Source organism: Chryseolinea sp. H1M3-3 (genome assembly GCF_029360725.1).
GTDB lineage: Bacteria > Bacteroidota > Bacteroidia > Cytophagales > Cyclobacteriaceae > Chryseolinea.
In genome coordinates this window covers 57672-115342 of the sequence record NZ_JARKMY010000004.1, presented here as the reverse complement: position 1 = coordinate 115342, position 57671 = coordinate 57672, and the positions used below count along the sequence as shown (strand labels likewise).

The window sequence follows — 57671 nt, the reverse complement described above, 5'->3', positions numbered from 1 at the left end:
TAATTCTCGTGATGAATTGTTGTCTGCGATTTGGAATTTTGGAGACGGAAATCAAGGAGACAATGTATTTCAGTCACATACATATTTTTTCCCCGGTAATTACCGTGTCTCGCTTTTCACGGAAAATCCGCAAAATTCCGCAGACACGATACTTACGGTTTTGCCAGAGCGGAAAAGAATAGGGGAAATTAATGCTTCGGAAAACGGAAAAATGCTGTATGAACATCCAACCGCTGGATATCGTGTAGTGCACACGTGGAACCGTAGCAGCAGCGCAGATGCGTGGAGATTTCTGCAAGTTTCATCGTCTTTTGATTCGTTGAGATCAAATAGCCTTTCCTTCGAGTCCTACGCAAACGTGCGCAAGATGTTCATAAACTCGTCAGGTAACCTAGTCGTGATGGAGCAACATTTATGGGAAATTGATGGATCAGGTAGCGTTATTAACAGAAGTGAAACATATACGTATTTCCTGGATGTCATTGAAACCAAAACGGGATACCTTGCCGCTGGCTATAACGGAAGTGGCGAGCGCCTGTTACTAAGATCTTTTGATTCGGCGTTCGACGTCATCTCGGAGGATATGTTGGATATCCGCGAAGAAGGCTATTCGCCGATATCTTTTAAGTTGGAATCTGAAGGCGTAATAAGGCTTTTGTATGCTGAAAACTCCGACGCCGATCAACGGGCTAGGAAAATGGTACTTCGGCAATTGGCAGGCGACCGCATCGGTGAAAAAACTTTTGACATTGATAAACCCGTTAGTAATTCAATAGCATTACCCTCCGGAACGTTTTATCATGGTATTGTAAGCTATGAATATTCTGGCCCGTCGGAATATATATTTGTTAAGACGGATGCGGCGGGCAATGAGCAATGGTCAATCAGGTTTCCAACAAAGCTACTCTACTTAGAATACCAGCATGACGGACGGATCGAGGCCCATGAAGCCGGGGATTTCACGTATATCTTTTTTGACGTTATGCGGGTGGCAAAGGTCAATAGGGTAGGACAAACTGAGTGGGTCAAGCAATACGGCACAAACTATGATAGTTTCAATTCAGCAATTCAAAACATGACGGGAAATTTCGTGATGCTCGGATCTCAACAATTCGACTACAACGAAAATAACTATACAACGGATTATCTGAAACGCGATCTTGTCTTAACAGAAATAGATATTAACGGTAACGTTGTTACAGACTAGCATATCAGTTCCACAATGTGTGATCAAAATTTGGAAAGGTCGCAAAGACAGGGAGTCAAGTAATGATTCTTTTTTTTAGATATTCCTTCTTTTTCAAACGCCCTTAGTCATCTTCAAACTTACATGAAAAATTGATCGCCCTTCTTGAACATCTTTATTTCTCATGCTGATACAAAGCAAATAGTTTCCAAAATCTTTGTGCAAATTTAAAATCGAATCTTTCTTTCTTAAAATCATTTAGCACCAGATCAATTTTTTCATCCTTCATTTCATACTGACCAATCATGATCTCACGCTCGGAAGTAAATAGACCAGTCTTGTTTTGACAGAGATGAATATTCTGATGAGTCACCTCTTCGAAAATTAATACATCACCTATTTGATATTTAGGAAGCGATTCGTGATGCGAGATAGTTGGGTTGAAGCTCAACGCAAGCATGTGGTGATTATTTACTTCAGGCAATGTCAGCTTCGGAAAACTATTCCAATCATTAAATGACAATTCATGGTAACAACATTTCATGTAAATGGCATCGTTGATGAAGGGAACTTGCCTAAGCTGAAGATTGATAATATGATTTTCATCCTCGATCAACTTATCGCCGTTATATTTTAGTATTTCATGTATGGAGAGGTTTTGCGTAATAAATTGATTTAAGGGAATGCTAAAATAATTGGCAATTTGCATTACGGTTTCTATCCTCGGTTCGGCTCGGTTTTCTTCATACGAAGAAATGTTTCCTCTGGTCAATTGAAAAAGATCAGCAAACGCCTGCTGACTCAGCCCTTTAGTCGTTCTAATCTTCTTGATATTGGCCCCGATCTTTGTCATGCCCCAAAGATAATTGTAATTTTCATTATCACAATGCTAAATTTTTTTGCATTTTAAGAAAACAATTAATAGATTTGTTCAGTCAGAAGAAATTATGCTCATGAAAAACTTTGACACCATCGAAGAATTTGCCCTTAGACTTAACTGCAGAATACTGTATAAAGATGTGCAGAATGGCATTCTGAAGATTGATAATCAAGCCGATGGTATCCATAATTTGATTCTCGGCATTGCACCCCCAATTCTTATTATGGAACAGTTTCTCTTCTCGTTTCGGGAGGATAATCTGGATATGTTCAAGAAACTCCTGCAGAAAAACAGGGATACGATTCACGGTGGCTTTGTCATCAATGAAGAAGGAGACCGGGTATTATTCCGCTACACCATGCAGCTACAAAATATAGACTTCAACGAATTTGAGAGTGCCTTGAACTCTCTTGGATTATTACTCAGTGAGTTCTCTCAACAGATCATCGATTTTTCTAAACGATAAACTTAAAAGGGACGATTGTTTTAAACCTAAAAAATTATCAGTCATGAATATTTTCAAAAGAATTTTCAGAATAGGGCAGGCAGAAATCCATGCAGCAGTTGATAAAATGGAAGATCCCATTAAAATGACGGAACAAGGCATTCGTGAACTGCGCACTGATCTTGCAGAAGCGACGGAGGCCTATGCCAAGGTAAAAGCCCTGGCGATCCGCACTGAAAATGATCATCATTCTCGTCAGCAGGAGTCAAGAAATTATGCTGAAAAAGCTATATTGATCATGCAAAAAGCTCAGTCTGGGCAAGTCGAGCTGTCAAAGGCTGAAGAGCTTGCACGCGAAGCGTTGTCGCTCCATAAAAAATATTATATAGAATCAGAAGACATTGGGCAGCAAGTCGCCGCTTTACAGCAATCCTCTAGGGAGATGCTGCGCAATACAGAAATTCTGAAAGAAAATATGGAGAAATGGGAGAAAGAGTTGCGAACATTGAAGGCACGGGTGAAAGTTAGCAAAGCCACGGAACAAGTGAATAAGCAACTTGCCCATGTCGATAACAACGGAATAATTACCATGCTCGAGCGTATGAAATCAAAAGTTGAAGACCAGGAAGCGCTAGCGAAAGCCTATGGCGAAATACATCGTGATACGAATAGTAAGAAAGAGGAATTGAACCGTATACTAAAAGATGATTCGTTATCTATTGAAAAAGATCTTCAGGCTATCAAAGAAAAATTAGGGATATCTTAAATCGTTAACCAAACACTTTCCGATGTCGGGTATATTAGATTTACTTTTCCATCCATTGAGTAATGCGATTATGACCGTTCTCACTGGCGTGACGGCGCTTTACTGGATAACCACCTTCATAGCAGGTGATCTGTTTGGAGATTCGGGAGTTGACCGAGATTTTAGTGTAGAGGGAGCTGACCTGGACACTGATGTTGCTGGTGACAGCGACGAAGTAGCGGCAGATCAATCTTTCGTTCAGAAAGCGTTGGAATTTGTAAACGTTGGGAAAGTACCATTCATGATGGTGTATTCGGTCTTTAAGTTCGTTGCCTGGATCATTACGTTAGCATCATCGGTAGTGCTGGGATTGGCTAGCTGGGGTTGGAAATCTGTGCTCACCCTCATCCCGGTTTTTCTTGTTGCTTATGTTATTACAAGGTATGCCACAAAACCACTGGTCAAAGTTTATCATGCTATGGGCTATAACGGAGAAGAACCACAGGAACTATTAGGAAGAATTGGAAGAATGCGAAGTACTATATCCGGCGATATGATCGGTGCCGCAGAAGTAAAAATTCAAAGCGATATCGTGCGCATAAATGTAAAGAGCAAAACTGGTGGAGCCATCGAATATGATGCAGAAGTAATGGTTGCAGGTGAATCCGCTGATAAAAAATATTACCTAGTAGTCGCCGAGGTAAACCTCTCCAACATCGTTTGACTTTATAACTACTCAATATCGTAAACACTTTCTTTAAACCTTAAATTTTCCCGATCACTATGGACGTACTTGGCGGCATTAGCTTATTGCTTATTGGTGGAATTGTGTTCATCATTTTTATTATCTTCTTTGCTTTTGCGAGTTTCTACAAAAAGATTCCGCAGGGCAAAGCAATTGTGCGCACTGGTGTTGGTGGTGGAAAAGTCGCCTTCAACAGGGGTATGTATGTAATTCCTATTCTCCATAAAATGGAGATCATGGATATCTCAGTGAAAAAATTGCAGATCGATCGTCTCGAACAGGATGGCCTTATTTGTAAAGACAATATCCGTGCAGATATTAAAGTGGCATTCTTTATCCGCGTCAACAAGAATGCTGATGACGTATTAAACGTAGCGCAGATCATCGGTACAGAAAGAGCCAGCGACATCGAAACGCTTTGCATTCTCTTTGAAGCAAAATTCTCTGAAGCCTTAAAAACAGTGGGTAAAAAATTTGACTTTATCGAACTGTATGAAGCACGTCGCGAGTTCAGAACTGAAATCCTGAATATCATTGGAACCGATCTTAACGGTTATATCCTTGACGACTGCGCCATCGATTTTCTTGAGCAGACAGAAATGAAATTCCTCAGCCCGCAAAATATCCTCGACTCCCAAGGTATTAAGAAGATCACCGAGCTTACTGCAGCGCAAAACATAAAGGCTAATTTGATTAAGCGGGAAGAGGAAAAAGTAATCAAGAAGCAAGATGTTGAGGCACGCGAAGCGATCCTGGAATTAGAACGCCAGATGGCGGAAAAAGAAGAGAAGCAGCGTAGAGAGATTGATAATATAAAGTCGCGGGAACAAGCTGAAATACTTAAAGTAAGAGAAGAAGAAAGACTAAAATCAGAAACGGTACGGATCAAAACCGAAGAGACACTTGCTGTACAGGAGGAAAATAAGTTACGCCAGATCATCATCGCTGAAAAAAATAAACAACGCACGGATGCGGTAGAAACCGAGCGTGTAGAAAAAGATCGTGCATTAGAAATTACCGAGCGTGAAAAGATTGTAACGCTGGCACAAATTGAAAAGGAGAAGACGTTAGAGGTAGAACGTAAGAACATTCAGGATGTAATTCGCGACCGCGTAAGGTTGGAGAAGGGTGTTGTCGAAGAGCAACAGGGATTAAAAGACCTGGAGGCGTTCCGTCAGGTGGAGCGTAACAAAACAGTAGGACTCACACAAGCAAGCCAACAGGCAGAGGAAAAACTGATTTACACAGTGAAAGCTGCTGAGGCAGAAAAGAAAGCAGCGGAAGAGAAAGCGAAGCAGTTGATCATTGACGCGGATGCAAAAAAAGAAGCAGCCGTGAAGCAGGCAGAAGCCCGTAAAATCCTCGCTGAAGCGCAGGCGCGGGAGGAGGCAACAATCGGTCTGTCCGAGGCCGAAGTAATGATGGCAAAAGCTGAAGCCGCAGAAAGGCAAGGTATCGTTGACGCGACCGTAGTTGAAAAAATGGCTGAAGCAAAACGCAAAGAGGGACTGTCGCAGGCGGAAGTAACAAAAGAAAAGGCTTTAGCGGAAGCTTCAGGCATTCAGGAAAAAGCGGAAGCAATGAAGAAACTGGATGCCGTTGGAAAAGATCACGAAGAGTTTAAGTTGCTGCTTGCGAAAGAAAAAGAAATCGCACTTGCTCAGATCAATATTCAGAAGGATGTCGCTGAAGCGCAAGCGATGGTATTGGGAGAGGCACTGAAATCAGCAAACATCGATATTGTCGGAGGAGAAACGATGTTCTTCCAGAATATTATCAACCAAGTTTCGACCGCGAAAGGTTTTGATCGCTTAATCAACGAAAGTGAAAACGCGACTCAGATTAAAGCTGCATTATTAGGGGATGGTGAAAATGGCGGCGACCTATTAACACGTATCCGCGACTTCGCTCAGAAGTATAATATAACCACGAACGATATTAAAAACCTGACCATTTCAAGTTTGATCCTGAAAATGCAGCAGAAAAGTTCTGAAGATGATCGTCCATTACTACTCAACCTTGCGAACCTGGCTACCAGTTTGGGGTTATCCAATAGGAAACTGCAGTAAAGGCAAGTGTCAAGGATCCCTATCCCAGCCGTTGCCGCGGCGGGAATTGGGAGTTGACACCGATCCCATTCATCGGATCACACGGCAGCAATTTACACGATGTAGCGTTTATCTTTTTTCGTAATGGCAGGTACTGAAAGCACAAATACTGTATTGGATTCCGGAACATATGAGATCATCCGGAAGCGACTGGAAGAACAGCGGTTGAATTTACTGGAAAGACTGGCGGCGTTAAATAACGCGAGGAAGGAGATATTTAATTCAACAGGATTTCAACTGGTCGGCAATCAACGTATCACTACAATCAACAGCGGCGTAGCGCGTGGTATTATTGCCCTTGGCAATCTTACGATTTTCGGTTACAACGTTCACTTTGGTTTGCGTGAAGATATAAAGCTCAGCGATGTTTTCAGCATTTATAAGTTCACCGGTGACCACTTCAATCCCGAACCCCTTGCGCTGATTGAAGATGAGAATTTTATTACAGACTTCAGCAATCTGTACAAGTACTACAGGGATTCAATCTTTGCCAAGTTCATAAAGACAGATAACTACCTGTACATGATCTTTCAAACCGGCAAGAGTCCTGATGATAGAAAGGCTTTTAAATGGTTGATTAGAGACGGAAAGCTATCATATGTCGATGACAGAAGTATTCATGAAATAAAAAGGGCATCGCAGCACGAATTTAATTGGATTAAAACGGATCTCAGTAATCGTCGCCTGGGTTTGTATCCGCATATTTCGATTTTAGACAAAGTGTTTATTGAAGCACTCCATGGGGATATTACATTCAAAATTGAAAACAATACGGATTCGGGGAAGGGGATTTATTCTGAGCCTGTAACAAACAAAGATCAGCAGCTCGATGACGCGCAATATCATTATGCCGATCTTGGAAATCTTATACCAATCAAGATCAAACCGTATGAAGAAAACTTTCGCGCCTATATTTTTAATGTGCGCACAAAGCAAGTTCTTCCAATCAACAGTCTACTTGACGCTGGCGTATTGTTGCCAGACAATCAGGGAATCATTTTCCCAAGTGGCTATTATCTGCAAAGCGGAGAGCATAAGATATTTGAACTGCACACATCCGACCTGGAATTCAGCAGCAGCGTTGCGTCTCCTAACGGTGAGGATTTTTTGTATGTGTTCTACCAGAAACTTACAAATACCTATGTGTTGATGTCATACAACATGATCGGTCAACAGGTGGAAACACCTATTGTTTGTAATGGCTTTACGATATTTAATGATGGAATGCTGGTCTATTTCCGGTCGGAGAATGAAGCTGTAAGACATCACCAGGTGCAAATCTGGCAAACACCCTACACCGCTACGCTCCAGGAAAATACAGCGATGAGTAACAATGTATTGTATAAGATCGGTAACAAGGATATCGTGAGTGCAATGAGCGAAAGTCATGAAGTGATACAGCTTTTACAAAAAGAGGATAGCTACGAAGATCTTTATGAGGATATACATAAACGAACGAACGATATTGTCGACGCTTATTTTTGGTTAAAAGACGAAGGAACCTTCGATCTCGCTACTCCGCTGACCCAGATCAGGGATATCGCGAACACAGCAATAGATGAATTTGCAAAGGTGCAGGCTCAGCGCCAGCACGCAAAGGACAATCTCGTTTCGATGCAAAGGCGAGTGGACCAGTTGGTAATCGATGTAAAAAGTGCGACCATCACGTCGCTGGATCAACTTGTAAACCTCCTTGCAGCCACGAGGAGCATGCAGGGTGCTGTTATCGATTTGCAAAACATCCGTTATATCGATAATAAGGCGGTTGATGTGCTGAAAGAAATGCTGGCGCAATACAACAGCTCACTTTCCCAAGACACTGTCACTTTCTTATTAAAAGAAGAAGCACTCGCGCCATATGAAGCCAGGGTTGCTGATCTTAAGAAAGTAGCGAGCAGTGTGACAAAAGTGATCGACGCTCAACCGGTAGAGCAAACGATAAAGGAGATTTCCACTGGCCTGGAAATGCTGATCGATATTCTGAACAGCCTGAAAATTGAAGACACTACACAAACTACGCGCATTGTCGAAAAGATCTCGCTGATCTTTGCATCTCTGAATGAGGTAAAAGCAGAATTGGTACGTATCACCACTGCCCTGAGAGCGCAAGAATCGACCGGCCAGTTTTACGCGCAACTTACTTTACTTGATCAAACCATCGTAAACTTCCTTGACCTTTCTACATCACCTGAAAAGTGTGAAGAGTATTTCACGAAGGTGAGTATACAAGTGGAGGAACTCGAAAGCAAGTTCGCTGACTTTGATGAGTTTGTCCTTAAGATAGCAGACAAGCGTGACGAAGTTATCAAAGCCTTCAACACCAAAAAAGAAATACTGGTCGCGCAACTGAACAAACGTACCACCGCACTGGAGCAGATCGGCTTACGTGTCCTAAAAAACATCGAAAATAAAGCCCAGTCGTTTAACGATAAAGAAAGTATCTACGCATTTTTTTCTACAGACCTGATGGTAGACAAGGTGCGTAACCTGGTGAATGAGTTGAAAGAGCTCGGGGATGTAGCGAAGGCAGAAAATCTGGAAAACCTCATGAAGGTGGCACAGGAAACTGCTTTGCGAAATCTTAAGGATAAAACTGATCTTTTTGTTGATGGTCAAAATATAATTGCGCTAGGCAATTACAAGTTCGCGGTCAATAAACAAGTGCTGGATCTGACGATCATCCGCAAAAATGAGAGTCTATATTTTCATCTCCTGGGAACCAGCTTCTATAAACAGGTAACTACTGAATCGCTATATCAGCACAGGGCCATTTGGGAACAGGAATTGATATCTGAAAATACTGAGATCTATCGTTCTGAATATCTCGCCTATCAAACTTATCTCGAAAGTCTTCAGCATAGTGAGCAGTGGAACTATGAAACTTTTCTGAATGATCGGACCGAGCGTGATTATGCCGCCGGCTATCTTAAAGGGGTTCATAACACGGATGCTGCGGCTATTTACCATGGGCTGAAAAAACTACAGGCGGAACTTGGGATCCTTCGGTTTTCCCCTGCCGTTCGTGTAGCTGCTCAGTTGTTCTGGTTTGGATTAGATGAAGCCTCACGGAACAAGCTTCAGCAATTGATTACTGCGGCCTATTCGATACAGGAAAGTTTTCCTCAAAGCAAGCGTGCAAGTTTTGTAGGAAAAGAGTTATCGTCACGATTCTTGCTGTCGCAGATTGCCTACGATTCAGTAGACCCAAATGAAGTAGCGCAATATTTATATTTAGAACTTTCCTCCGCTAAACATTTTACCTGCAGCCAACAAGCACTGCACCTCAAAAAAGCATTCGATGAATATTTACTCGCACAAAGAAGGACTGCATTGTTCTTACAAGAGATAAACAATACGGGATTTGATACGGCCGAGCGATTTTATATTATCCAAAGCTGGCTACATGCGTTTCTGCAAACGCCCTCCATCACAGCAGATAAACTTTATTTAGATGAAACGGCCTGTTTACTTCTTTTCAAAGACCACGCTTACCGAGAAAAAGCTGCCGCAGATGCTATTGACCTCACCGGCTTAAAAGGTACGCATGCAGTGGTACATGGAGAAGGGAAATACACGTTGAACTTTCACCACTTCACGACGAAGATGCGCAGCTATTTTGAAACGATTGTTCCCGCATTTACTTCCTTCAATCAACTTAAAGAACAATTAGTGCAGGCTTATCGTCAGCAATTAAAGATCAACGAACTGGAACCAAAAGTATTGAGTTCGTTTGTTCGTAATCGTCTAATCAACGACGTATATTTTCCGTTGATCGGTGCCAATCTTGCCAAACAGATCGGTGCTGCAGGTAACGACAAACGCACTGCGCGCATGGGGATGTTGTTACTGGTATCACCGCCAGGGTATGGTAAAACGACGTTGATGGAATATTTAGCGAAAACGATGGGCCTTCACTTTGTAAAAATTAACGGTCCAACTATTGGGCATAATATCACATCAATTGATCCGCAGGAGGCAACAACTTCAGGTGCACGCGCAGAACTCATTAAAATAAACCTTTCTTTTGAAATGGCCGATAATGTGATGTTGTATATAGACGACATCCAGCATTGTAATCCGGAGTTTCTGCAGAAGTTCATATCGCTTGCCGATGGTCAGCGTAAGATGGATGGCATTTTCGAAGGCGAAAGCAAAACCTATGATTTGCGCGGAAAACGCTTTTGCATTGTGATGGCCGGCAACCCCTATACGGAGAGTGGCGAGCAATTTAAAATCCCGGACATGTTGGCGAATCGTGCAGATGTATATAACCTGGGAGATGTAATCGGTAGTTCCGAGCAACTGTTCAAACTCAGCTTGATCGAAAACTCCGTAGCCGAGAATAAGTACCTGCAACGTATCAGTAATCGCAGTTTTGATGACCTGTACAAACTCATTAGTTATGTCGAGACAAACAGTGAACTGCTGCCCGAACTGGAAGGAAATTATAACCAACAGGAAATTGACGATGCCATTGCAGTGCTTAAGAACATCATCCGAATTCGTGATGTGGTGATGCGTGTGAACCAACAATACATTGCGAGTGCCGCCATGAGGGATGCCTATCGTACCGAACCTGCCTTCAAATTACAGGGCTCATACCGGAATATGAATAAGATGACTGCCAAAGTAGTACCGCTTATGAACTCCGAAGAATTGAACACGTTGATTCTTTCTCATTATGAAGGTGAATCACAAACCTTGACATCAGATGCAGAAGCTAATTTGCTACGGTTAAAAGAAATTGCTGGTTTTCTCACCGAAAAAGAAAGGAATCGGTGGAATCAAATTAAAGAGATCTTTATGAAGAACAACAAATTTGGAATGCTGAACGAAAGCGATACCTCGGGTCAAATGCTGATACAATTGAGTTCATTTAACGAACACCTCGAGGCAATTGCAAAAGCGATCAAAGGAGGTCGATGATAGCATGATCCCCATCTGAAGACCTATTAGTAATGTTTATAGTGATTATTACAATCACTTCTATCGAGGTGCCGTCAATAACCTGCAGGGTGAGACGCTTCTGGTTTCACTTAAGAGGAATTCTTTAACCGTTGGCTCAATGAGATTTTGTTATTTAGTTTTTCTCAGCGATCAATTTACTCCATCGATTCTTTTCAATCGTCATGTTCAAAGCCTGCCATATTTTTCCATTTACCTCAAAAGTTTGTTTCTTATCAGGGTTAAGAACAAAACCAACTACCTCATAACAACGGATGCCTGCGACATTCCAGTCAAATACATTAAGTTCAACGACGTCCGCATCTAATTTCTCAAATGCATACCGCAGTAGTTCTCCCATTACCTGTTTGCCGATTCCTTTGCCCCGGTTCGCTTGATCACCGATTAATAATTTGTCGATTTTATAAAACCGGTTACCAGCTTTAACAATCTCTGCGTGACCAATAATAGTATTTGTGGACGTGTCGACAACGCTAAAAGAATTGCTTTTGTCATCGGTAAGGTATTGCTGAAGTTGGTCGGTTGTTAGTGGAAATTCAAAATAAGTACCGGCGATGGTCAATAAAAGTTCTTTGGTGTTAATCCATGAAATCAGTGTACTAAAATGTGATTGTTCAAATGGTCTCAATTGTATCATAAAATTCCGTTAGCAACTTTTGTTCTCATTCATATCTCAGTTCCTCCGTTTCCGCCTTGCCCAGCTTTGTTGCTATTAAATTAAGTTTTATGCGATGATTATTCCCTGAGTCTATTCCCGAGTGCATTGCTGCTTCCGGTTCTATATGGCACTGTTAAAACTTTTTAGCGTGTATCACCATCACTCTACAAGGGTCCCTCAAACAATTAAGACGACGTTAGCTTGACGATGAAGTGTAAACCATTAAATTGTGTGCAGGTAGCAAAATTCAGAAAAAATGAAGACAACCGTTCTATTATTTGCAGTGATTTTTGGATACATAACGCCAACATATTCACAACTAAACCGTCACCGTAAAACGGACACGACGAGTGAGCAGTTTCAAAATAAAAAGAATGACGATTTCAGCAATTATAAGTTTGACGATTTCAGCAGGTATAAGTTTGACAAATTCAGTGATTTTTTGAGTAACCGGGCGCACGACAGGTTCAATAGGTCGCCAACAAGACCCGCGCCAAGTAAATCTACAGAGGAAATATATTCAGGGGACAATATGCCTTGTTTGCACCCAAAGTCAGGGGACAATATGCCATGTTTCAAACCAACAGGTACATTCCCGATGAGAGTCTTCAAACCTAAAAATGTTATCTGGGGAATATTATGGTAATTACTAAAACCAGGGACTACAATAACTAACGCTCGATATACGTTTTGAAAATATTTGCAGTGAAAGCGTTATTTGTAACATGCGATATCGAGTTTACGTGATTGAGCTCTCGAAAAAGGTTTTTACGGAGAATACAAAATTCCGTGCCGCCAACCCACAATTCAATGGAGTACTTCAGTGTCTTTATGTGGGTATGACGAGTAAAACTCCTGCAGAAAGATTTTTGGAACATCGAACGGGTTATGTTAACAAAAAAGGTCACAAGCTATCGTCAAACATTGTGCAGAAATACGGAGCGTATTTGCGTCCGAGTTTATACGAGCATATCAACGTCAAGCCGTTAACTAGGGAAGAAGCTTTGATGATGGAGGAAAAACTTGCATGGGACTTGCGGAGGCAAGGTTATGCCGTCTGGTTCAATTAATTGATGAAACGATATCCAACGCTGCTTTCCGGTTACAGAACGTAATTCAATTTTTATTTTTTCAAATCATTGCAGAAGGTCATGGTGATCCTTGAAAAAAAAAATAAAATCTTAAATGCTATTTCGGATAGCGAAAAAAAAATGAAAACCCCTTCCTTAACTACGTGCTAGCGAGTTAGCTGGCATGGTAAATCGTGAGGTCCGACGACTTCTCTTCCTATACAGCAGATTTTCCGGACCTACTTAGTTAGCCCAGAGTTTATTGCTGCTTCCTGTTCTCTAAAGTACGCTTAAAACTTTTTAACGTGTATCATACATCATTCTAGGCACCTCAAACAACTAAGTTATGTTGCAGCGTTACATAAAATCTGCTCTTCGCAATATTTCCCGCCACAAATTCTATTCTTGCTTAAATATTTTGGGACTAGCGACTGGCCTTGCTGCTTCGTTTCTGATTGGGTTGTATATCTATCATGAGCTAACCTTCGACAGGTTTCACAAAGACTATGGGAATATCTATCATGTGGGTATGCACATCAATTTCGGAGGACAAGAGATTATCACATCTTCATCGTGTCCGCCGTTAGCCCAGGCCTTAGTCGCGGGCATGACGGGAATAGAAGAAGCCACACGCATCAACCCGTGGCCAGTCCAAAACCTGCTGATCCGAAATGAGGACAAAACCTTCAGTGAAGACAAAGCTTTTCTAGCCGACTCAAACTTTTTTGAATTCTTCAGTTTCCAATTACTCCAGGGAGACCCCAAACATGTTCTGAAGGAACCACACACCATAGTGCTGGCGGATCACGCAGCTAAACAGTATTTTGGAAACGAGCCTGCCATCGGCAAAACGCTGATTGTTGGAAATGAAAATGAAACATACACGGTTACCGGAGTAGCGGTGTCGCCGCCGGCCAACTCACATATTCAGTTTGATGCGCTGATTTCCTACTCATCTTCGCCTACCACAAGAGATGGCTGGGGTAGCGTTGATGGCACATATACTTATTTCAAAAAAACACCTTCGACGCCAATTGGCTCTGTGACTGCGGCCCTTAGGGCAATGGTTAAGTTACAAGTCAGTCCGGAACTTGAAGCTACTTTTGGCATGACGTTACAGGAGTTTGAAAAGCAAGGTGGCGTATACACCTTCTTTCCGTATGCCTTATCTGAAAGCCACTTGTTTCACCCTGAAATTACGGACGGAACATCACCCTCAGGCGACATTCGCTATATATACATTACAGGAGCCACTGGGATATTTATCCTGCTCATTGCGTGCATCAATTTCATGAACCTGTCAACAGCGCATTCGATGAAACGCGCCCGGGAAGTCGGTTTGCGCAAGGCGTTCGGATCTGATAGAACAACCCTTGTCTTTCAATTTTTGTCGGAATCATTCGTATCTGTTTTCATGGCAACTGTTCTGGCCCTGGTCGCAACGTACCTGTTACTGCCGTACTTCAATCTGTTGTCCGGAAAAACACTTTCGTTTAACACGTTGTTGCTTCCTGAAATTATTCTGTCGATCTGCCTCATTTTCCTATTCGTTTCTTTGTTGTCGGGAAGTTATCCTGCCTTTTACCTCACCTCATTTAAGCCAGTGGATGTATTGAAGGGTAAGGCCAGTACCGGGATGAGGAGCAAGGGCATAAGAAGTACGCTGGTGGTTGTGCAATTTTCCATTTCCATAGCGCTAATGATTTGTACGGTGATGGTATTCAGTCAGCTCAACTACATGCGCAATATGAATGTCGGCTTTGATAAACAAAACGTGCTGATTATTAAAAACACACAGCGGTTAGGAAACAATTACGCTGCATTCCTCGAAGCGGTGAATAACCTGGCTGGCGTAGTGAAGGCGAGCTATGCAGATAATGCTTTTCCAGAAGTGAATAGAGCTTCCACCTTCCGCGAAGCAGGAGCCACGAAGGACGTGGTGTTTCAGGTCTACACTGCCGATTACAATCATCTTGAAGTGCTAAAAATCAATCTTTCACAAGGACGTTATTTCTCACCTTTGATCGCGTCAGACGCTCAAGCCTGCGTGATCAACGAAGCTGCTGCAAAAGCAATGGGTTGGACGGATGCACTCAATAGCAAATTTCAAACCGATGGGGGAGGTTCATCAATACCTGTCATTGGTGTGATCCGTGATTTTCATTTCGAGTCTTTCAAGTCAACGGTACGACCATTGGTCGTTTTTTTTAAAACGCACGCCGATTTCATGCACATTCGTTATGATGGGAACGTCAGGGACGTAATTGCTTCAGTTGAAAAGACATGGAAGCAATACGCACTTCATTCGCCTTATGATTATTCATTCCTTGATGAAAATTTTGATCAATTGTTTCGTGAAGAAGAGCGCTTGAGTAAACTTTCCACGGTGATGAGTGGGGTAGCGATTTTTGTTGCTTGTCTCGGTCTGCTTGGGCTCGCTGCGTTTACCGCCGAGCAGCGGACACGGGAAATTGGCATCAGGAAAGCGCTGGGTGCATCCATATTATCCATTCACCATATGCTGTCGAAAGAGTTCATGGCACTTGTTGGAATTGCTTTTGTTGTCGCCTGTGTACTAGGTTGGTATGGGATGGATACCTGGCTAAGTTCTTTTGCTTACCATATTGACCTTGACCCTGCAGTGTTTTTACTTAGTGGAATTCTGGCTGCCTTCATTGCCTGGCTTACTGTTGGTTATCATTTTATAAAGGCCGCAAGATCCAATCCGTGTGATGCGATCAGGTATGAATAAGATGTAAGATAGATCTTCATGTTAATGCTGCAGTACACGCATCTTTGCCTATTGTACTGTTATGGGTATTCGTTCCAATGTAATTTCAATTCGTCTCGCCAAGGGCGTATAGTTGAACATTGTCCGGAAAAAAACTTGCAAGTCAAAAACTAACAAAATAAAAATCGCTTAAGCGTTGCGAGAATAGCTACGCTCCTTTGAAGCATTATTATTCTTGTCTTTTTTTAATTTACTGGTAGCAAATCCGGTTCAACGGTTTGACCCTGCCAAAAACATCGTCCAATTATTTTATTTCTGCTCAATTGTAAGAACATATAGCCACAAAACATGTTAGGAATTTAATTGATGACTTAATTATTCTCGACTTGTAGGATTTGTATTAGTGTCAAATTAAATATGATACAGATGGAGACAACAGTAAAACCAGGCGAACGCGTAAGATCAAGCACGTCACGGTCGCAAAATGAAAAGATAGATCAAGAAATTATCGCAAATATCGCCCACTATGGCGAGCAGAGTCCAGCTGCAATTGAATCCCGCATAAAAGAATTGGATAAGAAATGGGACATTGAAAGGACGCTTGAAGTTAATGCGGGGTTACTTGGTCTTGCTGGTGCCGTTCTCGCCCTGACCGTAGACAAACGCTGGGCAATTCTGCCGGCAGTGGTAACTTCGTTTCTTGTGCAACATGCAATTCAAGGTTGGTGTCCACCGCTGCCGCTGTTTAGACTAATGGGAATTAAAAGCCGTCCTGAACTTGATCGCGAAAAGTATGCATTGAAAACACTTAGGAATGACTTCAAAGGTGTGCATAATGCTGCTCAAGCGTGGCGGGCGGTTAATAAATGAAGTTGACTTTCAATATCGACACCAATGTCAAAGAATTATTGGCGATGTAAGCAAACAAAGGCGAAGGCGTGCTCGATCCGATGTAGCGTTGATAAAAATTAGATATTGGATTAGCTCAGAACCGTTTCACTTTCACTTTTGCTTTCTTTCAAAAGGCCCATTCCCGGGGCGCCAGATAAGCGTTGTGAAATCACAATCCCGTAAAGCCCGCTAACCAACTGCAGACTGGTTTTTCTGGAGGCTTCAGAACAAGAAACTTCTGACTAGCGCGGAAAGGAGTGGTCTGGTTTTCTTTGTGAACCGTTAGTCTTTAGATCAACCAAAATTCAGGGATTTTATCATAACAGTTACTATGTTCTAGATGCTAATTCCTAATTTAGTATGCTGCCCCTTCAAATGAACAGTTTGATTTAATTAATGCAATGGCTATGCTTTATTCATTTCTTATTTGCTCAAAATGAAAAAATTATCTCACCTCTTCCTTGCTATTATTTTTCTTGATGTTACCACAGGCGTCTGTCAAATTACAACGTTCCATGGTGCGGAATCACCAGGTCCTTTTATTTTTTGGGATGGTCACATGAAAGGGAATTCCATAGCAAGAACGAAGGATGGTAAATATGTCGTTGGTGGAGTGATTGATGAAAGCGGTCTGCATGGCCGGCCGTATGTTTTAAAGTCATCGGTTACAGGTACAAACGCATGGCAGAGAATATACCTGGGCGAGCATGGCACTTATTCGGGTAAAGTTTTATCGCTTCGCGAGTACGGAGCTGGCGGCATTGTCGCCACGGGACATATTATGAATGGTGGGTGGTATCATACTTTATTTTTAAAAATTGGTCCAAATGGTAATACCCTTGTCACAAAAGGGTTTCGATTTTATGCTGATGATTTTGGAACCTGTATTCAGGTAGTAAGAAATGCCAGTGGCACGCCAAGTGGAACTGTACTAACAGGCATCAGCAGTCCGGGCGGGGGTTTTGTTCATGTCACAGATGCGAATGGAGAACCTCTAGCTACAACATTAATAGCAAACTCGATAACGCGGTGGGTAGTGCAAACGCCTGATGGCTTTTTGGTACTCGGCGGAAATTTTGAGAATAGTGAATTGCATCTCTTCAAATTTACGAGTGACTTAACACTGCTATGGTCAAGAGCATATCGCCCGATAGAATCTGGCAGTTCGATATACGGAACCTCCATCACCCAAGTTGGAAGTGTAATTTATGTAACTGGCACAATTTCGGGATCGGCCCTCTTGATGCAATTAAACACAGATGGAACATTCAATTGGGCGAGGACATACGGAAGCAATAGTATCAGTGTAAGCCTTGCAACAAAAAAAGAAGTCAATGGTGTAGGAGGGCTCTACCTGACTGGAAAAGTAAGAAGTACCGAACAAGATAGAGCCTATATTTTAAACACCGACTTGAACGGCAATCGTAGATGGTCGAAGGTCTACCATTTGGAAATTGTCGCATCCGAAGGGCGCGAAATAATAACAACAGCGGATAGCCTTGTTGTTACGGGTGCCAACGGTGACAATATGTTTTTAATACGTACAGATCCACAGGGGCTTTCAGGCGGGCTTTGTGAATATTCTGTTGCTATGCAAGCCACTACACAGGCGATAACAGAAACTGCTTTTAATGTAACCTTTCGGTCGCCGCATTACGAAGAATTGAAAAGCACTTTTTTAGATAAGTTTAATGTAATGCAAGCCTTCTGCAATTGGGACACCACCATACCTCCACACATTGGGGATCTTGACCCAAGCGTTGTCGTATATCCCACCGTTGTTTCTTCAGCAATCAACATTGAACTTAAATCGCCAAGCGATGCCGAAGGTTCTGTCGCGCTATTTGACGTTAATAAAAAATTGCAGGTGCAAGCCATTCCGCCCGGCACGTCAAATGTTACCCTCCATGTAAGTCATCTGGCACCAGGTTTATATTATCTTTTGATTTCAACCAATGGAAAAGAGACAACGGCTAAGTTTATAAAACAATAACATAGGACCATTACAAATTCCTGAGCATTTTATGCCGTGTGTCGCTAGCCAATGTATCCATCACCAATTTACATGGTGCTTATGGAACGCTGTGACATCAAAATAATTTGGTGTAATTGTTTAGATTGCTGTAATGCAGATCTCTCAGATTAATTCAACGTACTCTGATTCATACCCTAAAAGTCGGCATTCGACAAACTTTTTCCCTAACTCAGAAATCTCGAATATCGCCATTGTTTTCATTACCGTACATTTGCCATTTGTATGAGTGATTCACAACAGGGTAAGATAAGTTTTAAACAGGCGATATATCTGGCGCTGACGGTGCTATGCATCTATTATCCTATTACAATTTATTTTAATATCCCGATGGATCGTTGGAATAATGTGCAGTTCCTGGTGTTCCCCGCCATTGTTAACTTTATATTTTATGCTTTGCTGATCATCGCCATTGATCACATTATTGACTCTTCAGAAAAACTTATCGGGCCAGCGATTCTTGAACTGCGGATCAAAACAATTGCTTTGTCCATCGTTGTTGCTGTAGTGGCAGTATTATTATCGCATCTTCTCTTCAAGCTCAATGTCGAGTTCTGGACAATGGTGACCGAGCCTATCAGTCGCGAGGAAATTCGCAGGCCTGGTAACAGGCCGCCTCAATTTGCATGGTGGAATGCCTTGAGACGAACAAACACAGGGCTTACTATCGTCATTTCGATTTCTATTTTCTACCTCATTCTAAATCGGAAGGCGCATTTTAGAATGCGTGATATGGAAATTCAGGCGGAGCAGCTTATGAAGGAAAATGCCCTCGCCCAATTTGAAGCATTGAAGAATCAGGTTAGCCCTCACTTTCTTTTCAACAGCCTCAGCATATTATCTTCTCTCGTTCATGTTGATGCGAATTTGTCTGAAAGATTTATCGGCCAACTTGCTAAAGCATATCGCTATATTCTTGAGCAGAAAGACAACGATACAGTTTCTTTAAAAACAGAGTTGGACTTCCTTCAATCCTATGCGTTTCTGTTGAAGATCAGGTTTGAGAACAAGTTTGATGTGAAGATTTTGATAACAGATCAGGAGGCTGAAAGATATCGCATCGCTCCATTGACCTTGCAACTTCTCATCGAGAATTGTGTTAAGCATAATCGGATGTCGCAAAAAGAACCATTGATTGTCACAATATTGATTAAGGATTCTTACCTGGTTGTCATAAACCCTGTTAGATCCAGAAGTGAGTTTGAAGGAATCACATCGACAGGGATCGGTTTAGCAAATATTAGAAACCGATATCACCTTCTCACCAAAAGTCCCGTACAAATTGTGCAGGATGAGGAATCGTTTACCGTAAAAATTCCACTGCTATGAATGTAGTCGTTGTCGAAGATGAACGGTTAACAGCTGAAAGGCTGATTTTATTATTAAAAAAGTACGATGCTTCAATCCATGTGCTTACTCAAATCTCTTCGGTAGCGGAAGCGATATCCTGGTTCAAAACTAATCCGATCACATCGGTGGATCTTATCTTCATGGACATTCACCTTGAAGATGGCGACTGTTTTCAAATCGTAAGCAAATTGAACCTAACGGCTCCGATAATCTTTACAACGGCTTTCGATGGCTACATGGTCAAGGCCTTTAAAGTTAACAGCATCGACTACCTGCTTAAGCCTGTTGACTACGAGGAACTTGCTGCTGCGATTAATAAATTCCGGTCTTTACGATCCAACAATGCATTACAATTGGCATCCATGCAACTCGACATTAAGGCATTGATGAAACAGTTAAGCCAGCAAGGCAGCGCGCAGTTTAAGGACCGATTTATGATAACAGTTGGAACCAAGATCAGATCGGTCAAAACCGAAAATATCGCCTATTTTTATCTGGCGGAAAAAACAGTTTGGGTGGTTACCCATGATGGTTTAACGCTACCGATAGACTACAGCCTTGATAAGCTTATGCAAATCATTGATCCTGAACAGTTCTTCCGCGTCAGCAGACAATTTATTGTGTCACTGAATTCAATTCACATAGTACACACGATTTCAGCAGGAAAACTTAAGCTAGACTTGATTCCAAAAACAAAACAAGAAGTTGCCGTAAGCGGAGATCGCGTTTCTTACTTCAAGGAATGGCTGGGAAAAGCTTGATTTCGTCAGCTATGGGGTCAATCGATTGGCGGCTCAGGTGGTACATATAAGTCATATAAGTCACTCACCTTTCATTTTTCAATGGCGTAAGATCAAAAACGAAATGAATAAAATCGCCTTAGCATTCTCTATTGTTCTTACGCAAACGCAGTGATTGAAGAAGGGCTGAAACCATTTCACAATGAGGTCGAAGTAATTTTACAATGACGGATCCTTATCCTTTGATTTCGGTTCACAACCAAAAAGCCGTTATTCGGCATTCAACTTTTGGCATCCGGTAAAACTATTTTGTTACTAAAAATACGAAATCCGAAATTCGTATCCATTACTATCAGGCGGTGAAGCGTCGATAGCGACAGAGGTAATGAAATAAAATATCCGGCGGAAGGTACGATCGACAGGGCAGTGTCGTCGAAGTGATTTACATTATGAATGCAGTCACTTTTTCAATAATATACACGGGTGAGTACACCAAAAATTTTGTAAAACTCTTTACCAGCTGATCATGATTGGAAGCTATATCAAAACATCGGGACGCAATCTAATACGCAACAAACTCTTCGCGTCCATCAACATTGTTGGCCTTGCTATCAGCATGTCCGTCGGGTTACTGCTGATCGCCTTCGTGCTCGATCTGCGTTCGTACGACAGGTTCCACAAGAATGGTGATCGAATCTATCGCATCACCAACGTGGCAACTTCCAACGGTGTCGAAAAAGGCAAGTTTGGAACCACATCAATAAAAACCGGAAAGCTCATCCGCGAAAAAATGACCGGCATTGACGATGTCGCCATCATGCGCGATGACTTTTCGCAGGACGCAAAAGTTGGCGACAATATTGTTCCCATTAAGGGCTTCTGGGCGGAGCCATCGCTGTTCAGGATACTTACCTTTCCGATGCTGGAAGGTAATGCTGAAACGGCGCTGAATGATCCTTACTCAATCGTTCTTACAGAGACTGCCGCGAAGAAACTCTTCGGCAATGAATCTGCACTTGGCAAGGCGATCAAATTCGATACACTCGATTACCAGGTGACGGGCGTTATAAAGGACGTTCCGTTTTTTTCACATATTAACTTCGAAGCGCTGGTGTCGTTCTCCACAGCAGAAAAAATAAATAAAGACGATAAACAGTTTGAGGCGTGGACGAGCATGTATTCGAACTATGTGTACCTTCTCCTGCCCGAAGATGCCGATATGGTTTCAATCCAGTCGCAGCTTGATGGAATTGCAAAGGAGGAAAACCTCGCGCAAGGCCCCGACGGCTATCGGGACACCAAGATCCAACTTGAACTTCTTCCTTTATATGAGATTGTGGTGGGTGAGGAGCTCGCCCGCCCCAGGGGACCCGTTGGTCCGCATATGCCGCCCGTTGTGCTTTGGATACTGAGTGGCCTTGCGCTCATGGTGATATTATCTGCATGTTTCAACTATGCTAATCTTTCGATGGCACATGCCATGCGTCGCTTTAAAGAAGTAGGACTTCGCAAAGCTATCGGGGCAGGCAAGCGCCAGGTGCAACAACAGTTTCTCGCGGAGGCAATAATAATATCCCTGGCCGCTCTTCTTGTCTCATACGTCATGTTTCTCGTATTGCGACCGCAGCTGATAAACATTGCTCCTGAAATGCAACGCATGGTAAAGCTGGAACTGACGCCATATATGGTTATCGCCTTTATCGTCTTTTCCATCGCCGTAGGTATTGTTGCCGGCTTTCTGCCTGCCATATACTTTTCAAAAGTCAGCGCGATCAATGCGCTCAGAAATTTGTCATCGGTGAAAGCGTTTCAACACGCAACGCTAAGACGCGTGCTGGTGGTGATTCAGTACACGGTAACACTGATCTTTATAACAGCCACTGCGGTCGGCTATGTGCAGTATAAAAACATACTTGCATTCGACCTGGGCTTTAAAACAGAAAACATCCTGAACATTGATATGCAGGGTGACAACCCTGAGGCACTTTTGAAGGAGCTGAGCGAGATTCCGGAAATAACTGCACTATCCCGCTCGTTAATAGTCACCAGCGTTGGGAACGCATGGGGTGGCTTTATGAAATACAATGATTCGCGTGACTCTGTGTTAGTGATGACCAACCATGTTGATGAAAACTATCTGCCGTTGCATGAGCACAAGCTTGTTGCCGGAAGAAACTTCCTCGCACGCCCGATAACAGCGGAAGCCGCCACGGAAGTAATCGTTAATCAACAAGTCTTAAAACGACTTAACATAGGTGCTAACGACCCGGTGAAAGCAATCGGGGAGGAGATCACCTTTAGTAGTTTTAAATTGCATGGGCACAAGATGACCATTGTTGGAGTAATGCAAGATTTTCACTATGGCAAGCTCGATAATCTCATCGAACCTGTGGCCTTTATGTTCTGGATACCCGGGGACAGGGCAGTCATTAATGCCAAGATACGAAGCGCTGACCTGCAAGCAACCAGGGCCAAAATCGAGTCCGCATGGAATAAGGTCGATCGTGTTCATCCGTTTAAGGCTAAATTTTTTGACGAAGAAATAGAGGACGCTTACAGTGAATTTTCAGTGCAGATCAAGATCATTGGCTTCCTTTCATTCCTCGCCATTTCTATCGCATCCATGGGCTTGTTCGGCATGGTCGTGTTCACTACCGAAACCAGGCTGAAGGAGATCAGTATCCGAAAAGTGATGGGCGCAAGCTCGGGCAGCCTGATATATTTATTGAGCCGCGGTTTTGTAATGCTCTTATCGATATCCGCGGTCATTGCCCTGCCAGTGACTCACTTCTTCTTCGAAAATTTTGTGCTCACTAATTTCCCCTACCATGCGCCGGTGCAATTGGCAGAGCTTTTCGTAGGATTGCTCGCCGTAATGCTGATCGCGTTCACGATGATTGGTTCGCAGACCATGAAGGCCGCGAGAAGTAATCCGGCGGAAGTTTTGAAGAACGAATAGACAAAAGATTAAGTGCACGGAATAATGTACTCCGTGCATTTAATTATATTGGTTTTTGCATTTTACCAGGCTGAAGAAAGTTGACAGGTTACCTTCTACTCTTTCATAAATTTCACGGATTTAAGAAATCCATCCTCACCTGTTATTTGAAGAAAATACACGCCAGCTCGCAGTTGTGAGGTGTTTATTTCTTGCGATTTGGAATAGGAACCATGATAAATAACAAGCCCATGGATGTTGCGAATGGTTACCAACGCTTCTGGATCCGCCGAGTCGTCAATTTTTACGTGCAACTCATCGTCTACTGGAACTGGGTATATAGTTACGTCTGAGATACCATCACGTTGAAGGCTATCCTCTTCCCCGACTCCCGCTATCCTGCTCGAGACAGATTCTTTGTTTTTATCAACAACGGTAACATGTATAGTTAGTGACCGACCAGCGACTCCGCCGGCATCTGATTTGGAATAAGGCCTAGCCGTAATAGCATAGGCTCCCGCCTGGGGTATCCATGGTTTGAAATAAGTTCCATAATTATCACCCGTGAGTGTATATGGGAATGCATTTTGCATCATAAAAAACGCATTGTTCACGGCAAACTTCACGCTGCCTATCTGGCCCGTTGTATTAGCGACGATGGTCTGACCTGCGCCCTTCAAATCATGCAAATAGAGGATATCACCTTCATTTAACCGACGAACAATCTTTCCCGAAGTATTCACGATATCATAACTGACCACGGCAGTTGAACTTTGGGGTTTAACCATAAAGTGTATGGTCAGCGGCTGACCCCCGCATCCAACAGCATCTGGTTTGAAATATGGGGTCGCGGTAAGTGTGTAAGTGCCGGCCTGTGGTACCCATGGCTGGAAATATGTTCCATAATTATCACCGGTGAGGGTATACGGTGATGCATTTTGCATCATGAAAAACTTATTATTCAGGTCAAACTTCACGCTGCCTATCTCACCCGTTATATTGGCGACAATAGTCTGCCCATTGGCCTTGAGATCATCCAAAAAAAGGATGTCACCTTCATTTAAATGACGCAGGACTGTTCCTGAAGTATTTACGATATCATAACTGACAACAGCAGTTCCGGGTTTAACGGTTATGTGTATGGTTAATGATTGACCAGCGACTCCGCCAGCATTTGCTTCGGAATATGGCGTAGCGGTAATTGCGTAAGCGCCGGCCTGTGGTATCCATGGCTTGAACAAAGTTCCATAATTATCACCTGTCAGTGTATACGGGGATGCATTTTGCATCATGAAGAACGCATTATTCAAGTCAAACTTCACGCTGCCTATCTCACCCGTTGTAGTAGCGACGATGGTCTGCCCTTTGCACTTCAGATCATCTAAATACAGGACATCACCTTCATTTAAATGACGCACGAACTTTCCTGAAATATCCACGATATCGTAACCTAGTATCCTTTGCGACGTACAAGCCAAAATATCCTGCAGCGTACAACCTCCGCCATTCTGAGAAATGTCAATATGCAATGAAAGCGGGTCATAGTAACTAATAGCATCAAGCATTGGTTTCAGCCCACAACAGCGCGTCAACTTAGGATTTCCAGTGACATTAATATACGTGTCGCCTGGCCCTTGTTGTAGATTAACTAAGGATGAAAGACTATCAATATTTTCGAGAACAGCGTTGTTGCGAATGGTCAACTTTTTATCTGAGTGTAATGCGAAAAAAGTGGTGAGGGAAGATAATCCGTCAACATTTTTAAGAGAAGCATTGTTATTGATGGAAATTTCAGCCCACTGATCTGATCTAATTTCTTTTAATGAGGATAATCCCTGGAAGCCTTCAAGTAGGGGATTATTTTCAATCAACAATCCGCCTGTGGGTATGTGCTTTGAGATTCCAACAATTGACTCAAGGTTTTCGAATCCATTGATGGCTCGCAATGAACTGTTGTCACTTATAGTCAGCACACCTTCTATTTGCGTAACATCAGGAAATCCCTCCAGACTAGTCAGTTGGTCATTGCCCGTGATGGTGATTGATCCAACTCTTTTAAGAATTTGAAAATCAGGCATTGTAGTCAAAGCATCATTGTTCACAATTGCGATTCCAGCGGGACCGAATGGATCGGCATATAAAGCTTCCATGGTTTCAACGGAATCAAAACCAAACACCGATGTTAGTTTCGGGTTATTTTGAATCGCTAGCCAACCGAGTTTCTTAAGTTCGTGGGAACTACCAATCTGAACCAAATTTTCGTTGTTGGAGATCTCAATTCCTTCCCGTACCGTAGAAGAAAGACCTAGACGGGCTAATGACGGATTATTCATGACAAAGAATGCTTTACCGATGGAATCAAGGAGCGACAGATGCAGGCTTGTCGCATTTACGTTCTCTATTCTTACATGGCCGTAAACTTCTTTTAATGAAGAAAGACCGAAGAGGTCCGTGATGTCTGCTCCAGTAACGGTCAGATTACCTGTTACTTTGGTGCAGTTAAAGGCATCGACTTCCGCCTGCGAGGTAAGTGTAACATCACCATCACATATTTTTTCGCAATTCAAGATGTCCTCTTGCGTACAGCCTCCACCATTCCCCGAAATATTAATGCGCTTAAATGGTGATGGCGCGCCTTCAGAAACCAAAGCATAGAGCAAAGGTCCGAGGCTACAACACTCCATTAACTTAGGATTTCCAGTTACACTAACAGTAACGACGCCCTGGATTGGTGGAACATGCCCACCATCGAGGAAGGCGGAAATAAATCTCAATGAAGATAATCCTGCCAAAGTTTCGAGAGAAGCATTGTTTTCTATCAGCAGTGCACTGTTGAGAATTATTTTTGGGAAACCTGAAATTCCTCTCAATTTATTAAACCCATTTATCGTTTTTAAAGATTCGTTATTACTAATCTGAAAATCGCCGAATACTTCCGTTAACGACGGAAATCCGTCCAGTGCCAAAAGTACTGGGTTGTCAACGATACGAAGAGTTGGCGTGGATCTAAGTGTTTCAAAACCGTGGAGACTAGTGAGGGCATCATTTCGTGCAATTACAAATTCTCCCGTGTTAGAAACCTCGACACTTACCAAGGAACTAAAACCTGAAATGCTTTCCAGCTTGGCGTTATCCTGAAGGTAAATGGAATTCGCATGAAGAACATTATTGAACCCACTTATGCTTTTTAGATTGTCGTTATTTGAAATCGATAAACTGCCTATGTTGGTACCAAGAGTTGGCAAGTCGATTGTTTCCAGGTTGGGGTTGTTCGTTATTTGTAGGTTGCCACTAATTTTTTCCAGTAGAGTTAAGGACTTAAGGTTGGTGATATCAGCCCCAGATATCTTGAGGTTGCCAATTAATTCCAAACAAAAAAAAGCGTCAACTTCCGCCTGAGATGAAAGTATGAAGTCTCCTTTGCAAGGTGGGCCAATAGGATCGCTATCCAGAATTTTCTCGACAGTACATCCTGAACCGTTTTCAGAAATACTTATGATGCCGCTTTCCGTGTCGGACAGAACTCTATCCTCGCCCAAGCTTTTGAAATAGCGTCCTAAAGCTTCGCAGATAGTCAGAAGTGGATTGTTCGTCAGGGTTATGTACAACGGATTACTATTGATGATTTGTTCGTCGAGACCAGCGAGCCCGCTGATATCACTCAATAAAGCGTTGTCCTTAATTTCCAGTACCCTCCGTGTTGTTGCTCCTCCAGTGCCAGACAAAGAAATAGTCCTAAGCGACGCCAACCAATCAAGATTTTCTATTGAGGAACCTGCAATTGTAATACCGATGATCGTATTAATATTGGAACCGGTTATTTCAACCAATTTATTGAATCCGGTGATATACTTTAATGATGCATTTTTCGAAAGGTTTAAATGGCCGAAAACCTTAGTTAGTGATCTGAATACATTTATAGCAGATAGGTTTCCGTTGAATTCAATATTCACATCGCCCACCTCGGGTAAGGAATGAAATCCCGCAATGTCCCTTAGCGCGTCGTTTTTCCTGATCGTTATGTGTCCATGCCCGCCGTCGTCAGTCTTTATTGATGTGAGCAGCGAAAAACCATAGATGTCAATTAAATTAGGGTTTTCAGTAATATGGATTCCACCAGTTATCGTTGTAACATTATCAAAATCTCTGACAGCATGCAAATTACCGTTGCCGGAAATCGACATACCTCCTTGCATACTTGTGAGTAATGGCGGTCCAAATATTTCAAAGAGATTCCGATTATTCACTATAAGCATAAGACCGCTAATCTCAGTTAGTGACGAGAGGGTATTGAAGTTGGGAATATTGGAATTATCAATAGTTAAATCGCCAACGGTTTTCAGTGACGACAGTGCGTTGAGGTCCGATAATTCAGGATTATTTATAAGATATAAACCAAGCCCAACTGATTCAAGCGACAATAAGCCATCGAGACTTTTAAGTCCGTTATTATTCTCTATCGAGAACTTACCGCTTACTTTTTGTAAGGAAGATAGGCCATTAAGGTTCGTAATATCGTTACCCGAAATTGTTAAATTTCCATTCACTTCAGTGCAAGTAAACGCATCAACTTCAGCTTGAGTAGATAACGTAAAATCTCCCTGACAATTTTGAACATTCTTTAACTCACCATAGGCAAGCAAATGACCGAGCAGCGCAACATGGAATAGGAGGGTGGTAATTAATTTTTTCATAAACGGGTCGTTAGTATGACACGACGAAAATACTTTTTTACCATTTTCTATATAATGACAAAAGTCATCTATGGACAAAAACCGGACTTGCTATTAAGGCAAATGCTTTAGAAAACGATTGGAGGCGCGGGTGATGCTTTATCGCCTTGTTCAACTATCAATATTTTTTGGTGTTCCCACCGAGTAAGTCACTCACCAAGTAAGTCACTCACCAAGTAGTCGTCGACTGTTGACACAAACTCCTACGTTGATCCGGTACAAGCATGATCAATAGCATACAAAATCAGAATATTCAGGGTAGACGAATTTAAAGCTACTAACATATGACATTAGTAATTTGCTTTGGCTATGTGGAGTATTAAACAGTGAGGGAGTAGTAACTTTGCTACACCGATATCATGTCATGGTTTTCTAATTTTTTTTCAACAGTAATCCTATTGCCTTAATATGCCGTTTATTAAAGACGTGTCTATGAACAGTATTTACGGAGCGTGCTAGACTAAAATACCATTAATCAGTATGAGAGTTATTTTAAATGTGATCCGTCACAATAGGGGACATTCTTAGTTTTTTTGCAGACACATAGCCACATTTTCCTGGAGATATTAACGGTAAACACCTTCGGGCTGATGCCAGTACCTATATGGGAGTTATCGCAGAAGGGTTGATTCTTGGACCGGCCACACTGACACCATAAATATGTTTTACCTGCTTCAAGGTCCAGCTCGATTGGTTTAAACTCAGTTTTCATAATCGTTAGATCGAAAGCGATAATATAAGTTACAAAATATTCCTGGTCCCGACCTTGCAAGGAGAGCATTGAACAAACAAAAAAATTGAATATTTTTGAATCCTGTTAGTAATACTAACGTATAAGTAGACGTTACTAATGTGGCATATTATGACTAAGAACGGTTTACTGGAGAACATCCGTCATGATCTTCCTGCTAGTATTGTAGTCTTTTGTGTTGCCATGCCCCTGTGCCTCGGCATCGCACTGGCTTCCGGTGCGCCTCTTTTTGCCGGTGTTATTGCGGGTATCGTCGGCGGTATGATTGTCGGCATGGCGAGTGGATCTCCATTAGGTGTAAGTGGCCCTGCAGCGGGACTAGCTGTAATTGTTCTTGGAGCAATTAATAGCTTGGGGTGGGAAGCATTTCTTATGGCTGTCGTAATCGCCGGAATACTTCAGATCATTATGGGCTATTTGAGGATGGGAATCATTGCGTACTATTTCCCGACATCGGTGATCAAGGGTATGCTAACGGGGATTGGAGTGATTATTATCCTCAAACAGATTCCTCATGCATTGGGCTATGATGCTGACTATGAAGGAGACCTTGCGTTTCAAACAGGTGAAGCGAATACTTTAACAAATCTTGAAACCGCTTGGGAAGTACTTACCCCTGGGGTCTTGCTGATATCGGCTGTATCGCTTTTTATTTTGATTCTGTGGGATGCTGTGTTAATTAAAAAACATAAAATATTTGGATTGATCCAGGGACCCGTAGTGGTTGTGATATGTGGAATTCTTCTAAACCAATTGTTTCAGGCAGGCGTACTTCCTTTCTCGCTTAGTAAAGACCAACTGGTGAACATTCCAGTCGCTGCGACGGTAGGAGATTTTTTTGGTCAATTCTCTTTACCAGACTTTTCGCAGCTTACAAACATCAATATTTACGTTACTGCAGTGGTATTAGCATTGATCGCCAGCCTGGAAACTTTACTTTGTGTGGAGGCGACTGATAAGTTAGACCCGTTTAAGAGAACGACTCCGACAAACCGGGAACTCAAAGCTCAAGGACTCGGAAATATGATCTCAGGATTTATTGGTGGTCTACCCGTAACGCAGGTTATTGTTCGTAGTTCCACAAACATTACATTCGGAGGAAGAACAAAGACATCAACTATTTTGCATGGATTTTTCTTGTTATTGAGCGCCCTGGCAATACCACATGTAATCAATATGATTCCACTGGCAAGCCTGGCATGTATCCTGTTCGTTGTGGGATATAAACTGGCAAAGCCAGCGTTGTTTAAGGCGATGTATCAGCTAGGATGGCATCAGTTTATTCCTTTTATGGCTACGGTTCTTGGCATTGTTTTCACCGATCTATTAAAAGGCATTGCGATAGGTATGGCCGTATCCATTTTTTACATCCTACGGAACAATTACAAAAACTCATATGACCTCCAGAAAACTACTGTTAACGGAAGGGATACCTATAAGATCATATTGTCAGAGGAGGTTTCATTTTTGAATAAAGGGAGCATTTTGCACGCCATAAACCAGGTGCCGACAGGATCAAACATTGTGATAGACGCCTCAAAATCTAAGGTAATTGATCATGATATCATTGATATTCTTAAAGACTATATCGTAAATGCGAAAAACCGAGATGTTGGTGTGCAGGTTATTAATATCCCGGCGCTCGAGCCTTTGCGTCATGCAAACAACCATCGGCTAATTGCCAATGAAGTGGCATACAATTCAAGAAATTGACTCCAATAATAAAACAGAAAAGTTATGAGAACACTTACAAAAGAAATGCAGACGCAACTTTCTCCAGCTAAAGCAATCGAGCTATTGAAGGAGGGCAATAAACGGTTCGTGAATAATCTTAAAATTAACCGAAACCTTTTGCAACAGGTAAACGAAACATCAGATGGTCAGCATCCCTTTGCGTTTATCCTAAGCTGTATTGATTCACGCACATCAGCCGAGCTTATTTTTGATCAGGGGTTAGGCGATGTCTTCAGTTGCCGCATCGCAGGAAATATTTTAAACGAGGATATTCTGGGTAGTATGGAGTTTGCTTGTAAAGTGGCCGGCGCGAAGGTTGTCGTTGTGTTGGGACATACAAAATGCGGAGCGATCAAAGGAGCTTGCGATGACGTTAAACTTGGAAATTTAACGACGCTGCTCAGCAAAATTAAACCAGCGCTCGATTTGGAGGTTGCAACGAAGCAAAACAGAAACGCAAGCAACATAGCATTTGTAGAAAATGTAGCTGAACTAAATGTTCGAGAGACATTAAAACAAATCCCGGCACATAGCCAGGTTATTGAGCAACTGCTGCAAAATGATGAAATTGCGCTTATCGGTGGAATGTATAATGTGGAAACCGGAGTGGTTGAGTTCTATGACAAAGAAATAATCACGGCCCAAAGTCTTAAAAAAAACATAGCGTTTACTTAGCGGGTTGCTAGGATTTATTTATGTGTTACATCATATGTTAAACTATAATGCCCGAATTAAAACAAAAGAAGATATTCAAGCCAGTGAAAATTAACATCGATGTAGATGCTAAGCTTTACCTGAAAGATCCGAACTCATCCGACCTGGGTCTGCAGATCATCCGATACGGTATTCAGATGATAGATAAAATTGGTTTTGAGTCTTTTACCTTCAAGAAGCTAGCGGCCAAAATAGGGGCGACAGAACCATCAATTTACCGGTACTTCGAAAGCAAACATAAAATGCTCCTCTATCTTTTAGCCTGGTACTGGAATTGGATGGATTACAAAGTTATCATGGCTACGTCCAATATCGAATCCGCGACGGAACGTCTCCACATTGCAATCCGGCTTCTCTCCGCACCGATCGAAAAGGATCCAAGCTTCGAACACATTGATGAAGTAGCACTATACAGAATTGTGGTATCAGAGTCTTCTAAAGTCTATCTTATTAAAGATGTCGATACGGTAAATGAACAAGGACTTTTTATCAGCTACAAACGATTATGCAATCGCGTTGCTTTTATCGTAAATGAAATCAACCCTGATTACCGTTTTCCTAGAGCACTCATATCTACAGTGATTGAAAGTTCTCATGATCAAAAATTCTTTGCTGAACACTTGCCGTCATTAACCGACGTTACGCATAAACGGTTAAATGACACGACGCAATTCCTGACTGAGCTGGTTTTCAAAGCAATTTCAAAATGATTCACGTTCAATTGTATCGCATGGTCTTCCCGAGAGTTTTATTGGTCATATCATTTTTGTTTTTGGCTTTATTCACCAAGGCGCAAACACGCACGCACGCGTATAACACCAATGCGTGGCTGATGTACTTTGGAAATCATAAGTTCACGGGCCGAATGGGTTTACATGCAGAGTTTCAATGGAGGAGGAGTGACGTCTTTTCCGAAAACCAGCAGTTGCTCCTCCGAACTGGAATTGATTTTTATGCAAAACCGGACGTCCGTTTTACGATTGGCTATGCTTTTGTCGAAACGTACCCCTATGGCGAATTTGCTGTTCAGCATCGTTTCCCAGAACACCGTATATGGCAGCAACTTTTTCTTCAACAGGATTTGGGAAAAGTAAAACTTGCGCATCGTTACCGGCTTGAGCAACGAATGATTGGAAATGCGTCGACGGGTCAATTTGCAAATGGACGATATGAGAACCGGATGAGATACATGGCAAAAGCAACAATCAACATCACCAGCGGAAAGAATCCGGTTTTTGCCGCGTTGTACGATGAAATATTCATCAATTTTGGTAAGGATGTCGGCTATAATATTTACGATCAGAACAGATTATATGGCGCCGTTGGATACACGATTTCTCCGAATTTTAAATTGGAGCTAGGATATCTCTACCAGATCGTTCAGCTGAGAAATCTTGATGGCACCTCGGCAAAGAACAAGATAGAGAATAACCATACCCTGCAGATTGGTTTGTTTTCAAATGTGGCTCTCGCGAAACAGAAGTAGGTAAAGAACTCACTCCACATCTCATCCACCACTCCGGCTACTGAGGTTCCGGATGTTTGTAACGAAGACTGGTTCGACCTCGGAATATCCAAACCATCCATATAAACGAAAGTCTTACCTCACCACGGCTTTGTAATGATGGTTGATAAACTCATCTATTGTCTCATAATAGGCTTCCAATTCCATTTCATCCAGATCAATAACCACACGGCTGCTGTTTTGCATGAGTACCTGCACTTTGTGAAGAACATTCGCTTCGTCTCTGAGCAAGGCGATCTCCTGGATATCCTGCACCGGAAACACACCTTCTTTGTCGTTGTTTTTATATGCGATTGTGTTATTCGTGAGTTTCAAAAAATCGTTGTAGTTCTTTATGCCGGAGATGAGTTTGCCGGCGGGTGAGATAATGCATATTGCTGCCCACGCAATAAACCAGAAATAATTGACCTGGTAATTGAGATAAATAAAGCCAACGATGACTGGAATCACACAATAAATAAGCACTTGTGTTTTCAATTTGGTGAAATGGTTTCTGAAAATGATTTCATCTTCGATGGGTTTAATACGCACAGGAAATAAAAACTCTTCCCATAGAATCAGCGCCATGACAACGACAGCAACTGCTGCCAGGAACATGCCGACCAATGGGCTGCCACCTTCCATTACCACGCGCCACTTCACTGCAAAAATTTCCAGCGATATAAAGGTCGACAATACAAAAATGAGAATGAGAAGACCTATGCTGAAATTTAAAGGATACGTCGGTCGAATGATCTTTGCCATAAATGAGTGTAGTACAATTGCTATGATTAAATCTCGTTTTCTGTGCTCCTATCGAGCAAATAAAATCCCGGTACCAGCCCGACAACATTGCTAGCCAGCACCGGGATCATTTTTAAGAGTTCCTGGTTAGTTCCAGCCTCCGCCCAACGCTCTGTATATATTCACTTTGGAATTCATTTGACGGCGCTTGATTTCCACCAGCTCCATCTTCGACTCCAATGCTTCACGTTGTGTCAGCAATACCTCGAGGTAATCTGCACGTGCCGATCGGAAAAGGCTGTTTGAAATGACAACGGATTGCATCAGGATGTCCACTTCCCGTGACTTCGCCTCATAACTTTTAGCAAAATTCTGGACGCTGGAAAGCTGATTTACAACATCTACATATGCATTCAGTATTGTACGTTCATAATCATATACAGCTTGCACCTGCCTGGCAGTAGCGCTATTATATTGCGCGATGATGGCATTTCTGTTCACCAACGGAGCCACTAGATCACCAGCCATTCTAAACAACATCGACTCAGGGTTGAGAAGATAGCTTGCGTTAAAAGCCTGAAACCCCACGCCGCCTTCGATTCTGACAGATGGAAAAAAGTTTGCTCGCGCTGCTTTTATATCCAGCCTGGCGGCTGAAAGTTCAAGCTCCGCTTGCCGGATATCCGCACGGTTTGCCAGCAATTGAGATGGAATTCCTACGCGAAGTGAATCGAGCGTGATGTCATTAAATTGAATCGAACTCCGCGGGATTCCATTGGGAAAACTACCCGTTAAAAAACTGAGCTCGTTCTCAGTTTCAACAATCTTTTGCCGGATCTCATATTGAAGGTTTGTCGTATTGAGCAGCTGTGCTTCAAATCGGTTGACAGCGAGCTGAGTCAATTTTGCGGCCTCTTTCTGCTGCCTCACAATCTGCAGCGCATTGGTTTGGATCGCAATATTTTTGACAATGATGTCCAGCTGATTATCGAGTGCCATCAATTCGTAATACGAATTGGCTATTTCTCCAATCAGGTTCGTCACCAGAAAGTTTCTGCCTTCCCTGCCAGCAAGATATCTGAGGGCTGCTGCTTTTTTTGAATTTCTCAATTTTTTCCAAACATCTACCTCCCACGAGGCAAACACGCCCATCTCATAGTTTGGTAACGGATCTGGAAATCTTTTACCCGGCATGATTTCACCATTTTCATCTACCGACCCATGCCTGGTATATCGTCCTTCTTTTTCGACACCAGCGCCAGCGCGTACGTCAACGAATGGAAGGTATTCTCCTCGCCTTGTTCGCACTTCATTTCTCAGGATCTCGATTTCTTGCAGGGTGATGTTAAGTTCCTGATTCCTTTTTAACGCGCTGTCTATAAGTGCGACAAGATTTGCATCAGAGAAATATTCCTTCCAGTTCATCCTGGCTACGGTTGTCGAGTCCTGTGAAGAGCCATAAGTCAAAGGGACAACCTTGTTTTCAGTTTTAATCGGCCTTTGCAAGGTTTTGCACCCTAGTAGTGACGATAGTATAAAAACTACCGGGAGGGTTTTATAAATTATCTGTCGTATCATTTTTCTTTCTTAATTTTTTAAGAAGCCGTTTGACCATTCCAGCTTCGGCTGCATCTTCTACCATTTGTTCGCTTAACGGATTTTCATCCTCGTCGCGGATAAGTTTCTTGCCCTCGGCAATCGTACCAACGATGAAATAAAGTCCTGGTACCACAATAACACCGAACACCGTTCCGAGCAACATTCCTCCCAGAGAGGAAGAGCCAATTGTGCGGTTTCCAATGGCACCAGCGCCAGTAGCCACCACGAGTGGAATCAAACCTGCGATAAAAGCAAAAGAAGTCATCAGGATGGGCCTGAAACGAACGCGTGCGCCTTCGATCGCAGCAGCCAATACGGTTGCTCCCTGCTGATGCTTCTGTACAGCGAACTCAACGATTAATACGGCGTTCTTACCTAATAACCCGACCAGCATGATGAGACCCATTTGCGCATAGATGTCGTTAGCGAGTCCCATCGTTTTGATCAATAAAAATGACCCGAATACCCCGGCAGGAAGGGATAGGATCACCGCGAGCGGTATAACAAAACTTTCATACTGTGCTGCCAGCACCAGGTAGACGAAGATTAACACGACGATAAAAATATACAGCGCCTCATTTCCTCGTTTTGCTTCGTCGAAAGACAAGCCTTCCCATGCGATGTCGTAACCTCGGGGGAGCGTTTGCTGGGCCACTTCCTGAATCGCTTCAATTGCGTCACCGCTTGTGAAGCCCGCCGCCGGAATCCCCCGGATAGACGAAGAGTTGTAAAGATTGAATCTCGTAATTTCATTCGGACCTTGCGTTTTTTTCATCTTCATAAAGGATGAATAAGGCACCATCTCATCGCGATCATTCTTGATAAAGAGGTCCAGAATATCGGATGGTAATTTTCGATACTCGGGGGCTGCTTGCGTATACACTTTATAAAAAGTACGAAACCGCGTGAAGCCCTGTTCGTATGTGCTTCCGATCAGAATGTCCAGATTCTCCATGGCCTTGCCAATAGAAACGCCTTTTTGCATAGCCATTTCGTTGTCTATGATCAGCTCATATTGGGGATAGTTGGCGGCGAAGAATGTGAACAACCCTGCCAGTTCCTTCCTCTGGCCGAGGTCGTGCATGAATTGTGCATTTACTTTATCAAATTCCTGGTAATCGGTGGTGGCGCCCTTATCTAACAGGCGCAGCGAAAATCCATCGGATGATCCATATCCCGGAACTGCGGGCGGCTCGAAGAATTCTATGACAGCGCCCATGTCTTTTGTTTTTTCCTCCAATTCTTCTACGATCTCACCTACGGAATGATGGCGCTCCGACCAGTCTTTAAGGTTGATGATACACGTACCCGCGTTTGATCCCCGGCCTTCTGTCAATATTTCGTAACCCGCCAATGAGGATACCGATTGAATTCCATCAACTTCCTCTGCGATCTGCTGAAGTTTCCTGGACACATCGTTGGTTCTTTCTAACGTGCTGCCTGGAGGCATTTGAATAATTGCATAGATCATTCCCTGATCTTCGCTGGGAATAAATCCGGCGGGTAAGGTCTTGTTCATAAGAAAAGTACCTACTGCAAACAAGACAAAGATTCCGTAAGTGACCATCCGGCGATCAACAATACGTGTGAGAAGGCTCGTGTATTTGCCGGTGACTTTCTCGAACTTTCTATTAAACCAGTCAATAAATTTGTCCACCGGTGACTTGCGCTTTGGTTTCCCATAGTTGCTTTTCAGGATCATGGCGCAGAGCACCGGCGTGAGCGTAAGCGCTACAACGCCTGAGAGAACAATCGCACTACCCATCGTGATCGCAAACTGTCTGTAAAAAATTCCCACAGGGCCAGTCATGAAAGATACCGGTACAAAAACAGCAGTCATAATCAACGTGATCGCGATAATCGCTCCACTGATTTCATCAAGAACTTTTACGGTCGCTTTATATGGTGTGAGATTTTCTTCATGCATTTTTGCATGCACAGCCTCGACTACTACAATGGCATTATCAACCACAATTCCGATGGCAAGCACAAGCGCAAAAAGCGTGATCAGATTGATAGTCAAGCCAAAGAGTTGCATAAAAGCAAATGCACCAATGAGTGATACCGGAACGGCAAGGGTTGGGATTAATGTAGATCTCCAATCGCCAAGGAAGACAAATACTACGAGTGCAACCAGAATGAAGGCCTCAATTAGCGTATGCATGACTTTATCGATGGATGCGTCGACAAACTTTGAAACATCATAATTGATATCGTATTTCATTCCCGGAGGAAAGTCCGCTTCCAACTCTTTCAGTTTTTCCTTTACACCTTCTATTACCTTGCTGGCATTGCTTCCGAAATTTTGTTTTAGTACGATGGATGCCGAAGGATATCCATCCTTGTTGGAGTAGATATCGAAGAATTCACTTCCCAATTCGACTTCGGCCATGTCCTTCAGCTTGAGGATCTCACCTTCGGAATTTGCCTTTATGATGATATTCTCATACTCCTCCGGCTCATTGAACCTGCCTTTGTAAACAAGGACGTACTCAAGCGATTGTGGTGTCTTTCCGGACGCCTGCCCTAATCGTCCAGGCCTGCCGATAACACTTTGCTCATTGATCGCTTCCATTACTTCCTCGGTGGAGATATTGTATGCTCTCATCCTGTCGGGCTTCAGCCAAATCCGCATGGCGAATTGCCTGCTTCCAAGTATCTGGGCGCGACCCATTCCACTGATGCGTTGGAGTTCGGGTAAAATGTGAACGCTTGAATAATTGTATAAAAACTTTTCATCCGCATGTTTATCGGTACTGTATAAGTTCACGTACATCAGCATACTTGGCTGAATTGGCGAAATGATCACGCCTTCACGTTGAACAAGCGGCGGAAGGTTGTTCATTACCTGGTCAACTCTTGTCTTCACGTTCACGACGGCAGCATTCGGATCAGTACCGGGCTCAAATACGATTTGAACGGTAGCTTCTCCAGCGCTCGTAGCATCGGAAATAATATATTGCATCCCTTGAACGCCATTGATCGCACGCTCAAGTGGGATGAGGGTTGATTGCACCAGTACGTCGGCGCTGGACCCGGGGTAAGCAATAAAAATATTTACACGCGGCGGCGCGATGTCAGGGAATTGGGAAACAGGTCTCGTATAGATGGCCAGTACGCCCAGGAATATGATTGCAAGCGATATCGATATCGCAAGAACCGGTCTTTGAATAAATTTGCTAAACATTTCGTTTTCTCTTTTAAATTATTCAGCATGTAATCCATTCAAGTCAGCAATAATTGAAGCTGAATTATGAAAATCATATTCTATCTTCTGTTTATTCTTAACCTTTCGTAATCCTTCTACCAGTATTTTATCAGTTTCCTGTAGGCCGTCCGTGATTACATAAAGGTGGGGTAGCTCTGTGCCAATTCGGATTTCTCTTGTCTGGATCGTATTGTCTTTGTCCACGACAAACACATACCTTTTGTCAAGGATTTCAAACGTAGCTTTTTGCGGAATCAGCAACGCATCGTGCAGCGGTATAGGCATGAGGATATTCCCGGTTTCGCCGTGTCGCAATATTCCTTTCGGATTTGGAAACACTGCCCGGAATGCGATGTTGCCAGTCTCATTATTGAAATCTGCTTCAATTGTCTCCACTACGCCGCGGTGCTCGAATAATTGATTGTTAGCCATTTGCAGCACAACCTCCTGTTGTTTCTCGGGCTTGACCCTGTTAACATAATCGAGGTATTCGGTTTCCGGTACATTAAAGTACACCCACATTTTACTGTTATCTGATAGCGTTGTAAGCAACTCACCTTCATCTACAAGACTTCCAAGTCTAACTTGAAAGCGATCCATTATTCCATTGAAAGGCGCGTGTATGGTCGTAAAGTCTAGGTGTGCCTTTGCCAGGGAAAGTTCTGCCTTCGCTTTATTAAGCTTCGCTCTCGAAAGTGCAAGTTCATTGGAGGAAACAATCCCACTGTCGGCCAGACTTTTCGTGTTTAAATATTCGATTTCAACGAAATTAACTTCTGCTTCTGCTTTTTGCATTTCAGCTTGGTAGATCATAGGCATAATTTGAAACATCAGTTGTCCCTTTTTTACAGCCTGTCCCTCGTCTACATAAATATTTTGTAAATACCCCCGCTCGAGGGCCCTAAGTTCTATATGCTGAACAGAACGGATCTGACATACATATTCATGATAAACCAACGTGTCCTTTCTTACGGGACTTGTCACAACGAATTTTGCGTCTTCATGTTTTTCCTGCTCGTCATGCCGGCAACTTGTCATTATCAACAAGACCAGGCAGACGAGAATTGTAATTCTCATCATACTTCGTTTTAATAAAATTGATTTTTGAAATGTGCGTCTGCACCATCGGTCCGCGCAACGGCCCGGATATCTTATCTTAAAAAAAGCTTATGCTTTAAGATTCGATTGGAAGGAATGGAAGTTGGATACGAATGTTTTCCAGGAATGATGGAGAACAAATAGAGGAACTCGTTCATCGTTTGCACTGGACAGTGTTTGTTGACTTAGTTCACGTTTTGTGGCGGCAGTATCAATTAACCGTTTGAGCGACTCCCGAAAAAAACCTTTATCCTGTTCGTCGTCAAGATTATCGACAGTCTCGCCCTCTTTGTCAGTGCTATTTGGTTCCCATGGAACTGGAGCGGATTCGAACGGGAAATGTGGAGGTTGTGTGGAGCTAAGAAAATGATCAGGCTGAGAAAAATGAAGCAGGTTTTCGAAAACGTTATTCTCAATGCTGTGATGCTTGCCTGCAGGGGACGACTGTCCAAAAACTAATATAAACCCAAAAAAGAGAACAATGAGTGCACCGAAGCCACGTTTTAACCTAAATTGTGGCCTGTCATTGGGTGTCCGTTTTCTACCTGTCTGCATTTGGCGCTACAAAAATACGCACAATATTCAGACATAAAAAATACGATGAATGAATAAGAAAGGGTTGGAGGGGCTTGGGCGACTGATTGACAAAAGAGAAAGCCGAACCGCTAACAAAATCTTTGCCGGAGCTGCAGACATTGGGCCCGAAGCTGGGACAACCTTAAAAAAAAGCAAAATAAACCGCATTCTGATGCCTTCGCGTTTGCATTGCGCGAATTTGCGACGAATGCCGTCCATCAGTTCCATCGGTATAAACAGTTTTCCTTTCATAACCTTCACGCGCATAAATCGAAAAACGTAAGTAGTTTAACAGAATGAAAACCTCGCTGATTCTTCTACTCATCTTATTTGCCGGCCGTACAATGGCTCAATCTAACACTGAATCTTATCCGGTCGATCCCGACTCGGAAGTGCAAGAGGGGGTTCCGAAAGGCGAGATTCTGAAATTCACCTTTACAAACTCAAAGATATTTCCGGGCACGTCGCGCGAGATTAGTGTATATGTACCTGCACAATATAAGGCCGACAAGCCAGCATGTGTTTATGTCAATCAGGACGGCATTCAGTGGAAGGCTCCCACCGTTTTTGATAACCTGATTGCTAAGAACAAAATGCCCGTGACAATCGGTGTGTTTATTACACCGGGAAAAGTACTTGCGCAAAGTCCTGAGGCGGGTGATCGATTTAACAGAAGTTTTGAATATGACGGACTCGGCGGGAACTACGCGCGGTTTCTTCTCGATGAGGTCTTTCCTTTTGTAGAGAGCCAGAAGGCCACCGATGGGAGAATGTTACGGCTTTCGAAGAGCGGCAACGATAGAGCTATTGGGGGGTCCAGCAGTGGTGCTGTCTGTGCATTTACTGCCGCATGGGAATATCCGAATGAATTCTCCCGAGTTTTCAGCGCCATCGGAACGTATGTGGGTCTTCGCGGTGCCGACCGATACGATATCCTCGTAAGAAAACAAGAACCAAAACCCATCCGCATCTTTCTCCAGGATGGGTCCGGAGATCTCAATATCTACGCTGGTGACTGGTGGAAAGCAAATGAATCGATGGAACGTGCGTTGACGTTCGCGGGTTACGATGTCAACCACGTATGGGGTAGTGGTGGACATAATGGTCAGCACGGTACCGCTGTTTTTCCAGAGGCAATGCGTTGGCTGTGGAGAGATTATCCGGCTCCAATAAAAGCAGGTAAAACTAAAAATCAGTATTTGACAGATATCCTTCTTGATGACAAAGGCTGGGAACTGGTTGGCGAGAATTACGGATTTACAGAGGGCATCGCCGTCAATGCAAAAGGTGAAGTCTTCTTTCAGGATATCCCGAATTCGAAAACATACAAGGTTACACCCGACGGAAAAGCAGAACTGTATATTGACGATTCAAAAAAGGCAAGCGGTACAACTTTCGCTACTTCGGGAGAGATGCTGATGATCACGGGTGGCTGGTCGGAACCGCCCACGAAGCAACTGCATCGTTATACGAAGCCCATGAAGTACGAGGTTGTCGCTGACGAAATGCCTGGCAATGATGTGACCATTGCTTTCAATGGAAATATCTATGTGACCTCGCCGGATGGGAGAGAGCGTCCCAGTAAGTTGTATCTGATCCGGCCCGATGGCACCAAGCACATCGTTGATGAAGGATTGAAGTTCGCGAATGGTGTTTGCCTGTCACCCGACCAGACCCAGCTTTATGTCACTGAGTCGGCAACGCATTGGGTATGGGCCTACCAGATCCAGCCGGACGGAATGTTATCGCATAAACAACGATATGGCTGGCTGCACGTACGAGATGTGGATGAGAACGCGTGGAGTGACGGCATCAAGTGTGATCGCGACGGCAGGATCTATGTCACGAGCCTTTCCGGACTTCAGGTCGTGGATCCGCTGGGTCGGGTTGAAGCGATCATATCTGTGCCGAAAACAAAAGGACAGGTGTCAAACCTTGTTTTTGGCGGACCGGAATTTAATATGCTGTATATCACCTGCCACGATAAAGTGTACAGGCGTCAAGTAAATGTCAAAGGTGCGAACAACTTTGAGAAGCCGATAAAATTGCCAAATCCTAGATTGTGAGGAATTTGTTGGTGATTACGATATTAGCAAATACAGGACACCTCGCTGAGTGATTTAGCATTCCTTTTGAATTAACAAATTTTTGAGATTCCGTTCCTCCCGGTAGGAAGGAATAGGCGGGCAGATTGGCAAGATCTGTTAAATGACTCCGTTGAATTCTTCCTCATTCCATTGGTGATGTTCTCACTGTCCGGTTTTCATTTTTTCGATGGCTATTATTCCTTCCGGTGTAATGCCCATGATCTCCATTGCAACACCCATTGTTTTGTATGTGTCGAAAAATTTCATTCTCGCGATTGGATGGTCGACTTCACCTATTAGCGAATAGCCTCGATCAATCATATCGTTAATAACTTGTTCAAATCCACTTACAGGTAATTTAAAGGCAAGATGCTGTACGCCGCCAGCTGGATTTTTAGCGAGGTAGTCATGGAAAATACTTTGACCGGAAAGCGGCTGAATGAGTTCGATGAAAGAACCGCCGTTGTAGGTTTGAGTCGTTAAGCCGTCACTGGGCACAACCTTTCCATAATATTTTATGTTTAAATCTTCCGCATTATAACGGTAGGGCTCGGGGAAACTCACACCTAAAGATTTCTCCATGAATTTTACAGTGGCGCGAATATCCGGCACCACCCATCCAATCTGCGCGAATTCAAGTCGGAAGTTTTCAGGTTTAGCAAGCGTGTCGTTGGTTGTGCTCATGTTGTACTTTTGTTGAGTGGATCAAAATTAAATTTTTAAGCCTTGAGCCGCCAGGGTTATTTGCGACCATAAGCAGGTCGTTTGCGGATATTTTGTAAAAGAATAAGGCTGGCGCTGCGAAAGTCGCTAAACAACTTCAACCTCTAACGATCGTTAAAGACCTTCCTATCTCAAACGATATAGTTGAGGGAAAAAAGTAAAAAAGTTGAGTAGGGGCCAAGATCGCTACCTACTTTCTCTTTCGAGTTGTATTGCTTGATTTGATCAACATTTCTGGAATCAGCGGATCAGCCTCGACAAGCTCAAGCGATTTAACCATATCTTTAGTAGTTGTCTTGTATTTGATAAAATGTGGTGTCTGTAAATGTGCCAGGTATGCTGCTGAGTCTGCATATATCTCGAGAATAGTAAAATGTGTTGGATTTGCTTTTTCTGAAACTGCGTACAAAGTCAACACACCCGGCTCTATTTGCACTGATTTTTCAGCTTCTTCTTTTAATGCGACCTTATATTCCTCAAGCCTAGACGAGTCTACAATAATTTTTGCAAGGCGAACCATTGGCGTTGTTTGTTGCCCACGAGCATCCCTATACGCAATAGTCAGAAAAGAAAATACCAAAAGAATTAATAGCCTATTGGAATGTTCGATGAGTTCTATCATTCAGGTCGTTTGAAGTAAAGTTTCATCGACTACATTCTTGACGGACTCATCTCAACATGTTTTGCAAAAGGCTGATCATAGTAACGTTTGCCAGTTGCTTGATACAATGCATTTGCAACAGCCGCAAAGACAGGAGGGAAGAGGGGTTCGCCTAGTCCTGTTGGATCTTCTTCATTTTTTACAAAATGAACTTCAATTTTCTTTGGTGATTCCTTTTGGCGAATCATTTTATATTGATGAAAATTGTTTTTGTCAGGTACGCCATCTTTGAATGTGAGCTCGCCGAACAATGCATTCCCAATACCATCAATGATTCCACCTTCTCCCATATTTTTTGCTGCATCCGGATTCACCACAATACCACAATCAACTGCAGCGATGACATTTTCAATGACCGGGTTGTTGCCTGCGAGTTTAAGGTCAACAACTTCTGCAACGTAAGTGTTGTGGCAAAAATATGCAGCTACTCCACGACTTACATTCGCGGGCGTTTGAGACCAGTTTGATTTTTCTTTGACGAGTTTTAATACACCTGCATATCGATCGGGATCATAATCGTTGTCTTTACCTACGGGATTGTTTTTCGCACGTTCTAATAACTCGAGTCTGAAATCTATCGGATCTTTTCCAACAAGTTCTGCAAGTTCATCCAGGAAAGATTGTTCTGCAGCTGCGTTAAAGTTTGAGCGGGGTGCGCGGAAAGCTCCGATCGTTATATTCGATGGGATCGCCCAGCCTTCTGCAAGATAGTTGTCAACTGCTCCGGCGGGAAAGCGATTCGCGTGAATAGGATGCTCGGGTATACCACCACCTTTTACATGAAAGGCGATCAGGTTATTGTCTTTATCCAGCGCAGCTCTATACGTTGCTGTATAAGCAGGACGATAGATACCGTATGTCATGTCATCTTCCCTGGTGTAAATCAGTTTTACGGGTGCTTTCACTTGTTGGGAAATGACCGCCGCTTCAACAAGGTGATGCCCATAAGCTCTTACACCGAAACCACCTCCCATTCGCGCCAGCCTGATGTGTATTTTTTCCTTTGGCAATCCCAGACGCGCCGCTAGCGTGTCCGTGATAAATCCTGGTGCCTGAATGGGTCCGTAAATTTCAGCCTTATCTGCAGTAACATTTGCAAAACAATTCGCAGGCTCCATGGTGTTGTGAGCGAGATGAGGAGCCGAATATGTACGCTCCAATACCTTTGCCGCATTTTTGAATGCGGCCTCTGGATTTCCGTCTTTTCGGAGAATATCGCCTTTGCGTTTTGATGCTTTTGCCATTTCTGTCCTATGGCCTTCCGTACTCTCCAATCCTTTGGGCATGATGGCCGTAACTTTTCCCCGTCCGAACTGCTGCATGGTCATTGAATACTCCGGCATCAATTCAAATTTAACCTTCAACGCTTTCTTCGCATTCATCACTTCCCACGTTGTATTCCCTACAATCACACCCAACTCCAGGAAACTTGTGGTGTCGAAACCATTTCGTTCGTAATCCTCTGTAAGGGTCTTGATGGTGAATGCATCTTTGATTCCCGGCATTGATTTTACTGATGAAGCATCAAGCGATTTTATCATCATACCGAAAGGTGGATGAACGATCATGGCGATTAACATCCCTTCAACTTTGTGGTCGATTCCAAAGAGTGGTTTTCCCGTCACGATGTTTTTGCCTTCCACGTTCTTTCGGGAAGTACCGATGATCTTAAAATCCCCAACGTCTTTAACAGCAACTTCCGCAGGTATAGGTAAGGTTGCAGCGAGGGATGCCATCTCACCATAACCCGCTTTCTTGCCAGAACTTTTATGATGAAGCATCCCTGCTTCAGTTGTAATTTCTTTCGCCGGCACATTCCACTGTTTTGCAGATGCATCGATGAGCATCTGGCGTGCAGTAGCGCCCGCAGTGCGCAACGGCTTCCATCCTTGTCTGATACCCTGACTGCCACCTGTAAATTGTCTGTCGTACCGCTCGGGGTAAAAATCGGCTTGCTGAACAATTACATTCTTCCAGTCAACATCAAGTTCATCGGCAAGAATCATCGGCATAGATGTCTTCACGTTTGATCCAAATTCCGGATTCGGCGACATGAGCGTAACCACACCGTTATTTCCGATCTTGATATAGCTGTTGAATTCAAACCATTCTTCCGGCACGGTGAGCAACGCTTCATCTTTTGGTTTGCACCCTGCAAGCCAGCTGAAGCTTAACATCAGCCCGCCTCCTGCCAGTGCAGATGCTTTTATGAAAGATCTCCTATTTATTGTCGTCTTAACTTGTGTCATGGTTGATGTTTTTTGATTAAGAGTTTGCAGCTGTCTTGATTGCAGCTTTAATGCGGAGGTAGGTAGCGCAACGGCAAATGTTTCCGTTCATTGTATTCTCAATATCTTCATCACTGGGAGAAGGATTACTTTTCAACAGTGCAGCTGCAGTCATGATCTGCCCGGTCTGGCAGTAACCACATTGTGCAACGTCGTGTTCGAGCCATGCTTTCTGTACCGGATGATCACCGTCTTCGGAAAGTCCTTCTATTGTGATCACTTCCTTGTTTTCAATTTGTGATACCGGTAAAATGCATGATCGAACCGCATTGCCGTTAACATGAATTGTGCATGCACCGCATTGCGCGACACCACATCCGAACTTCGTTCCCACAAGATTTAGATGATCGCGTAACACCCATAGCACTGGTGTTTTCGGATCAATATCAAGCACTTGCTTTTTCCCGTTTATATTTAGATTTATTGCCGCCATATGTTCTGGTTTGTCACCATAATTTAATAAAAAAAAAAGTCACCAATGCTTACGAAAATCAAACATTCCGAAACTTAGTAGGACTGGTGGTGGTATGCTTCTTGAAAAAGTTGTTGAAATGTGTTGGTTCAGTAAACCCTAGGGCATAACCGATTTCAGCAACGCCCCATTTGCTATGACGCAATAATATTTTTGCTTCCTGAACCACTCGCTCTGCAATGACCTGCGTTGTTGTTTTTTGAAGCGTTTCTTTTATTGCCCGGTTCAGATGGTTGACGTGGATGTTCAATTGATCAGCGAACTCTGAGGCCGATTTAATTTGAATAGCGGGATGCTGATCGTCTACCGGGAACTGACGCTCCAATAATTCAAGGAACAGCGCGGAAATTCTTTGTGATGCGTTTGCAGCTTCCTTTTCCTGAACGACCGGTGGTTGAAGCCTCAAACCAAAATGGATCAGCTCTGAGATAAGGTTGCGGATAACATCATACTTGTATTTGTATTCAGAGTTGAACTCTTTTTCAATTCGGCGAAAAATATTATTGACATTACTAACCTGTTCATCAGTTAACTCGAAAATGTGTTTACCATTCGGTTGGAATACTTCATACTGCGTTAGTTGACCGAACTGATGAAATAGTTGCTGATCGAAAATGCAATAGACACCTTCGCGGATTTTATCAAGATGTTCCCACTTATAAGGGATCTGAGGACTCGAGAATGAAAGCCCTTGCGTCTTTATCGCAATTGTCTTGTCAGTGAAATGGACGTCACTTTGTCCCTTCACCAGCATTATCTTAAAGAAATCCCTTCGGCGATAGGGTATATTGGTAGGCTTTCCCTCAACGAACGGCTCAAGCCTAAAGATATTGAAATGGCCGATCTCGCTTGTAAAAGTGCCGGGTACTTCTGCAAATTTTCTTTTGTAAAACTCCTGTAGTGTTTCGGCTTTTTCCATCGATCGACAAAATTATAAAATGCAATTGGGCTCACATACGAAGATCAAACTGAGCCTTACGAAAATCAAATGGTATAAGCTTCAACGCGTTTGGCTCATGTGTTTTGAAAGTAATCATATCTTAAAATCATTGAGAATGAGTAACTATATACCGCGCGATTGTATTGTCTCCCGCTTATTCTTGAACGCTTTCTCAATTACATTCAGTCTCTCTTTACGAGGATCAGGTTTGCTTTGTACTTTGCCGTCTAAATCAACATCAAGGATCTCTTCCGTTTTGATATCGTATAATGGCCAGTTCGGTACGTCTTTACCATTAGGATTTCCTGTCTTTGCAAAGTTTGTCCAATATGTGTTCATGATCCTTGCCAACTCTTTTTCTTCAGCAGTTGATTCTTGAGGTGCTCCCCATCTTGCATGGAGTGTGTTGAAGACAAATGCGATATCTGATCCGTGGCCTGCACCGTAACGTGATCTTTCTCTTGCTGCGGCAGGTACATACCCGAATTGAAAGATGTAAGCTGGAGCGCGTTTCTTTGTAAATGCTCTAGCAGTCATGCGTGCAGGCTCGGCCCACACCCAATCTGTGTTGAACATTGTCTGGACTTCTGCGAACTCATTCTTGCCATTCGGATCGAATGCGGCTGTTGCTTGGTCCTCATTTTCGCCAAAGAGAGCAAACAACATTTCCTTTGATGTTGCAGTACTAACAAATGGTCCACCTATTTCGGCGCTACAATTACCAATCATGAGCGGTATACTCGGAAATCTTCCTGCGTTGTATGCAGTCTCCGCAGTTTCCACGACGAGTTTTCCATCGAGAATTGGACCCGAATATGTTCTGATACCCGAGCTATCGTTTTCCTGTCCGCCATCAATAATTTGTTCTACAGTCAATGCACGAAGTCTCGCTAATGCGTCTGCATCTATATTTTGAATCTTGTGTCGGCGAGCAAAGTTCGTTCCGATGGTTTCTGCTGAAATTGAATATAGAGGATCTGCATTATCCTTGTTGATCGGACGGCCGGTTAGTACGCCATCACGACCTCCACTTGAATGGCCAATAGCTTTATGGAAAAGATTTTTTGCTGCCGGTATTGTTAGAAGTGAATGAACCGCTACACCTCCAGCTGAAAAACCAAAAATGGTTACATTGTTAGGATCACCTCCAAAGGCTGTAATGTTCTCCTTAACCCACTTAAGCGCGGCAATTTGATCCATAAACGCGTAGCTCCCCTTGTATTCTTCTGGATTTTCCTGGCTCAAAGCGGGAAAAGCGAAATGTCCAAGACGTCCAAGTCTGTAGTTAATTGTTACAAGGATAACGCCCTGTTTTGCAAAGGCTTTTCCAGAAGCTCCAGGACCAGAGCCACTACCACCGGTGAATCCACCTCCATGTATCCAAAACATCACTGGTAGTTTTGTTTTTTTATCAATGGAAGAGGGTGCCCATACGTTGAGAAAAAGACAATCCTCAGACTGGAATGATGTAGAACCCGGCCAGGCACGTTGTGGACAATCAGCGCAGTCTTTGGTTGCATCCCGAACGTCTTTCCATGGAGCAACCGGTTGGGGTGGTCGCCAACGATTTGCGCCAACCGGAGGTGCGGCGTAGGGAATTCCTTTAAAGTATGATATGTCTTCTTCAGTGCCCCCGCGTACAACTCCTGATTTTGTGCGTACCTCAGGCCCTGTACTTTGCTGAGCATGCGATGTCGCAATGAAGAGCAACGAGAAAATACTAATAAATAAAATTTTCATATCGTTTAGTTATGGGTGTCGCTTGATTTTGTTTAGTTGCCAGTTATAATTCCAGCGAAGACTTTTCTGGCAGCTTCCGCATCTGCCTTGCTTACTGCTTTCTCAATCAACGCGAAGATTTCTTCAATTTGATTTTTAGTCAGCCCTTGCTTCATCGTCAAACTTAAATGCGACCCGAGCATAGGCTCGACGCCTTTGCCAAGAGCAATCAGAACGGATACGGTTGTAAGTTCTCGCTCAGCAAAAGTCAACACGTCCCTTGAAAAAAGATCTGCAAACAGATGCTCTTTAAGAAATCTGTCAATCTCAGGACTAAAGGCACCATAACCTGATGTTGGTTTTTCGATTGGCCCCTCCGTTGAACGTCCTCCGAGTTTTGCCAGGTTTTTCCACCCCGTCTCATATTTATTGGTATCACTGACAGGAGTGGCTTCTCTTCCGATATTGTCTTTGATTCCCTTGGCTTTCCGTTCATCAAGGGTCGCTATTAAGGTGTTAAGACTCTGGATGCTTCTTGGAAATCCACAGTATGCATATGAATGCAGGAAAACTTCTTTGCACTCATTGATTGTAAGTCCTGCGTCGAGCGCAGTATTGATCGCAGGCTTAAGTTTTTCCAAATCGCCTTTAGCAGTGAACACTGCCATCAGCACAATACCTTTCTGTTTATCTGAAAGTGTTTTTGTTCCAGGCGTATGCTGCGCTTGTGCCGCGCTATACAGCAATATAAGAATGGTTAACAGATATGTTTTTATTTGAAGCATTGGTAATCTATTTAGTGTCTTGTCTCAGCATGTTGATTTTTCGTAACCATTCCTTTATGTCGAGTCGCGCTTCCTTCTTTTTGTCGCCCTCTATTACCAGAAGAATTCCATCTCTTTCCACTCCACCCTTAATAGAGAACCCTTCTACTACCTTGCTATTCGGACATAGTTCTTTTACAGTGCTGAAAGAGCTTCCAATCCCATAACCTCCGTTGGTATTAAAAGGAACAATTGTTTTTCCACTCAGATCGTACTGTTTCAGAAAGCTTTTTATGGGAGGTGGCAATTGCATACCCCATGTTGGAAATCCGACAAAGACTACATCATAGTGTTCGATGTCGTTAATCTTAGTTTTTAACGGTGGGAGGAATTCTGTCTCATTTTCTTTTGCAACCTGCGCCACAGTCGTCTTGTAATCTTCGGGATATGGATTTACCAACACTAACGCCACTAAATCTCCTCCCACATTTTCGTGAATGATTTCAGCAACTGCTTTCGTGTTGTTGGTGCGTGATAGGTAGACAATCAGAACTTTCTCAGAACCACTGCCAACATCGCGATGTAGCTTTGTGTCGTTGTCCTGCGACGAACAACAGATTGAAATGAAACCAAATAATATCGTTAGTAGCTTCAAAATAAAGTTTGTTATATCTGATTATTTCTTGGGCTGCTCTGTTCCTGGTCCCATTGTTTTAGTAAACGATAATGATCCCATTTTCCACTTCCCATTTGCCTTTACATAAACTTCAGTAACGATAAATGGATTCGTAACTTCATTTCCGCCTACAACGGCAAGCAAGGTGATCCTGTTAAGAACAATCGCGGTGTTGCCAATGATCTGGACAGATGCTTCAAGAACGTCTGCCTTTTTATAGTGTATGCCACCACTTTCGATTACATTAAGTTCCTGCTCTTTTCCCCATGATCCGCCCATGTGCACAAAGACAGACTTGTCGTCGAAAAGATCTTTCAGTTTGTCTACATTCTTGTCGGCCATCCATTGCCATTTATCTTTCGATAGCTTTAGTACCTCCTGATCAGCGTTTGAATTTTGCGCGAGGGTCGATGCGCTGGCGAAGACTATCAGTATTGCGTGGAGTATCATCTTCATATTTGAGGTTCTTAAGTATCTATTTTAGTGTTTAATGACATGCGTGTCGCGAACGCTGCTGAAGGTCAACGCGAGTAACTTCCAATCTTTCTTTTCTTTTTGATATACTTCGGTTACTGTAAACTCGGTCACAACATCACTGCCACGAACAAACGCGGTTAAGGTGATCCGGTTCCAAACAATGGCTGTATCATCAATGAGTTCAATAGCTACGTCTTTGACGTCAGCTTTCTTATACCAAATGCTTCCCGATTTAATGATTTCAAGTTCCTCATCTTTCTTCCAGGTGCCGCTCATATGAACAAACTTTGATTTGTCGTGGAATAGAGGCGTGAGCTTGTCTATATTTTTGTCCGCCATCCACTGCCATTTGTCTTTTGAGAGATTGATAACTTCCTGCTCCTCTGTATTTAAGGTTGCAGTGTTCGGTGTTTGAGCGTTGACTGCCAACGTCAATACAAATAAGAAGAGCCCAAATATTGATTTTTTCATAGCGTGTATAAATTGTTTGGTTGTTACTTGTCTAATTTCTTTTCCTTTAACCACTTCGACATTAAATCAGCGACTTCAAGATTATTTAAATCGGAAAAAGGGAAATGTGTGTTACCTTTTAGACCGACTTCGGGCAAGTGAACAAGGGTTACATCACCACCATGACGATTGACTGTGTCACGCCAGAGTCTCGCCATTTCAAGTCGTGCGCGCCAGCCATCAGCGCCTGGATTCGGATCGGGCTTGGATGGAATATTGTCTCCATAATAGATGATGATCGGAATTTTCGTAAGCTTCAAAAAGTCCTCCATGGGTTTACCGACAGCGGCAACCGGACCGGAAGAACTTGCGATTGGTGGCGGAACCTTTCCTTCGGGAAAGATGAAACCGCTGCCGGGCTCGTAGGAGACAATTGCTTTTATTTTGTTATTCTTAATTGCAGAGAGCCATCCGAATCCACCAGCGTGGGAGTGACTGACAAGGATTCCTTCACCAATCTTGTCGAACAATTTTGAAGTTGCATCGGAGATTACGTCGGGATCAAATCCCCCTACGTTAGGCGCCATCTGTCTAAAATATTGATTGAGCGTTTCAGGATCCTTTGCGAATTGGACTCCCGGAAAGTAATCCGGCCAAATCCCAAGACGAAATGTTCCAAACCACATCTGCTCATCAGGTGTCGGAACAATTGTAACGGAGTCGGTACTGCGACTAGCACGGCCTCTTCTCGGCTGATCAATCAGGTAAACGCCAAAGCCTCGTCTTAAAAATATGTTCTGATAACCTTCACGGCCATCGGGTGTTGTCTCCCATGTTTTCGAAAATTGACCGATGCCGTGCCAGAACACAAGCGGAAGCTTCTTTGAATTAACAGGTATTTGATAGAACACATAAGCGTGATCGCCATGAAATGTCTGCCCTTCTGGAGTACGCTTAATCGGATCGAATGTCCCCGGGTTAGTTTTTACCGTACCACCAACTGCGAAGCTTCCTTGATCCTGAATGATAATTGGTTGTTTCGTTTGCCCGTAGCTAAAGCAAGTGCTCAATAATATTAATGCACTCACAAATACCTTATTTCTGTTATGCTTCATATTCATTTATAGTTTCATCCCGATAGCTGCCATTGCCGGAAAGCAGTCGGTATTACTTTATATATTCTTCCTCAGTTACTTCGTGTAGCCAGACGGTTTCACCAAGGTGACGATTTGTTATTGCGACCTGAACGAATGCTGTGTTAACGCTCGCACCATGCCAGTGAGGCACGTTTGAAGGGCACTTGATTACATCACCTTTTCGAAGTATTTTTTTAGCTTGCCCTTGCTCTTGATAATAACCCACTCCATCCGTTACCAATAGAATTTGTCCGCCTGGATGTTTGTGCCACTTGGTGCGGGCACCAGCTTCGAAAGTCACGTTGCCAACGGAAGTGGGGTTGAGACTGTCTGCTTCCATCAGCGTCTTGAGATATGCGGTGCCCTTAAAATTGTCGTTATTGATTTTATTACCTTTGGGAAAAATGGTGTTCGCGTCAGACCGTTTATTGCCGCGTTGTTGTGCGCACGAGGAGAAAATCACTGTGCAAAAGAAAACCAGTGTCAGAATATTTTTCATGGCTTGTTATCTAATGTTTAGTTTTCTTATCAAAGATTTTTATTAAAGAAATCTGTCAGTTTTCTAACTGCTTTATTCACATACTCCGGCTTCCAGTAACTTTGGATATGCGTCGCGCCGTCAAGAACAAACAGCTCCTTACTCGTCGCACTGGTAGCTTTGCTGAACGCATCATCAGTCATATACTTGGTGTCGGCTTTGCTTCCGGCAATCATCAACAGTGGTTGAGTCAATAGGTCCATATTGGTAGTAGCGTCCCAAGTCATTAAATCCAGTAGACTGCTCATCGTATATAGAAAAGTAGAATTCGGATGTGCATGAGTTCTGTAGTAATACACATACCCCTCCCGATATAAATCTGTTGGCGTTTTTGCAATATCTTCGTCGGTAACACTTGCAACCCCCGCATAGATGATCTCACCACCTGCAGCTTCTTGTGCACGTGCATCCGATGCTTTCTTCAAACGCTCCTGGATGGTAGCCAACTGCGAGTTCTGAAATCCATTGCGTCTTACTTCACCTGTATTGAACATACTCAGCGTCGAGACGGCCTTGAATCGTTTATCCGATTGGGCTGCTTTTATTGTATAACCGCCACCACCACAAATGCCGAGCACACCAAGGCGGTTTGGGTCAACTCCAGTGTAACGCGTGATAAAGTCAGCCATACCACGGATGTCGTCAACCCGGTAAGCAGGTTTATCAGTGTGTCGCGGCGCTCCACCACTTGCTCCCTGATAGGCAGCATCCGCAGCGATTGTAATAAAACCAGTTTCGGCCAAACGTTGCGCATATAATCCAGATGCTTGCTCTTTCACGCCGCCATTAGGATGAGCGACTACTACCGCCGGATATTTTTTTGATGCATCGTAATTTGGAGGAGTATAAACATTTGCAGCGATATTAATTCCATTCAACGTGTAAGTCACTGGATGCATGTTCACTTTACCTTCGACATTGCCAGTAATGGCGCCCTCATACACTAATGTGTAGGGGTTTTGTTTAGTGTCTTTTCGATTCTCTTGAGCAGTGATATTGTTGATATTTGATAAGAGTGATAATGTCATTATTAAATACTTCATGATTGTTCTTTACTCGTAAATAAAAAGTCTACCGACCAACTCTTGCCTGGAGGTGTTGAGGATATCGCGCTCCCTGAATTTGAATTTGCGAGAAAGCGCTTTCGATCTCCTCTAAATCTTCATTTGTCAAGGTGATTTGTTCAGCTTTCAAGTTCTCTTCTAAACGATGAATTTTTGTAGTCCCAGGAATTGGAACGATCCACGGTTTTTGTGCGAGTACCCATGCAAGTGCAATTTGTGCAGGCAACGCGTTCTTCTTTTTTGCAAACTCAGTAATTTTGTCAACGACAGTTTGATTTGCTTTACGATTTTCCCCATTGAAGCGAGGAACCACATTTCGAAAATCAGATTTATCAAATTGTGTGTTGGCATTGATTGCCCCTGTAAGAAATCCTTTACCAAGGGGACTGAACGGCACGAAGCCGATCCCTAATTCTTCGAGCGTTGGAAATATCTCTGGCTCAGGCTCCCTCCACCATAAAGAGTATTCACTTTGAAGAGCGGTTATTGGAAGAACTGCGTGCGCTTTTCGAATGGTTTGAATTCCGGCTTCCGACAAGCCGAAATGTTTTACCTTGCCTTCCTTCATCAAATCAGCCACTGTCCCTGCAACATCTTCTATTGGTACGTTGGGGTCAACACGGTGTTGATAGAACAAGTCAATCCTGTCGGTTTTTAAACGCTTCAAAGAAGCTTCGGCGACCGCGCGTATATTTTCAGGTGTGCTATCCAGGCCTGCCGTTGAATTACCACCTTTAAATCCGAATTTTGTTGCCAGCACAACGTTATCGCGAAATGATTGAACAGCTTCACCCAACAATTCCTCATTGGTAAATGGACCATAGGCTTCAGCAGAATCAAAGAAATTCACTCCAAGCTCGTAGGCTCTCCTGATCAACTTTATTCCTTCCTGTTTTTCAGTTGCCGGTCCGTATCCAAAACTCAATCCCATACAGCCAAGACCAATCGCTGATACTTCCAGGCCGCTTTTCCCCAATTTTCTATATTTCATGCTCATCATTCTCGTGCTTGCGATTTTTTTATGTACAAAGATGTTACAAACCCTAGCCCGTAGCCTTATACAGATTACTGGTTTACCTACCAATTTCACTGATTAGCGCTTGTTGCTGTAGAAAATGGCCGGGGAACGTGTAATTTTGAGCAAGAAATGAAAGCCAGCTATGGAAGAGATATTGAAATTTGATACGGTCAGTCAGTACAATGCCTTCAACAAAAATGAGACGCTTCACCCACTTGTTAGCGTTGTTGATCTTTCAAAAGCAGCACCCCGGCAGCTAAGAAAGATGAGCTATGGATTTTATGTAGTATTCTTAAAAGAGATTAAGTGTGGTGATCTTAAGTACGGTATCAGCAACTATGATTATGAAGAGGGGACACTCGTCTTTTTAGCACCTGGTCAAGTCATTGGGTCGCAAGGTGAAGAGTGGTATCAACCAAAGGGTCTGGCATTGGTATTTCATGCTGATCTTATTCACGGCACTTCATTGGGTCGCCATATCAACGATTACACTTTTTTCTCTTACACCACGAATGAAGCACTGCACCTGTCGGAACGTGAAAGACAAATCATTCTGGATTGCTTTTCCAAAATCAAATTCGAGCTGGAGCATGCTGTCGATAAGCACAGCAAGACGTTGATCGTGTCCAATATCGAATTGTTCTTAAATTATTGTGTTCGATTCTACGATCGCCAGTTCATCACGCGCGACAACACTAACAAAGGAATTCTCGAACGCTTCGAAACATTGCTAAAAAATTTCTTCGCATCAGAAAAACCACAAGAAGTTGGTTTGCCGTCTGTCGCATACTGCGCAAGTGAATTGAATCTTTCTGCTAATTATTTCGGAGACCTGATAAAAAAAGAAACCGGGAAGTCAGCCAACGAGTACATACACCTCAAACTCATTGATGTAGCAAAGGAGAAAATCTTCGATTCGACAAAATCTGTGAGCGAGATTGCTTATGAGTTAGGATTTAAATATCCGCAGCACTTCACGCGGGTGTTTAAGCAGCATGTAGGGGTAACGCCTTTAGAATATCGGAGTTCGATGAATTAAACTTGTATCAATGGATTAATGCTATCCAACGATGGTACTCCATTTGATCTCCATGGCTTTCTGATTTATTACAGATTGCGAGATCGTCTGGGAAATAGGTTTTCGTCTTAAGAGATAAATAATTTTAAAATAAAAAATACCTTTCCGTACATTGTACTTCCGTGAATTAATTTTGTTGCAAACAAAACAAATGGAAGAATGAAAGTACAAAAGCACGTTCCACCATTTCCGTTGTCAAATTTTATTGAACACATGGTCTTCGTGAGCGGATCTTTGCCCATTCCCTTTCTCAAGGAATTACCAGATGGCGGCGTCAATCTTGTAATCGAACTTAATGATCGTACCGTCAATACTATTTATCCTGACGAAGGATTGCAGAAAAAACAAGAAGTAAAAAGGGCATGGATCTCCGGTTTACAGAAACAGGCCATCGTATATAAGAACAACATCGATTCAACGATCATCAGCGTCAGGTTTACAACCGGTGGTTTTTTTTGCCTTACCAAAATACCGATAACAAGCATCGACCACGTCGGCATTGAAGCGGAAGATTTGCTCGGCGCGTCGTTTCGCCATTTGTATCAAAAAATAATCAACGCTCCGTGTGTTTTGGAAATGTTTGCTTTACTTGAAAATTACTTTCTGCAATATAAGATGGAAGACTCGATGGAACAGGACATTGTACGGTTCATCGATAAGAATATCGGAAAGCCTATTGATTGGCTAATTCATAAATCTGGCTATTCACAAAAACATGTGATTCACGTTCTTAAAAAACATACAGGCTTTTCACCTAAATATCTTCAACGACTGTCACGGTTCCACGGTATTGTGAAGGAGCTGCAAACCGGAAAAAACAAGGTCGATTGGTTTTCGATCGTGCAACGCCATGGCTATTATGACCAGGCACACCTGATCAAAGATTTTTCGCATTTCTCGGGTATCAGTCCGACAGATTACATAAGGTCTCAGATAGCAATAGAAGAAAACAGGCTTGTGTCGGATGTTATTTTAAATCTTCCTTCCTGAATTATTATCGGTACTTAAAGCGCTACATGTAGCTGTAGGATGAATTGCGCCAGGTAAATTTTTTACAATGACAGCGGTAACCCCATGTGTAGCTTTGATTCATCAAACAAAACGAATCAAACTATGAAACCATTTAAAGTCGAAGTGCCCCAGGAAGTATTAAACGATTTGTCAACCCGATTGAAGCAGACCCGCTGGACAGACGAGCCCGAAAATGCTGGCTGGAGTTATGGCACTGACCCGAATTATTTACGCGAACTAGTGAGTTACTGGCAGAATGAATATGACTGGCGAAAACACGAAACTGAGATCAATAAACATCCACAATTCAAAGTCGATATTGACGGTGTTACCATCCATTTTATACATGTCAAAGGAAAAGGGCAGGCGACAATACCGCTTTTGCTAACCCATGGATGGCCCGATTCCTTCTACCGCTTTCTGA

44 protein-coding genes (2 of these 44 cut by a window edge) are annotated in these 57671 nt (G+C 43.0%); 22 read left to right on the top strand and 22 right to left on the bottom strand.

Going from position 1 to position 57671, the window contains the following annotated elements; translation table 11 throughout:
• Nucleotides 1–1207, top strand: partial view of a PKD domain-containing protein gene (locus tag P2W71_RS14060; protein WP_276371901.1) — the 3' portion only. 125 nt of this gene lie to the left of the window's left edge; the window shows 1207 of its 1332 coding nt (coding positions 126–1332); the start codon falls outside the window, past its left edge; it ends in the stop codon at nucleotides 1205–1207.
• A 154-nt stretch (nucleotides 1208–1361) separates the two neighbouring features.
• Here the strand turns inward: P2W71_RS14060 and P2W71_RS14055 are convergent, their stop codons facing one another.
• Nucleotides 1362–2039, bottom strand: a complete 678-nt coding sequence (locus P2W71_RS14055; protein ID WP_276371900.1) for a helix-turn-helix transcriptional regulator — start codon at nucleotides 2037–2039, stop codon at nucleotides 1362–1364.
• A gap of 100 nt (nucleotides 2040–2139) precedes the next feature.
• Between P2W71_RS14055 and P2W71_RS14050 the strand changes: the two genes are divergently transcribed.
• The 5 genes from P2W71_RS14050 to P2W71_RS14030 all read left to right on the top strand — a co-directional run bounded on the left by P2W71_RS14050 (nucleotide 2140) and on the right by P2W71_RS14030 (nucleotide 11035).
• A complete protein-coding gene (locus P2W71_RS14050) occupies nucleotides 2140–2532 on the top strand; it encodes a YbjN domain-containing protein (protein ID WP_276371899.1) in 393 nt (130 codons plus the stop codon).
• Nucleotides 2533–2575: 43 nt separating this feature from the next.
• Nucleotides 2576–3277: a PspA/IM30 family protein gene (locus tag P2W71_RS14045; protein ID WP_276371898.1), complete on the top strand. Its 702-nt coding sequence runs from the start codon at nucleotides 2576–2578 to the stop codon at nucleotides 3275–3277.
• A gap of 22 nt (nucleotides 3278–3299) precedes the next feature.
• A complete protein-coding gene (locus P2W71_RS14040; protein WP_276371897.1) occupies nucleotides 3300–3980 on the top strand; it encodes an OB-fold-containig protein in 681 nt (226 codons plus the stop codon).
• 59 nt (nucleotides 3981–4039) lie between these two features.
• The gene (locus P2W71_RS14035; RefSeq protein WP_276371896.1) at nucleotides 4040–6070 is read left to right on the top strand and encodes a flotillin family protein; all 2031 of its coding nucleotides are present in this window, start codon (nucleotides 4040–4042) and stop codon (nucleotides 6068–6070) included.
• A 123-nt stretch (nucleotides 6071–6193) separates the two neighbouring features.
• The gene (locus P2W71_RS14030) at nucleotides 6194–11035 is read left to right on the top strand and encodes a DNA repair ATPase (protein WP_276371895.1); all 4842 of its coding nucleotides are present in this window, start codon (nucleotides 6194–6196) and stop codon (nucleotides 11033–11035) included.
• 154 nt (nucleotides 11036–11189) lie between these two features.
• Here P2W71_RS14030 and P2W71_RS14025 read toward each other — a convergent pair whose 3' ends face one another.
• On the bottom strand, nucleotides 11190–11711 hold the full coding sequence (locus tag P2W71_RS14025) for a GNAT family protein (protein ID WP_276371894.1): 522 nt from the start codon (nucleotides 11709–11711) through the stop codon (nucleotides 11190–11192).
• Nucleotides 11712–11988: 277 nt separating this feature from the next.
• Between P2W71_RS14025 and P2W71_RS14020 the strand changes: the two genes are divergently transcribed.
• The 8 genes from P2W71_RS14020 to P2W71_RS13985 all read left to right on the top strand — a co-directional run bounded on the left by P2W71_RS14020 (nucleotide 11989) and on the right by P2W71_RS13985 (nucleotide 23505).
• Complete coding sequence (locus P2W71_RS14020; protein ID WP_276371893.1) at nucleotides 11989–12378, top strand: hypothetical protein; 390 nt, start codon at nucleotides 11989–11991, stop codon at nucleotides 12376–12378.
• A 79-nt stretch (nucleotides 12379–12457) separates the two neighbouring features.
• The gene (locus P2W71_RS14015) at nucleotides 12458–12802 is read left to right on the top strand and encodes a hypothetical protein (RefSeq protein WP_276371892.1); all 345 of its coding nucleotides are present in this window, start codon (nucleotides 12458–12460) and stop codon (nucleotides 12800–12802) included.
• Nucleotides 12803–13148: 346 nt separating this feature from the next.
• Nucleotides 13149–15554 carry an ABC transporter permease gene (locus P2W71_RS14010; RefSeq protein ID WP_276371891.1) on the top strand — a complete coding sequence of 802 codons (2406 nt, stop codon included), beginning with the start codon at nucleotides 13149–13151 and terminating at the stop codon, nucleotides 15552–15554.
• Between the two features lie 405 nt (nucleotides 15555–15959).
• The gene (locus P2W71_RS14005; RefSeq protein ID WP_276371890.1) at nucleotides 15960–16403 is read left to right on the top strand and encodes a hypothetical protein; all 444 of its coding nucleotides are present in this window, start codon (nucleotides 15960–15962) and stop codon (nucleotides 16401–16403) included.
• A 457-nt stretch (nucleotides 16404–16860) separates the two neighbouring features.
• Nucleotides 16861–18417, top strand: a complete 1557-nt coding sequence (locus tag P2W71_RS14000; protein WP_276371889.1) for a T9SS type A sorting domain-containing protein — start codon at nucleotides 16861–16863, stop codon at nucleotides 18415–18417.
• Between the two features lie 264 nt (nucleotides 18418–18681).
• A complete protein-coding gene (locus tag P2W71_RS13995) occupies nucleotides 18682–19785 on the top strand; it encodes a histidine kinase (RefSeq protein ID WP_276371888.1) in 1104 nt (367 codons plus the stop codon).
• Nucleotides 19782–20567, top strand: a complete 786-nt coding sequence (locus P2W71_RS13990) for a LytTR family DNA-binding domain-containing protein (protein ID WP_276371887.1) — start codon at nucleotides 19782–19784, stop codon at nucleotides 20565–20567. Before P2W71_RS13995 ends, P2W71_RS13990 begins: the two co-directional genes overlap by 4 nt.
• Nucleotides 20568–21072: 505 nt before the next feature.
• Complete coding sequence (locus P2W71_RS13985) at nucleotides 21073–23505, top strand: ABC transporter permease (protein WP_276371886.1); 2433 nt, start codon at nucleotides 21073–21075, stop codon at nucleotides 23503–23505.
• Between the two features lie 95 nt (nucleotides 23506–23600).
• Here P2W71_RS13985 and P2W71_RS13980 read toward each other — a convergent pair whose 3' ends face one another.
• A complete protein-coding gene (locus tag P2W71_RS13980) occupies nucleotides 23601–28178 on the bottom strand; it encodes a T9SS type A sorting domain-containing protein (RefSeq protein WP_276371885.1) in 4578 nt (1525 codons plus the stop codon).
• 901 nt (nucleotides 28179–29079) lie between these two features.
• On the opposite strand from P2W71_RS13980, the gene P2W71_RS13975 reads away from it, so the two are divergent.
• Genes P2W71_RS13975 through P2W71_RS13960 form a run of 4 tightly spaced genes read left to right on the top strand, consistent with a single transcriptional unit; the run spans nucleotide 29080 to nucleotide 32902 of the window.
• Nucleotides 29080–30681 (top strand): SulP family inorganic anion transporter, encoded by a 1602-nt coding sequence (locus P2W71_RS13975; RefSeq protein ID WP_276371884.1) that lies wholly within the window; start codon nucleotides 29080–29082, stop codon nucleotides 30679–30681.
• A 24-nt stretch (nucleotides 30682–30705) separates the two neighbouring features.
• Nucleotides 30706–31377, top strand: coding sequence for a carbonic anhydrase family protein (locus P2W71_RS13970; RefSeq protein WP_276371883.1), 672 nt, complete (start codon nucleotides 30706–30708; stop codon nucleotides 31375–31377).
• A 47-nt stretch (nucleotides 31378–31424) separates the two neighbouring features.
• Nucleotides 31425–32126, top strand: coding sequence for a TetR/AcrR family transcriptional regulator (locus P2W71_RS13965; protein WP_276371882.1), 702 nt, complete (start codon nucleotides 31425–31427; stop codon nucleotides 32124–32126).
• Nucleotides 32123–32902, top strand: a complete 780-nt coding sequence (locus tag P2W71_RS13960; RefSeq protein WP_276371881.1) for a DUF2490 domain-containing protein — start codon at nucleotides 32123–32125, stop codon at nucleotides 32900–32902. The genes P2W71_RS13965 and P2W71_RS13960 overlap by 4 nt, the downstream gene beginning before the upstream one ends.
• 114 nt (nucleotides 32903–33016) lie before the next feature.
• Here P2W71_RS13960 and P2W71_RS13955 read toward each other — a convergent pair whose 3' ends face one another.
• The 5 genes from P2W71_RS13955 to P2W71_RS13935 form a co-directional block, all read right to left on the bottom strand.
• The gene (locus P2W71_RS13955; RefSeq protein ID WP_276371880.1) at nucleotides 33017–33685 is read right to left on the bottom strand and encodes a heavy metal transporter; all 669 of its coding nucleotides are present in this window, start codon (nucleotides 33683–33685) and stop codon (nucleotides 33017–33019) included.
• Nucleotides 33686–33811: 126 nt separating this feature from the next.
• Nucleotides 33812–35242: an efflux transporter outer membrane subunit gene (locus P2W71_RS13950; RefSeq protein ID WP_276371879.1), complete on the bottom strand. Its 1431-nt coding sequence runs from the start codon at nucleotides 35240–35242 to the stop codon at nucleotides 33812–33814.
• Nucleotides 35220–38450 (bottom strand): efflux RND transporter permease subunit, encoded by a 3231-nt coding sequence (locus tag P2W71_RS13945; protein ID WP_276371878.1) that lies wholly within the window; start codon nucleotides 38448–38450, stop codon nucleotides 35220–35222. The genes P2W71_RS13950 and P2W71_RS13945 overlap by 23 nt, the downstream gene beginning before the upstream one ends.
• Before the next feature lie 18 nt (nucleotides 38451–38468).
• Entirely contained in the window at nucleotides 38469–39551 is a 1083-nt protein-coding gene (locus P2W71_RS13940; protein ID WP_276371877.1) for an efflux RND transporter periplasmic adaptor subunit, read from the bottom strand.
• 87 nt (nucleotides 39552–39638) lie between these two features.
• The gene (locus P2W71_RS13935; protein WP_276371876.1) at nucleotides 39639–40124 is read right to left on the bottom strand and encodes a hypothetical protein; all 486 of its coding nucleotides are present in this window, start codon (nucleotides 40122–40124) and stop codon (nucleotides 39639–39641) included.
• Between the two features lie 317 nt (nucleotides 40125–40441).
• Between P2W71_RS13935 and P2W71_RS13930 the strand changes: the two genes are divergently transcribed.
• The gene (locus tag P2W71_RS13930; protein WP_276371875.1) at nucleotides 40442–42211 is read left to right on the top strand and encodes an SMP-30/gluconolactonase/LRE family protein; all 1770 of its coding nucleotides are present in this window, start codon (nucleotides 40442–40444) and stop codon (nucleotides 42209–42211) included.
• A 183-nt stretch (nucleotides 42212–42394) separates the two neighbouring features.
• Here the strand turns inward: P2W71_RS13930 and P2W71_RS13925 are convergent, their stop codons facing one another.
• The 14 genes from P2W71_RS13925 to P2W71_RS13860 form a co-directional block, all read right to left on the bottom strand.
• On the bottom strand, nucleotides 42395–42916 hold the full coding sequence (locus P2W71_RS13925; RefSeq protein WP_276371874.1) for a VOC family protein: 522 nt from the start codon (nucleotides 42914–42916) through the stop codon (nucleotides 42395–42397).
• Between the two features lie 229 nt (nucleotides 42917–43145).
• Nucleotides 43146–43577 (bottom strand): putative quinol monooxygenase, encoded by a 432-nt coding sequence (locus P2W71_RS13920; RefSeq protein ID WP_276371873.1) that lies wholly within the window; start codon nucleotides 43575–43577, stop codon nucleotides 43146–43148.
• Between the two features lie 29 nt (nucleotides 43578–43606).
• A complete protein-coding gene (locus P2W71_RS13915) occupies nucleotides 43607–45865 on the bottom strand; it encodes a molybdopterin cofactor-binding domain-containing protein (RefSeq protein WP_276371872.1) in 2259 nt (752 codons plus the stop codon).
• A 16-nt stretch (nucleotides 45866–45881) separates the two neighbouring features.
• On the bottom strand, nucleotides 45882–46337 hold the full coding sequence (locus P2W71_RS13910; protein ID WP_276371871.1) for a (2Fe-2S)-binding protein: 456 nt from the start codon (nucleotides 46335–46337) through the stop codon (nucleotides 45882–45884).
• A 58-nt stretch (nucleotides 46338–46395) separates the two neighbouring features.
• Complete coding sequence (locus tag P2W71_RS13905; protein WP_276371870.1) at nucleotides 46396–47295, bottom strand: helix-turn-helix domain-containing protein; 900 nt, start codon at nucleotides 47293–47295, stop codon at nucleotides 46396–46398.
• Nucleotides 47296–47439: 144 nt separating this feature from the next.
• On the bottom strand, nucleotides 47440–49056 hold the full coding sequence (locus P2W71_RS13900) for a carboxylesterase family protein (protein ID WP_276371869.1): 1617 nt from the start codon (nucleotides 49054–49056) through the stop codon (nucleotides 47440–47442).
• Nucleotides 49057–49088: 32 nt separating this feature from the next.
• Nucleotides 49089–49820, bottom strand: coding sequence for a carboxymuconolactone decarboxylase family protein (locus P2W71_RS13895; RefSeq protein WP_276371868.1), 732 nt, complete (start codon nucleotides 49818–49820; stop codon nucleotides 49089–49091).
• A 7-nt stretch (nucleotides 49821–49827) separates the two neighbouring features.
• Nucleotides 49828–50454, bottom strand: a complete 627-nt coding sequence (locus P2W71_RS13890) for a flavodoxin (protein WP_276371867.1) — start codon at nucleotides 50452–50454, stop codon at nucleotides 49828–49830.
• A 21-nt stretch (nucleotides 50455–50475) separates the two neighbouring features.
• Nucleotides 50476–50931 carry a nuclear transport factor 2 family protein gene (locus tag P2W71_RS13885; protein WP_276371866.1) on the bottom strand — a complete coding sequence of 152 codons (456 nt, stop codon included), beginning with the start codon at nucleotides 50929–50931 and terminating at the stop codon, nucleotides 50476–50478.
• Nucleotides 50932–50955: 24 nt separating this feature from the next.
• Complete coding sequence (locus P2W71_RS13880; protein ID WP_276371865.1) at nucleotides 50956–51423, bottom strand: nuclear transport factor 2 family protein; 468 nt, start codon at nucleotides 51421–51423, stop codon at nucleotides 50956–50958.
• Between the two features lie 23 nt (nucleotides 51424–51446).
• Nucleotides 51447–52517, bottom strand: coding sequence for an alpha/beta fold hydrolase (locus P2W71_RS13875; protein ID WP_276371864.1), 1071 nt, complete (start codon nucleotides 52515–52517; stop codon nucleotides 51447–51449).
• Between the two features lie 52 nt (nucleotides 52518–52569).
• Complete coding sequence (locus P2W71_RS13870) at nucleotides 52570–53037, bottom strand: cupin domain-containing protein (protein WP_276371863.1); 468 nt, start codon at nucleotides 53035–53037, stop codon at nucleotides 52570–52572.
• Between the two features lie 29 nt (nucleotides 53038–53066).
• Nucleotides 53067–54119: an alpha/beta hydrolase gene (locus P2W71_RS13865; RefSeq protein ID WP_276371862.1), complete on the bottom strand. Its 1053-nt coding sequence runs from the start codon at nucleotides 54117–54119 to the stop codon at nucleotides 53067–53069.
• Nucleotides 54120–54147: 28 nt separating this feature from the next.
• Complete coding sequence (locus tag P2W71_RS13860; RefSeq protein WP_276371861.1) at nucleotides 54148–55131, bottom strand: aldo/keto reductase; 984 nt, start codon at nucleotides 55129–55131, stop codon at nucleotides 54148–54150.
• Between the two features lie 169 nt (nucleotides 55132–55300).
• Between P2W71_RS13860 and P2W71_RS13855 the strand changes: the two genes are divergently transcribed.
• The 3 genes from P2W71_RS13855 to P2W71_RS13845 form a co-directional block, all read left to right on the top strand.
• On the top strand, nucleotides 55301–56197 hold the full coding sequence (locus tag P2W71_RS13855; protein WP_276371860.1) for a response regulator transcription factor: 897 nt from the start codon (nucleotides 55301–55303) through the stop codon (nucleotides 56195–56197).
• Between the two features lie 198 nt (nucleotides 56198–56395).
• On the top strand, nucleotides 56396–57226 hold the full coding sequence (locus P2W71_RS13850; RefSeq protein ID WP_276371859.1) for a DUF6597 domain-containing transcriptional factor: 831 nt from the start codon (nucleotides 56396–56398) through the stop codon (nucleotides 57224–57226).
• A 123-nt stretch (nucleotides 57227–57349) separates the two neighbouring features.
• Nucleotides 57350–57671: the beginning of an epoxide hydrolase family protein gene (locus P2W71_RS13845; protein ID WP_276371858.1), read on the top strand. It continues 773 nt past the right edge of the window; only the first 322 of its 1095 coding nucleotides appear in the window; it begins with the start codon at nucleotides 57350–57352; its stop codon lies off the right edge, out of view.

What these genes read in the sequence shown, in the direction of transcription:
- P2W71_RS14055 (WP_276371900.1), bottom strand. Translation starts at nt 2,039, where the DNA reads ATGACAAAGATCGGGGCCAATATCAAGAAGATTAGAACGACTAAAGGG.
- P2W71_RS14050 (WP_276371899.1), top strand. Translation starts at nt 2,140, where the DNA reads ATGAAAAACTTTGACACCATCGAAGAATTTGCCCTTAGACTTAACTGC.
- P2W71_RS14045 (WP_276371898.1), top strand. Translation starts at nt 2,576, where the DNA reads ATGAATATTTTCAAAAGAATTTTCAGAATAGGGCAGGCAGAAATCCAT.
- P2W71_RS14040 (WP_276371897.1), top strand. Translation starts at nt 3,300, where the DNA reads ATGTCGGGTATATTAGATTTACTTTTCCATCCATTGAGTAATGCGATT.
- P2W71_RS14035 (WP_276371896.1), top strand. Translation starts at nt 4,040, where the DNA reads ATGGACGTACTTGGCGGCATTAGCTTATTGCTTATTGGTGGAATTGTG.
- P2W71_RS14030 (WP_276371895.1), top strand. Translation starts at nt 6,194, where the DNA reads ATGGCAGGTACTGAAAGCACAAATACTGTATTGGATTCCGGAACATAT.
- P2W71_RS14025 (WP_276371894.1), bottom strand. Translation starts at nt 11,711, where the DNA reads ATGATACAATTGAGACCATTTGAACAATCACATTTTAGTACACTGATT.
- P2W71_RS14020 (WP_276371893.1), top strand. Translation starts at nt 11,989, where the DNA reads ATGAAGACAACCGTTCTATTATTTGCAGTGATTTTTGGATACATAACG.
- P2W71_RS14015 (WP_276371892.1), top strand. Translation starts at nt 12,458, where the DNA reads ATGCGATATCGAGTTTACGTGATTGAGCTCTCGAAAAAGGTTTTTACG.
- P2W71_RS14010 (WP_276371891.1), top strand. Translation starts at nt 13,149, where the DNA reads ATGTTGCAGCGTTACATAAAATCTGCTCTTCGCAATATTTCCCGCCAC.
- P2W71_RS14005 (WP_276371890.1), top strand. Translation starts at nt 15,960, where the DNA reads ATGGAGACAACAGTAAAACCAGGCGAACGCGTAAGATCAAGCACGTCA.
- P2W71_RS14000 (WP_276371889.1), top strand. Translation starts at nt 16,861, where the DNA reads ATGAAAAAATTATCTCACCTCTTCCTTGCTATTATTTTTCTTGATGTT.
- P2W71_RS13995 (WP_276371888.1), top strand. Translation starts at nt 18,682, where the DNA reads ATGAGTGATTCACAACAGGGTAAGATAAGTTTTAAACAGGCGATATAT.
- P2W71_RS13990 (WP_276371887.1), top strand. Translation starts at nt 19,782, where the DNA reads ATGAATGTAGTCGTTGTCGAAGATGAACGGTTAACAGCTGAAAGGCTG.
- P2W71_RS13985 (WP_276371886.1), top strand. Translation starts at nt 21,073, where the DNA reads ATGATTGGAAGCTATATCAAAACATCGGGACGCAATCTAATACGCAAC.
- P2W71_RS13980 (WP_276371885.1), bottom strand. Translation starts at nt 28,178, where the DNA reads ATGAAAAAATTAATTACCACCCTCCTATTCCATGTTGCGCTGCTCGGT.
- P2W71_RS13975 (WP_276371884.1), top strand. Translation starts at nt 29,080, where the DNA reads ATGACTAAGAACGGTTTACTGGAGAACATCCGTCATGATCTTCCTGCT.
- P2W71_RS13970 (WP_276371883.1), top strand. Translation starts at nt 30,706, where the DNA reads ATGAGAACACTTACAAAAGAAATGCAGACGCAACTTTCTCCAGCTAAA.
- P2W71_RS13965 (WP_276371882.1), top strand. Translation starts at nt 31,425, where the DNA reads ATGCCCGAATTAAAACAAAAGAAGATATTCAAGCCAGTGAAAATTAAC.
- P2W71_RS13960 (WP_276371881.1), top strand. Translation starts at nt 32,123, where the DNA reads ATGATTCACGTTCAATTGTATCGCATGGTCTTCCCGAGAGTTTTATTG.
- P2W71_RS13955 (WP_276371880.1), bottom strand. Translation starts at nt 33,685, where the DNA reads ATGGCAAAGATCATTCGACCGACGTATCCTTTAAATTTCAGCATAGGT.
- P2W71_RS13950 (WP_276371879.1), bottom strand. Translation starts at nt 35,242, where the DNA reads ATGATACGACAGATAATTTATAAAACCCTCCCGGTAGTTTTTATACTA.
- P2W71_RS13945 (WP_276371878.1), bottom strand. Translation starts at nt 38,450, where the DNA reads ATGTTTAGCAAATTTATTCAAAGACCGGTTCTTGCGATATCGATATCG.
- P2W71_RS13940 (WP_276371877.1), bottom strand. Translation starts at nt 39,551, where the DNA reads ATGATGAGAATTACAATTCTCGTCTGCCTGGTCTTGTTGATAATGACA.
- P2W71_RS13935 (WP_276371876.1), bottom strand. Translation starts at nt 40,124, where the DNA reads ATGCAGACAGGTAGAAAACGGACACCCAATGACAGGCCACAATTTAGG.
- P2W71_RS13930 (WP_276371875.1), top strand. Translation starts at nt 40,442, where the DNA reads ATGAAAACCTCGCTGATTCTTCTACTCATCTTATTTGCCGGCCGTACA.
- P2W71_RS13925 (WP_276371874.1), bottom strand. Translation starts at nt 42,916, where the DNA reads ATGAGCACAACCAACGACACGCTTGCTAAACCTGAAAACTTCCGACTT.
- P2W71_RS13920 (WP_276371873.1), bottom strand. Translation starts at nt 43,577, where the DNA reads ATGATAGAACTCATCGAACATTCCAATAGGCTATTAATTCTTTTGGTA.
- P2W71_RS13915 (WP_276371872.1), bottom strand. Translation starts at nt 45,865, where the DNA reads ATGACACAAGTTAAGACGACAATAAATAGGAGATCTTTCATAAAAGCA.
- P2W71_RS13910 (WP_276371871.1), bottom strand. Translation starts at nt 46,337, where the DNA reads ATGGCGGCAATAAATCTAAATATAAACGGGAAAAAGCAAGTGCTTGAT.
- P2W71_RS13905 (WP_276371870.1), bottom strand. Translation starts at nt 47,295, where the DNA reads ATGGAAAAAGCCGAAACACTACAGGAGTTTTACAAAAGAAAATTTGCA.
- P2W71_RS13900 (WP_276371869.1), bottom strand. Translation starts at nt 49,056, where the DNA reads ATGAAAATTTTATTTATTAGTATTTTCTCGTTGCTCTTCATTGCGACA.
- P2W71_RS13895 (WP_276371868.1), bottom strand. Translation starts at nt 49,820, where the DNA reads ATGCTTCAAATAAAAACATATCTGTTAACCATTCTTATATTGCTGTAT.
- P2W71_RS13885 (WP_276371866.1), bottom strand. Translation starts at nt 50,931, where the DNA reads ATGAAGATGATACTCCACGCAATACTGATAGTCTTCGCCAGCGCATCG.
- P2W71_RS13880 (WP_276371865.1), bottom strand. Translation starts at nt 51,423, where the DNA reads ATGAAAAAATCAATATTTGGGCTCTTCTTATTTGTATTGACGTTGGCA.
- P2W71_RS13875 (WP_276371864.1), bottom strand. Translation starts at nt 52,517, where the DNA reads ATGAAGCATAACAGAAATAAGGTATTTGTGAGTGCATTAATATTATTG.
- P2W71_RS13870 (WP_276371863.1), bottom strand. Translation starts at nt 53,037, where the DNA reads ATGAAAAATATTCTGACACTGGTTTTCTTTTGCACAGTGATTTTCTCC.
- P2W71_RS13865 (WP_276371862.1), bottom strand. Translation starts at nt 54,119, where the DNA reads ATGAAGTATTTAATAATGACATTATCACTCTTATCAAATATCAACAAT.
- P2W71_RS13860 (WP_276371861.1), bottom strand. Translation starts at nt 55,131, where the DNA reads ATGAAATATAGAAAATTGGGGAAAAGCGGCCTGGAAGTATCAGCGATT.
- P2W71_RS13855 (WP_276371860.1), top strand. Translation starts at nt 55,301, where the DNA reads ATGGAAGAGATATTGAAATTTGATACGGTCAGTCAGTACAATGCCTTC.
- P2W71_RS13850 (WP_276371859.1), top strand. Translation starts at nt 56,396, where the DNA reads ATGAAAGTACAAAAGCACGTTCCACCATTTCCGTTGTCAAATTTTATT.